Consider the following 57,671-nt stretch of genomic DNA (forward strand, 5'->3'; position numbering starts at 1 on the left):
CAGCAACTACCGTAGTCGGGAATGATGTGATCTGGAATATTGGTAGTTTGGCAAATGGAGCTACTCAATCTCTGGATATTACCGCTACTGTTCTGGCATCTGGTGATTACGACAACACGGCAAATGTTTCTTCAACCACTGATGACCCAAATAGCACCAACGATTCAGACAGCCAGTCGGTAACGCCAAATCCGGTTGCCGATTTGAGCATCAATAAAACAGTGAACAACCAAACGCCAAACGTGGGGTCAAACGTGGTCTTCACAATTACTGTGACCAACAATGGACCAAGTGATGCAACCGGCGTAGAAGTTATCGATAATCTTCCTTCAGGATACACTTACGTAGAGGACGATGATGATGCAGCAACTACAGTAGTCGGGAATAATGTAACCTGGAATATTGGTAGTTTGGCAAATGGCGATTCTCAAATTCTGAAAATTACTGCAAAAGTAAGTGAACCTACAGGAACCAACAATGAGTATTTAAACTCAGCATTAGTTAATGGTGATGAGTATGATCCGGACACCGAAAACAACAATGCTCAAATAAATATCACTCCCCAATATAATGCCACAATAACCCTTGAAAAAACCGGAACATACAGCGATAATACAGAAAACGGGATGCATTACGCCGGTGACTTAATGACATATAGTTTCAAAATTACGAATAATGGCAATGTTACACTTTATAGCATTGTTTTAAAGGATGAAATGTTGAATCTTGAAGAGGCATTGGCAGCACCTTTGGCTCCCAATACGCAAATTAATATTGAAGACAAAACATATACCATCACTCAAAATGACATTGAGAACGGCTCCATATTCAATACTGCAACAGTAACAGCAGAGATATGGAATGGAGATGAAGTGACTGCTGATGATTCACATGAAAAAAATATCGATCAGGTAACAGAGTTGCATATTTCAATTGAAAACATAAGCCCCTCTTCAACATATTCATCAGTAGGTGAAGATATTATTTTTAAAACAACCGTTTCAAACACAGGAAACCTGATAGTTGAAAATGTAAACATTACCGATCAACTTACAGGGCTAAATGAGACGGTGACAATCAATCCGGGCACAAGTGCTGAATTTACAAGAACCTTTACTGTAAATCAAACTCATATCAATAACGGTTCGGTTACTAACGAAGTAAATGCCGAATATGCATCTTCTGTTATTAGTGATGTGATTACAGTAAATGCAACGCAAACGCCACAGCTAACCGTAACAAAAACTGCAACTCCAAAAATTTTTAGCGAAATTGGCGAAATTATAGAATACAGTATCACTGTAGCAAATTCAGGAAATGTAATCCTTGAAAACATTACAGTAGAAGATGAAAATACCGGATTGAGTAGCAATATTACCTCTTTAAATCCCGGATCAAATAATCAATTCCAGACTTCATATACCATTACAGCCGATGATTTGGATAGAAGTTATTTTACCAATATTGCAAAAGCTTCTTTCGAATTTAATAGTGTTCATTACGAATTCTCAGATACCGAGACAGTCTCGGCAAATATTGCTGATTTAACCTTAACAAAATCGGTTGATGATAACGAACCTTTTGTCGGCGATGAAATCGTTTTCACTCTTACTGTTACCAACCATGGCCCCGATATGGCTACCGAAGTGGTTGTAACCGATATCTTGCCCAATGGGTTTGAGCACATTGAGAATCAACCCACCAAAGGCACTTATAATGTTGGAACAGGCCAATGGGTAACCAATGAACTCGCGGTAAGTGAAACCGTTTCTTTAACAATTACCACACTTGTAAAAGAACCGGGATCAGGAATCCAATTCACTAATAATGCGAAAGTTGAATCCAATCAGTTTGACCCAAACACTGAAGACAATGAGGCTTCTGTTTCGGCACCTGCTCGACAAAGCGAATTGGTTATTAACAAAGAAATTGACAACGATACGCCCTTTGTAAATGATGAAATTACATTTACAATAACCATATACAACCAGGGGCCACATAACGCCACAGGCGTTGATGTGCTTGATATAATCCCGGCAGGTTACAACAACATTTCAAATATCTCTCATGGTGGTTCTTTAAATGAAAACCAAATTTCATGGAACAATCTAAACATTACCAATGGCAATCAGATAGAATTATCCTATACGGCAACGCTTCTTCCTCCATCGGGAATTTTAAATGAATACACCAACATTGCATCCATTACATCGCTTGATCAGTTTGACACCAACCTGAGCAATAATTCCGTCCAATTTACACCAGAGATACAAAACACCCCGCCCGTTGCAAATCCTCATAGCAAAACCATCGCAGAAGACACTGAATTATCTGTCGATTCAGACAACGGATTACTGTCCGACGCGACTGATGCCGATGGAGACCCATTAAACGTTGTCAGTTTCAGAATAAGCGGAACTACATATAATGTAAATACCACCATCACATTTAACGAGGGAATCATAAGAATTAATCAGGATGGTAGTTTTGTTTATATGCCAAAGTTAAACTATTGGGGAAACGTCCCAACCATTTATTACACCATCTCTGATGGAAAGGATACCACAGAAAGTACTCTTAACATAGAGGTTACACCGGTAAACGATCCACCTGTGGCCAATAATAACTATCTCTTTACGGCAGAAAACACGCCTGTTAATATAGATGTACTTGCAAACGACCATGACGATGCGGATTATCCATATGGAGGAATCGACCCAAGTTCACTCCGCATTATTCAACAACCCGAAAATGGCATGTTAACGATACTGGATAATAATACCATTAACTTCACCCCTCGGTTTGGTTTCTTTGGAAGAGATACTGCGGTTTATGAAATATGTGACTTGGGATATCCGCTCCCACCTGAATGCAGTACAGCCAAAATAATCATTGAAGTAGCCAGACTTTCACCACTGGCAGTAGATGACTATGCCGAGCTGGATGAAGACACCAGCGTGGAAATTGACATTCTGGCTAACGACATAGATCCCTTTATCAATCCACAAACAGTAGTCATTGTTGTTCAACCAAAACACGGCACAGCCACCTATTTGGGTAATGGAATTGTTCGATACACTCCAAATCCTAACTATAATGGAACAGACTTCTTCACTTATACGGTTAGAAATCTGGCTAACCTAATAAGCAATGAAGCACGGGTGGACATAACAATTCACCCCGTTCCCGATCCACCGGTTGCTGTTAACGGTTGGTATACAACCAAAGAGAACGTGGCCGCCATAATACCTATCTACGAATTGGTTTCAGACCCCGATGATGACATTGATTTTGAAACAATTGAAATCATTACACCTCCCATCCACGGGAACCTTTCACCTGGAACCGAAGAAGGAACCTTGATATACACACCCGACACCGGATTCTCTGGTGATGATTCATTCCAATTCAGAATTTCTGATCTTACTGATCTGCAAAGCAATATTGCAACCGTTACAATTCAGGTTTCCGATCAGGCTCCAACAGCGAATGACGTTGAAATAACAATTGATGAAGATGAAACGGTAGTCATTGATGTTCTCTTCAATGATACAGATCCTCAGGATAACATTGATCCTTCCACAGTAACCATTACCATAGAGCCATTGCATGGACAGGCAACAACAAACCCAGACGGCACAGTTACATACATTCCCGATGAGAACTACTTTGGTCTGGATAGTTTTTATTACCGGGTATGTGATGAAACCAATTATTGTGATGAAGCCAAGGTAACCATTACCATCAATCCGGTAAATGACCCGCCTGTGGCCAATGATAACGAGGCTACCCTGAAACAAAACACATCCACCTTAGTGGATGTGCTGAGCAACGATTATGATGTAGACAACACCATAGATGAACTGACTCTATCAATCTCTGTCGCTCCTCAATATGGAACGGCTGAAATTAGTACAACTCCACGGGGGATTATTTACACACCAAATCCGGGCTATTTTGGAACCGATCAGTTTATCTACCGTCTTACTGATCCGGAGGGACTGTGGGATGAGGCAACTGTTTACCTGACCATTACTTGGGTAAATTCACCACCCGAGCCCCAGGATAACCATTTCGGTCCTGTTCGTGAAGAAGGAATGCTTCTTAATGTTCTGGAAAATGACATCGATCCTGATGACAACATTGATCCATCCACTGTAACAATCGTTGTTCAACCACAACACGGGAACATCACTGTCAACAGCGATGGAAGCATATTCTTTTTACCTGAAGAAGGATACATTGGCAGCGACTCATTTGTTTATTCGGTTTGTGATACCGAGGGTGCTTGTGGAGATGCCACCGTAACCCTGGATATCATTGCAGGAAATGAGCCTCCCGTGGCATTTGACGTTTACATCGAACTGGATGAAGACACCCAGGCAACATTTAATCCCCTTGATAACGACACAGACCCAAATGATAATATAGATCCTGGATCACTGATCATCATAGCTCAACCTCAACACGGAGTTGTTGACATCATAGATGGAAACGGAACCGTCATTTATACCCCCGATCCGGATTACTTTGGTGCAGATCAGTTCACCTATAGAATCTGTGACGATGGCATGCCGGTATTATGCGATGAAGCTACCGTTTTCTTTACCATACATCCGGTTAACGATGCGCCACGTCCACAACCCAATTCAATTAGCATTTTTGATGGCGCAACTGCCACCATCAATGTGTTGGAAAACGATTTTGAACCTGAAGGAGAAGAGATGACCGTTTTTCTCATTTCTAATTCTGTAACGCCATACGGAGAAGCAACGTTGTCTGCCGATGGAACCTTTACCTATACTGCATTTGCCGGATCATTCTTCCGGAATGATACCATTTACTATCGCAATTGCGATCCGCATAATGCATGCACAGATTCATACGTTGCCATAACCATTTTGCCCACTGATCAATCAGGAGACGGTATTCCTGACAACCTAAGAGTCCCAGCGGCCTTCTCTCCGAATGACGAAAGAAATAAGTATTGGAGCATCCATGGTCTTGAGGAACTCGAAGAGGCAGGAAAGCCCGGAGAAATCTTTATTTATAATCGCTGGGGCGGCCTGGTTTTCCACGAGAACCCATTTAAAAACAGATGGGATGGTCGAGCCTCCAGCAATGTAATCGGAAATCGGGAACTTCCGGAAGGCGTTTATTACTACATCCTGGATTTAAACGGAAAAGTGTTTAAAGGAAGCATTTATATAAAAAGATAAAATAAAATGGAATTAAAATTCAACCAGATATTTTCCGGATTACTTTTTCTGATGTTGCTTCTTACGAGCAACATCAAAAGCCAGCATGATCCAATGCTGACACAATACATGTTTAATCCGCTGATATTAAATCCTGCGTATGCAGGAACCAATGGCGTATTAACAGCCATGGCCATGTCAAGGTACCAATGGGTAGGTTTTGAAGATGCACCATCAACCTATACTTTTTCAATGCATACACCGGTGGTTTCAAGAAATTTTGGAACAGGATTCTCAATCATACACGACCAGATAGGACCGGTTAAGAACACCAATGCGTGGCTGGATTATTCTTATCAGGTATATCTTACAGACGACACCCGGATGTCTTTGGGGCTTAAAGGAGGATTTAGTTTTTATCAAAAAGACTTAAGCAGATATGCCAATGATATCGATATTACAGATGGTTATACCGATAGTAAATTCCTGCCCAATTTTGGCTTTGGAGTGCATGTATATAATCACAGATATTACGTTGGAATGGCTGCACCCCGCTTAATTGAAAACAGCATGAGTGAAACCGATTCCAATGAGTCAACTTTCATATCCAGAGAAAACAGGCTATATTTGCTCATGGCTGGTTATGCTTATCCCCTTAACAATGAACTGGTTTTACGGCCATCATTCATGTTGCGTGCAACAGAATCAGCACCTTTTAACCTTGATTTGAATATTAATTTATTAATCAGAGACCTTCTTTGGGTTGGACTGCTTTACCGTACCGACAATGTAATTGGAGGCATGGTCAGATATCAGGTAACACCGCAATTAGGCTTGGGTTACGCATTTGACACAAATTTTGGCGGGGTTTCAACCCACTTTGGCAATACCCATGAAGCAATGATTATCTTTGAATTTGATTTCAGAAAAGAACAAGTGCAAAACCCAAGATATTTCTAGGATGTTAAAATATTTATTAATCATATTGCTCCTTGGCATTTCAGGTTATGCAACCTCTCAAAGCAGGCAACTGCAAAGAGCCGATCAGTTGTATAATAATTTTGATTTCAACAGGGCACTCGACCGTTATTTAAGACTTGAAGAAAGAGGTGAAGCTTTGTTTTATGTAACCAGAAGAATTGCCGATTGTTACCGCCATTTAAACATGCCGGTTTACGCTGCAGAATGGTATTTTAAAGCCATAGATTTTCCGGATGTTGAAGCCGAAACTTATTACCATCTTGGTCAAACACTTCGTATCCTTAAAAGATACGAAGAATCGGATAAGCATTTAGCCAGGTTCCATGAATTAAATCGTACCAGACTGCCAATGAGAGGCTTATCTCCTGAGCAATATCTTCAGGCCATTCATGCCGACTCAGGCAGATTTGAAATATTAACTTTAAATGGCATCAACAGCCAGTATTCAGATTTTGGTCCGGCAATTTGGAACGACTTGCTCGTTTTTTCATCAAACCGTCCCGGACGATCATTCATACGCAGAAGGGATACAAGAAATAACCTTCCGTTTTTTGACTTATATGCAGCACCAATAAAAGATTTAACAACCTTTGGGAGATCTGAACTTTTTCTTCCTTCAATCAAATCCAGTCTTAATGACGGGCCTGTGAGCTTTTCGGCTGATGGCCGAACCATGTACATCACAAGAAATTCTGAATCCACACCCGAGGGGCGAAACGAACTGGATATTCTTATTGCCAGACATCGTGATGATGAATGGGGTAAAGCTCTTCAAACATTGCCACTTAAAATGAAAGGATACTCTATTGCTCACCCTGCCATCTCGCCTGATGACCAACGGCTTTATTTCGCCTCCGATATGCCAGGAGGCTACGGAGGAATGGATATTTATTACAGTGAGCGAAGAGGCGGATTTCTTTCACAGCCTGTCAATTTGGGCCCTCACATCAACACTCCTGGCAATGAGGTATTTCCATATATCGATAAGAACGGACGGTTATTCTTCTCATCAGACGGATTGCCTGGATTGGGAGGTCTGGATATTTTCGTAGCATTACCTGAAGGAACAGGTTTTTCTGAACCATATAATGTCGGGCCGGGCATTAACAGTCCCTATGATGACTTTACCATAGTCTTCACAAATGAAGGTGAAAGTGGCTATTTTGCATCCAACCGAAATGAAAACAATCAAAATGACAATCTTTATGCGTTCAGGTTAGTAAAACCTCTGGAATTCTCTATGATTAAAGGATCCATCATTAATGAATCGACCGGCTCGTATGAAGGTGGAGTATTAATCAACATTACAAGACAAGATGGCGCACCAGTAGCATCTCTGGAGAGTGATGATGATGGAAACTTTTCCATACACCTTCTGTCAGATAAGACCTATCGATTCACGTTCCGAAAAAGACTGATGGAGCCAAAAGAAAGAAGAGTAACCCCATCTGAAATGCAGGGTTACTCTACCATAAATATGAATATCCGGATGAACACCAGATAAAATTTCAAGTGCTTAAAATATTCTAAGTATTAAAAAGGCAGGTCATCTTTTGGTTCAGCCGGTGGAATATCAGTTTCAGCAAACGGAGGTGGTGTCTGAGGTTCTGCAACCTGCCCATCAGAAACTAAATCAATACGCCACGCCTCAAGATTGGTAAAATAATTTACCTTTCCGTCTTTTTCCCACTTTCTACCTCGCAAATTGAATCCAACTTTAATGTTATCTCCCAAATTGTAAGAGTCCAACAAGCCGCATTTATCCTGAGTTAATTGAAATTTGATGAAATCATTCCAATCCTGATTTCTTTCATTTATTACCTCAATTACAAACTCCCTCTTCTTAAAACTAGAAGTTATATCTACTGTATCTTCTTTTACGATAAGACTACCACTGATTTCAAAATTCATTATTTAAACTTTTATGATTCAACAATCTCTATTTTTTCAATGCGGTCGCCAGCCCTAACCTGGTCAATAATATCCAAACCTTCGTATACTTTACCAAAGCAGGTATGATTTCGGTCTAAATGTGCTGTGTTATTGCGGCTGTGACAAATAAAGAATTGAGATCCGCCTGTATCCCTTCCGGCGTGAGCCATACTTAAAACACCACGATCATGGTACTGGTTCTCACCATCCAATTCACATGGTATCTGGTATCCGGGACCACCGGTACCAACACGGGGATTACCGGGCTCTTTACTGAGCGGACATCCACCTTGTATAACAAAATCTGGAATAACTCTATGAAACGTTATTCCGTTATAGAATCCTTCTTCAGCAAGTTTAATAAAGTTTGCAACGGTTCCCGGGGCATCTGTATGGTAAAACTCAACTTTCATTACACCTTTGGAGGTGTGTATTTCTGCTTTTTTCATACTTGTCAATATAGCTAAATTTGTAATTATTGGTAAAAGTAAGCAATAGATATGGCAGCACAAAAACATTACCAAAATACAACAAAAATTTCGTAACCCAAAAATCCATAAAAGGTCTCTCCTTTGCTGAATTAATCATCAAATGATTAATTGTTTTTTTTATCACATAATAATGGGTCGAAAAACTTTTTTGTTTTGCTGATTTGAATACACATATCATATTAGCTAGCATAGGTTTGTTATATAACAGTAGGCGCTTTTGGATTATGGTTAAAACGTTCGTTATCATAAAACGAGATACTGTATTAACAAAAAGCCAAAACTATCGTTTTTTTTTGTTTGCAAAATGTAACCAGAAGCTCTGTTTCTGCGTTAGAAGCAGATATAACCATTCCCATTGCAACCATAAACTGACTCATTTTATGTTGTCTAAACCAACGGTTGTTATCAGAAATCCAATAATTAGTTACATTATTACATTCAAACAAGTATGAGTTTCATTTTGAAAGCAAAGGCGTGGCATATATTCGTTGCCATATTCATTTTTCCGTTTTTTGTTTTGATTTCAGGATTTGTTCTTCCATCCTATTATGTAAGTACGTCTTATCACTTTTTCTCTATACCTGGCTCAATCGTTGTTTCCCAACTATTTTTTTATTTATGGCTCTGGGCTGTAGGCTCAAAACTTCATAAGAGACATAACTTGAACGACTTTTTTAACAATCGTCTGTTTAAATCCCTTATAATAATCCCGGTATTAGTTATTATAATCATTCTGGGATATTGGATATGGGGAGCTTCAATACTCAGTATGGGAAAGTTCTCAATGGCAAACGTACTTTTCGCTGCACTTTGGGTTATCATGCCCATTCAGTTCACCCTCATCATCAGTAAATTTTATTGCTTCTTTTTTGCAGCTAAAGTCATCAAGTGTAGTGAACTTAACAAAAATGTCAAATTTGATGAATTCATTACTGAATTTATTCTGATTATTGTTTTCCCGGTAGGAATTTGGTATTTACAACCCAGAATAAACAAATTACTTAATTAGAATATCCCGTAAATATTATACTCATCAGTATTGCAATATAACATTGAATAAAAGGCAAAACCGATTCGGTTAGTATCCAACTTTCTTTTCATATGTAATACAGGATGACCTTTTTCGACTTGAAGATATTGACATACATTCTCATCTTCCACGCTGATGGCCTTTATAAATTGCTCACCTCCTTTTATTTCAATATTATAGCTTTGCCTTAGTAGATCAAACAGTGATTTATTATCTAGATTTCGGGATGTAAATCTTGGCAGATTTATATTAGGAAGGTATGTAAACTCATAAAAAACTGGAGTATCATTTAATAACCGCAATCTCTCAAAGTAGATGCACCCAACATTTTGCTCATGTTCACTTAGCACAAATGGAAACTCATCTGGCCAATGCTGAACTTTAGGCTTTACGATGGCTTTAGTAATAAGCCGATGGCCACCAATTGCAGTAGTTGTACCTGTAACAGATAAAATCCCAATACCTTTAGGTAGCTTATGAACTACACTTCCCAACCCCTGATGTTTCTTAATAAACCCCTCATGTAAGAGCATATCAAGAGATTTTCGAACAGTAGGGCGGGTAAGATTATGCAATATACAAAGGTCATTTTCAGATGGTAACAGATCTCCTTCCTTATAGAAACCATCTACTATTTGCTTCCTTAAACTCTCATATAACTTTCGATATTGCGGTTGATCATTTAATCCCATGCTTAAAGATTAACTAATGATTAGATTTAAAAATAGCACTTATTGTTAAACTTTTAGATTCAAACATTAAGGAACAAATATAATCTTAATTTTAAGAATTAACAGGTTAACGTCATTTAGTTTAACCCTATCAAATATCAATAACTATTGAATCATCAATGATTTATCCTGATTTCTGTAGAAAATTCGGCATCATATCGAGATATGAAACTAAAACAAGATTCTCCTTAAACTGTTTACAAAAAGAAAAAACATTGTATTTTAGTTCTACGAAAAAGCATTTATTAAAACGAATCTAATATCCAATCTATGATCTTTTTAGCCGACAGCGCCAACATTGAGGAATTGGAAAAACTTTTTGACTACTTTCCTTTGGAAGGTGTCACCACCTCCCCTGCATCCATTGCTAACGAAAAACGTCCTATTTCGAAATTACTACCTGATTTAGCATCGCTGATCGGAGATAAAATGTTGCATGTACATCTCATAAGCAACAATGCCGAACGCATGTTGGATGAAGCTGTAAAGTACCGTGAATATATGGGTGAGAACGTGAATTTTTACGCCACCATTCCGGTAACCAAAGAAGGGTACAGAGCCATCCCTCTGCTCAAGAGAAAAGGGATAAAAGTAACAGCAACTGCAGTCTATACCCATTTGCAAGCCATAGCAGCAGCCCGTGCTGGTGTCAATTTTGTAGCACCATTAATCAGCAGGTTCGATAATATCTCATCACATGGAATTGAAGTAGTTCAAAATATTGTAAAAAGTATCACCGACTATAAAATGCCCACCAAAGTACTGGGAACCAGCTTTAAGACCGTCGATCAGGTACACAGGGTAACGCTTACAGGTTGCTACTCGGCTACGGTGAGCTATGAGATACTGGAGAAACTTATCAGCCACCCCCTCACAGATATGATTACAAAGGAAGCAATACTTGAGGGAAAAAATTTTTATGATATTAGTTTTTAATCTGACTTGCTGATTAAGAACATCAGGTTTTTCACACTCTCTTTTTGTTAACTTTGCGCTCAAATGAACAATCGCATAGCAGATTTAACAAAAGGAGCTATTTTGCCACACCTTTTCAGGTTGGCAGTTCCAACCATTGGGTCATCATTTATGCAGATGACTTACAATCTTACTGACCTACTGTGGTTAGGACGAGTTGGCGAAGATGCCGTTGCTGCCGTTGGTGCAGCAGGATTTTACATCTGGTTTGGCTTTTCCGTGCTCCTTATTACCCGAATTGGTGCTGAAATAGGCGTTTCACAATCTCTGGGACGAAAAGAGACCGGCACAGCTCTACAGTTCATACGCCATTCTTTATTCTGGGCAATTATCATCACGCTAATATATGCCTTTTGTACCTGGTTGTTTGCTTCAGAATTGATCCATTTTTTTGGAATTCCATCACAATCGGTTAACGAGCAGGGAGCAACTTATTTGAGGATTGTCTCCCTCGGATTTATCTTCACCTTTGTAAATCCAACATTCGCTGGGATTTATAACGGAATGGGGAACAGTAAAGCACCTTTTTGGTACATGACATCAGGGGTGATTCTAAACCTCATTGTTGATCCGGTTTTAATCTTCGGCTTATGGTTCTTCCCGGAAATGGGTGTGAAAGGAGCAGCATGGGCAACATTCATTTCTCAGGGGTTGGTATTTGTAATTTTCGTATACCGCTTTGTTATTATACAGGAGATGATAAAACTGAACCTCTCCCATTTCAGACTTAACCGCCAAATTTCAAAGCGCATTTTCAAACTCGGAATTCCGGTGGCCTCCGAAAGTGCCCTTTTTGCATTTTTTGCGATGATCATTGCAAGAATGGTTGCCGGTTACGGATCAGTGGCCATAGCTGTCCAAAGCATTGGAGGTCAAATTGAGGCCATTTCATGGATGACCTCATCCGGATTTGCAACTGCACTTGGCAGTTTTACAGGACAAAATTTTGGTGCCAATAAATGGGATCGCATAAAAAAAGGATATTTCCTCACCATGATTATTGGAACCGTTCTTGGACTTATGGTTACAGCTTTGTTTCTCTTCATGGGAAAATCAATATTCTCAGTTTTTCTGGATGACCCACATGCGCAAAAACTCGGAGCCACATACCTCTTCATTCTTGCCGTTTCGCAAGTGTTTATGATTACAGAAATCACTACAAGGGGTGCATTTAACGGCTTGGGACGAACTCTACCTCCATCATTGATTGGGATTCTATTTACGGGATTAAGATTACCGGCGGCATGGCTGGTAATTACATACACGTCACTTGAATTGTATGGAATTTGGTGGACCATCTCTCTGACATCGGTGTTAAAAGGGATTGTGCTTCCATTATGGTTTATAAATGCCATGAGAAACAAACCATATAAAATTCCGAAACCATCAGACCATAAACAGGTATTTTTAATACCTTCACGTTTGCGACAGCAAATAATAATACGAAGAATATTCAGAAACAAACTCTGATCAATACATTCATCTTCTGCAATTTATGAACATTGAAATAAAAATAACATCGGACGGCAGCTCAACATTATACCGGCCTGACCTAAACGAACACTATCATTCAATAAACGGAGCCATAACCGAATCTATGCATGTCTTTATTGGTGCCGGGCTGAATAATTGTCACTCAAATCCCGTTCATATTCTGGAAATGGGATTTGGAACCGGTCTAAATGCACTCTTAACCCTCATGAACAAAAAAAACCAAACCATCGTTTATCATGCAGTGGAAAAATATCCGGTTGATGAAAAAATTACAGAATCGGTAAACTACCCTGATCTGTTGAATTCATCAATGGCAAAACCTCTTTATCGTCAACTTCATTCAGCACCTTGGAACATTAGTACGTCCATTTCTGATACTTTTATTTTAAAAAAGATAGAGGGAGATATTCATACATATGAGACTGACATTTTATACAATCTCGTATATTTTGACGCCTTTGCTCCAGATATACAGCCTGAGCTGTGGACAAAAGATCTGTTCTCAAAAATTTGGAAGATGATGGATACAAAAGGGATTTTGACTACCTATTGTGCAAAAGGAGATGTACGTAGAAATATGCAGTCGGCAGGTTTTGAAGTTGAACGTTTGGCCGGACCTCCGGGCAAACGTGAAATGCTGAGGGCTACAAAGCCATAAAATCAGAATCAAAAAAATATTGTATCTTTCGCTGATTTTGAAATTCACACAAAACAATTTAAAATGGATAAAGTAAGTTATGCTTTGGGTATGAACATTGCCCACAATCTCTCATCAAATGGGATGGGAAGTGTTAATTATGATGATTTTCTAAGCGGATTTAAAGCCGTTATGGAAAAGGAGAATGCAGCAATGGACGGAAACGAAGCTAACCAGGTACTAAATGCTCATTTTTCAGCCTTGGAAGCTGAAAAACAGAAAGTCAACAAACAAGCAGGAGAAGACTTTCTTGCAGAGAATGCCAAACGAGAAGGGGTAATCACTCTAAAAAGCGGATTACAATATGAAGTGGTACAGGATGGAAATGGAAAAACTCCTTCAGCTACCGATCAGGTAAAATGTCATTATCATGGAACACTGATTGACGGAACCGTGTTCGATAGCAGTGTTCAACGTGGTGAACCTGCTGTGTTCCCAGTTAATGGAGTAATCCAGGGATGGGTTGAAGCACTTCAAATGATGAAAGAAGGTTCAAAATGGCGATTGTATGTACCATCTTCACTTGCATACGGGAGTCGGGGTGCAGGAGGGGCAATAGGACCTGACACAACTCTGATTTTTGATGTGGAACTGATTGGAATCGAAAAATAATAATATGTCTAACCTTATAAGTCTTACTATGAAACGATTAGTCTTTTTTACTTTTGTATCAGCCATGATTATACTATCCTCCGGTTGCAACCGGAGAGTACCCGGATCAGGCAGAGTTGAAATGAAAAATTCGATAGACAGTGCAAGTTATGCTTTGGGCTTTAGGGAAGCAAACCATTTTAAACAGCAAATAGCCCCTTTAGCTTTTGAAGGAATTGACCATAAAGAGATGGCCAAACTTTTTAGCGATTTAGCTGTGAAAAAAGCCTTCAGTGAAAGATTATCATCAATATTTGATGGTTTTAACGAAGAAATTTTCCGTACAGCGTTTATAAATGAACTGGCCTACGAATTTTCATATTTTGATGACATCACAGCAGAGATCTATTTACAACAATTAATAAACAAATTAAACAGCGACAAAGAAAATAAGAGCAGAGAAATGGCCAAAAAAGGAATTTATCCGGATAATGAATCCGGGAAAGCTTTCCTTGAAGAGAATGCCAAAAGACCTGAGGTTTCCGTCACCAACAGCGGCTTGCAGTTTGAGATTATTCGCGATGGCGATGGCCCCATACCTCAAGCATCTGACCGAATCAAATGCCATTACCACGGGACTCTTGTCAATGGGAAAGTTTTTGACAGTTCTGTAGAGCGTGGAGAACCTATTGTTTTCGGAGTAAGACAAGTGATTGCAGGCTGGACTGAAGCTTTACAAATGATGCCTGTGGGATCAAAATGGAGGCTGTATGTTCCATCATATCTTGCCTATGGTGAAAATGGTGCGGGTGACAGAATCGGTCCAAACGAAACTCTTATTTTTGAAGTAGAGCTTCTTGAAATTGTAAAATAATATCAATAGAAAATCAATAAAAAAGCTGTAAGCAATATGCTTACAGCTTTTTTTATATTGTATTGACTGAGAATTATTCCATCCCTGGCAAACAGCCAAAATCATCATCCATCAATAAATCATTGACCAATTCCCGATCGAATTCTTCCGGTTCCCACTCTTCATCAAGCCACTCCAACAACATCTCCCTGTCGGGATGGCCGGGATGGTTAAAAATCTTCATCATCTCCTGATATCCGGGAGGACCTCCGCAATCTTCGGGTGGGCAGTTTCTGGCTCCGTCAATACAGATTGGATAGTAAACATCGGCATCGGGTTCTAAAATCTCCTCCAAAATGATTTCATGCATCCAGTAATCACCAAAATCGTACAGATAGCGAATGGTTTCTCCATTTTTTTTCAGAATATCCATGACCCGTATGCTGGTATAATCCATGAACTTATCAGACCTGCTTTCCGGTTCATCATCTGCGAAACCAAAAATACGGCCGTTTTTCATAAACTGGTGCAAGTGGCCGTTTTCCCATCCCATAGTAGTCTGAATAACCTTATGAAAATCGTGAAGAAACAGATCTGAAGGAATTCTCAATTCCCGCCAAACGGTTGGCTCTATGCCATTCAGGGTGATTTTTACCTGGTAAATTTTTGGTACTTGTAACATCATTCTCGTAAATCCTAAAGTGATGCAAAGTTAACCATTTAATTCACTTATTAATAATTGTGATGCATAGTTTTAATTTTGAAGAGAGAGGATAAAAAGGAAACTCATCATAGCGATCTCCTACAAGATTTTCTCTTGACGACAAAGTTTTAGAATTTATTAAAAGACATGCTTGTCTTTTAATAATGGATTACTATTTTTGTAGTGAACTGTAAAAATACCCCGATGGAACATATAAAAACGAAAACAACAAAATCGAGATGGTTAAAGACCATGAGAAAGTATCACAAATGGCCCGGTATCGTCATCACCATTTTCATTCTCTTTTTTGCTACATCGGGAATTATTCTGAATCACAGAAACTGGTTTTCATCGGTTGATATAAATAGGAGCTATTTACCGCCAGATTACAGACTGACCAACTGGAACTTCGCTTCAATAAAGGGAGCAGTCCATATAACAACCAGTGATATGGTAGTTTATGGCAACATTGGAGCCTGGCTAACCAACAACGAAATGGAATATTTCATTGATCTGAATGATGGTTTTCCCAAAGGTATTGACAGTAGAAAAGTTGAAGCCATGCTCTACACCGATGATGGAAATTTGTTAGCAGGCACCCTGTTCGGACTGTACCTGTTTAACGGCGAATTCTGGGACAAAATTGAAATTCCTACAATCGAGAAAAGAATTACCGACTTAATTGAACACCAAAATCAGATACATATCCTCACCCGATCGCACCTGCTGATCACAGATGATCTGAAGAGTTTTGAAATCATCACACTCCCCGAATTTGCAGACGATGATAATAAGGTATCGCTATTCCGAACCCTCTGGACCCTTCACAGCGGAGAAATGTTTGGAGAATGGGGAAAAATAGTAGTTGATATACTTGGACTGGGTTTGATATTTTTAGGAATTTCTGGGATTTTGCACTGGCTATTCCCAAAATGGATAAAGCGCAGAAAGAGAAAAAACGGTGCCATACAATCATTGAAATCAGGGATGAAAACCAATCTGAAATGGCACAACAAAATAGGTTACATATTAGCCATATTTCTTATATTCACAACAATTACCGGAATGTTCCTGCGCCCGCCCCTGCTTATAACTATAGCACAGTCGAGGGTAGCAAAAATCCCGTTCTCAAAACTCGATAAACCAAATCCCTGGTACGACAAATTGCGACGTATTGCGTGGGACGATTTAAACAACAAATATCTTGTGTCCACCTCGGAAGGATTTTTTCATTTCGATGCATACTTTTCAGAATCGGCCAATTATATTCAGCACCAACCACCCGTGAGCGTTATGGGCTGTACAGTTTTAGAACCCTACACATCAATCCCGGGAGTATGGCTGGTAGGCTCGTTTTCCGGACTCTTTCAGTGGGACATGCAAAGCAACACGATACATAACGTGATTACCAGGCGTCCGGTGATGTCAACTGCCCGAATGGGCCCTCCCATATCGTCTAATCTTATATCAGGCTACATACGGACCAACAGGGCAGAATACCTGGTTGAATACAGTCGCGGTATGGAAGTTCTATCAGGACATGCCGCTTCAGTTCCCTCTATGCCGGCTGGAGTTAAAAATGCAACGCCTTTTTCACTTTGGAATCTGGCACTTGAAGTTCATACGGGCCGAATTTTTAACCATCTGATAGGTTCATGGTATATACTCTACATCCCACTTGCAGGAATAACTCTTCTATTAGTAATCATTAGCGGATTCGTTATTTGGTGGTTGGCTCACCGAAAAAAAAGAAAATAGTTTTTCGTAGTATGTTCATTTTCATAAAAAAACCATATCTTTAGATCACGTATTAATTAAATAAATATCTTATAATGAACATTTTCGTTGGCAGTTTGCCATTCCGTTTGGAGGAGGCTGCATTAAAAGAGCTATTTGAAGCTTATGGTGAGGTGGCTTCAGCAAGAATCATTACCGACAAGTTTTCAGGCAGAAGCAGAGGGTTTGGCTTTATAGAAATGCCAGATGATGCAGCTGCTCAAAAAGCAATTGACGAATTAAATGGTTCCGAAGTTGAAGGTCGCGCCATCGTTGTGAACAAATCAGAAGAGAGAAAAGATTCTGACAGAAAACGTTCCTTTGGGAATCGTGGAGGACACGGAAACAACCGTAACGACCGTCGTGGAGGTGGTGGATATAACCGGGAATCCGGTGGCAGAAGCAACTACTAACAAGATCTGAAGAAATTTAAAAGCTGTCTCCTTGAGACAGCTTTTTTCTATTTGTTGACAAGCTTGTAAAATTCAGATTTCCCTGCACGAAAAAATCTTAATGCATTATTCGCATATATCACAAATTTCATCCTCAAACTCCAATGCAATGGTAGGATGGTGAATTCCAAAATCTTTAACCTTTGAGTTGGCTAAACTTCGCATCTGAATCAGTTGCTCAATGGTGGAGCCATGCTCCACCACCAAATGCAAACTCAACACGTGATAATTGCCATCCATTGTCCAAGTGTGAATGTCGTGTACCTCCTTTACTCCACTTATGGTCAGCAGTTGCGCCTCAAGTTTTGCAGCATCAAAATTATCGGGAACCGATTGTAAAAAGACACGCAGAATGCTTCTGAGATTTTTAAATACATTAAACAGAATATAAGCAGCAACCACCAAAGATAAAATCGGATCAATCCAATACCACCCGGTTAATTTAATGATGATGCTTCCGATCAATATGGCAAACCAACCAAATACATCTTCCATGAGGTGCAACATCACTGCACGATTGTTTAAGGAAGCATTCCCGCCGCGAAGCCGCAAAACGGCAATTCCATTAAAAACGATACCTAAAACTGCCAACCACATCATGCCCATTGCTAAAACGGGTTGCGGAGCAATAAGACGGGGAATGGCTTCATAAATTATAATCACACTACCCACCAATAAAATAAGACTGGTAAGAAGTGCTCCTAAAGTAGAAAAGCGTTTATAACCATAGGAATATTTGCTGTCGCGCTTTTTTGTGGCTACTTTTTCGAGCCACAAGGCGCTGCCTATGGCCACGGTATCGCCCAAATCATGAATGGCATCGGAAATAATGGCCATTGAATTGGTGTAAACACCTCCAATAAACTCGATGATGGTAAATGAAAAATTTAATACGAAGGCAACCTTTAACCGCTTGCGTACTCCGGGATCTTTCTTCTCTTTAGTATGGTGATGATGCCCCATCTCGATGAATTTTAATCGGCTTGTTTAATCAGTCTATATTTATCGGCCAATGAACCTTCTATGCGTTGACCGTCCATATCCAGTTGCAAAAGAAAACCTTCACCAACAAAATAGATTGTTGTGAAATCGTTGCCTTCGTCGATTATAATTTTAGAGCCGGAAGAATCCCACTCAAAGGTTCCGTGACTTAAAAAAGGATCGACATCTTTTCCAACATAAGTTCTGCTTAAGCTAAAAGTGTGATCAGGATGGATTTCCAGAGTTGTTTCAATCCCTTCACAACTGGAACAGGGCAAAACACCATAATAGACACCATCCCAGTCTAATGCTATTTGTGAAGTATGCATATCGGGGGCTTCGGCCATTGTTCCTGTTGAATGCTGTTTATCTTTTCCACCGGAATTAAAACATCCGCTAAAAACAAAAGCAGCAACTAAAATAAAACAATAGTATTTCATCTGTTTATAATTTCATTTACTTCTGATTGTTTGAATTCTAACTTTCACGTAAATAATATTTCGTTTAAAGTAGGGGCGCTAGCCCTGACATCTTCATAGCAGCGAATCATCGAACCAATTATCCAAGGGGCGTAGCCCTGGCATCTTGCTGCATAAAACGCAACTCATCGCAATCAGCAAGGCTTATATTTAATCTACTGTTCAGATTTTATGTGTTAAAATTTAGACTATAAGTCCCGATTTATCGGGATAGAACTCCTCCCGAAGCCTCGGGACTCGTTTCAGAGCGATCTCCCCTCTATTATTTAAGGGTTCGTAATTTAACAAACATTAAATGGTCTTTGAACAAAGATAGTTCTAAAAAACTATATCATTATCAATCACTGCTGTCCGACTAAGATTTTTTTTAATGATAATCATATAATAGATTTTTCGCTTCGCGCGAAACGACAAGCTGTTACGCTGTGAGAGGTGAGGGGTTATTGCGGCGAAGCCGCCATCACCCCTTCACCCGCCTTGACCTCCTGAAAGTTTTGTCATTTCGAGCAGAGCAAGAAATCTAAATTAATTAGCTGATCAGTAGTGATTATCAATATATAATGAAGAAACTAAAAGTAGAAAAAAAACCTTTGGTTTGCAAATGCAAACCAAAGGGTAATTAACCACTTAAACAATAAACAACGTACTCGTCTATGGCAATAACCAGGCAGAGTCATCTAACTTAAAAGCTGCTTTATTCAGCATTTCCCGAAAGTAAATTTCACGGGCAAAACCGGTATCCTGATATTCCCATCCAGAGAAAAAGGCATATTCTGCTGCAATGCCGGGCTCAAGCTCAATGGCAGTAAGAAAAGTGCGGATAACTCCGTCGCCGGTTTCAGGAGCCGAACGTTGATGCTTGAACTGTTCGGTAGGAATTAATATTCCAAGTCCAAGTATTTCACCATCATATCCCTGATTGCCATGGCTTCCAAAAACAGTAAAACCGGCAGATTCAGATTGAAAAAGTTCCAACTCATGCATATCTACAATTCCTGTATACAGAACTTCATCGCCTTGTAAATTATCGACCCAAACCTTTGCTCTGTAAAAATGGTCGCCGGCGTAAATTGAGATCCTGTGAACCAGGTCATATTTCCGGTCACCCACTGTTACTCCTTCAAAAGTAAGATCAATAATTGAACGTACAGGACCTTCTGTTACAAGTCGAAAACCAGCTTTGTCAGCAGGACCCACACGATAAACTTCGCCATCAATGCCAATCGCAATGGCTCCGGCTCCCAATGAATTACCTACAATCAGATTATCCATTCCCCAGTCGTCCATTACGTGATAATTCTGGCCATCGATTCCGGCAATGTCGAGGATCATGTCTGTAGTAGTTTTTCCGAAGATATCAATACCATTTCGCGCATCGAAATAATTACGGAAACCTACTAAATCGTTTTCCCAGCCGGGCCCTTCCATTTGAAAAATTGCTGAGATGGTTGGACTATCAGTAGATTTCAATCTCAGATCATCATAAGCAGGCTCATGGGGCGGATCTTTCCTAGCAAAACGTATATTAGTACGTTTTGTGAATTCGGGCATATCTGCAGGATTTACAGCCTCAAAACGAAATTTTTGAGTTTCGTTTGGTCCAAAATCAGCAAGAAACACCAGTTCATCCCAGTTTCCATCACCATTGATGTCATCGGTTTGCGATGCCATTACATCCCCCTTTTGATTGACTACAACCACATCAATAGGGCCAATCATTTCATCTAAAACAAATTGTTGAACAACCGCACGAGGTAAAACAACTGCTTTACCTGGAACAGGTTCATTAAATGGATTAGTGACCTCGAAAGCCGGAATGCCTGGTGCACCGCATGATGCCATTAAAATGGCAATCGAAACAACGGAAATCAAATTTCTAAACTTCATATCAATATATGTTTATGGTTCGTTACTGATTAAATATCATTCTCACCCTTCACATATCCAAAATTGGCCAAAATACCACCATCAACATAAAGCACATGACCATTTACAAAATCACTTGCTTTTGACGCTAGAAACAGTGCTGCATTTGCAACATCTTCAGGCTCTCCCCAACGGGCAGCAGGGGTTCTGGTCATTACCAGATCGTTAAATGGATGTCCGCCTTCACGAATTGGCGCCGTTTGCGCCGTAGCAATATAACCCGGGCCAATACCGTTGATTTGCAGATTATATTTGGCCCACTCGCAAGTCATATTGGCAGTAAGCAACTTTAAACCACCCTTTGCTGAAGCATAGGCAGAGACACTGTTACGCCCGTAAACACTCATCATAGAGCACATATTGATGATTTTTCCTGATCGCTTCTCAATCATCTTAGGAGCCACTCGCTTGGCAACGATCAAAGGAGCAACAAGATCCACATCTAACACCTGTTTAAAATCATTTAAAGGCATCTCAAGAATTGGGATACGTTTAATAATTCCTGCATTATTTACAAGAATATCGACATTGCCAAGATCTTTCTCAATTTGAGAAATTCCTTTATCCACATCAGCTTCATTGGTAACATCAAACACCAAAGTGTAAACATCAATTCCATCCTTTGCATATTCTGCTTTGCATTCCTGAAGCTTTTCAGCAGACAAGTCATTTACACATACTTTAGCACCTGCTTTTCCAAGTACCTTTCCAATAGCCATTCCAATTCCATGAGTGCCACCGGTTATCAGAGCTACTTTGCCTGACAAATCAAATAATTCGTTTATCATTTTTCTCAGTTTAATCAGTTATAAAATCTTCACGTAACGGCGTAAAACAATCCACAATTCTTACATGCTCAGTAAGCCGCTGAATGGTGTGCGGCACATCAGGTTGCATGGCAAACAGATCTCCTTTTTTCAAGTGAACAGGTTCGTTTTTATCAGCAAATAGGTACAACTCACCTTCGGCGACATAAGATACCTGTTCATGATAATGATTGTGGAAAGGATCAGCAGCTTTTGTTGGCCCATCGTAAAAATCGACCACCACAAGCATCAGTTTTTCTGTCTTGATAATGCGTCTTTCAATGCCGGGAGCAATCTCGGTTACTTCAGCATCATCATACCTTTTCCAATAATCTGTAACCATCACTATCTTAAATCTTGAGGTTTACGTGTATCCATGTCTCCATAATCAAGATTCTCACCACCCATACCCCATATGAATGTATAATTTGCAGTTCCCGCAGCACTATGGATACTCCAAGACGGAGATATTACGGCTTGTTCATTTTTCATCCAAATGTGGCGCGTTTCTGTTGGTTGGCCCATAAAATGGCAAACCACCTGCTCATCGGGCACCTCAAAATAGAAATAAGCTTCCATCCTCCGGTTATGAGTATGTGGTGGCATGGTATTCCATACACTACCAGTTTTTAACTCGGTCATACCCATTTGAAGCTGACAGGTTTCTACAACACTATTAACCAGAAGCTTGTTAATTTGCCGGTGATTTGAAGTTTCCAAACTTCCCAACACAACAACTTCAGCATCGGCAAGAGTCACTTTCTTATTTGGAAATTGCTTATGTGCCGGAGCCGAATTCATATAAAGTTTAGCCGGCTTGGCATCAGCCTCAGAAGCAAGCAACACTTCCTTATTCCCGCTTCCAAGGTATAAAGCTTCTTTGTATCCAAGCTTATACTCCTGTCCATCGGCTTTAATAATTGCAGGGCCACCTACGTTTATAATACCAAGTTCGCGTCTCTGCAGAAAATATTCAGCCTTCAGCTCTTCAAAAGGCTCTAGTTTGCTTCCTGCTGTAGTTGGCATTGCTCCACCAACAATCAAACGATCGTACATGGTATAAACCATTTTAACTTTTCCGGATTTGAACAACTCCTCTACTAAAAAATCCTTTCGGATTCTTTCAGTATCATAATTCTTTGCATCGGCAGGATGTGCCGCATACCTTAATTCCCAATCCATAATTTTCTTCTTTTATAATTTGTAAATCAGTTATCAAAAAAATGTTTTTAATTGAGATGGACTCAATTGAAATACTTTGACCATTTGCGGAGCCATTTCGACGGCTCTTTCTCCTCCCTCTCCCTGCCCAACTTTTTGCACATATAAACTAAGAATCCCCTTATTGCGCCACAATTCCGTATCATAGGATGGCTCCCATTGAGCCACTTCGAGTTCATCAATAACTTTCCTTTTCCATTGCATTCCTTCAACTGTTGATGCTGAAGAAATAACCACGCGATCATCTACTTCGGCATCTCTGTATATGAGATAAAAGAAAGTTTCATCTCCTTCCACCCTTGACAATAACTGCGGACGGCTGATGGGAATTCTTCGTGTTCCACCGCCAGCAAGAGAAAAAGGTGTTTTTCTATTGGTGGCTTGAGATGAATGCCATTGCGTCCCATCATGATAAACAATAAAAAACTGAGTAACAGTCTCTCCTTCCGCTGTCCAGTAACTTGCTATGGCCGGATTCCCGTTGGCATCGGTTGTCATGGACGTTTGATTGATTAAGTTACTATTTTGAGGGATCTTCATTGCTATCTCGGAGGTGTCGTACGTAATTGGAACCGGCAGCATTTTGCCGGTTGATGTTTTCCAGGTTCTGCCTCCATCTGATGATCGGGCATAACATAGATTGTGATTTGTTGAAACATCCCAAGTATCTCTCCACACATAAGATAAATGAATATCACCCTCATTGTCAACAGCCATTTGCCAATATGCATTACGCTTACCCTCTCCACTTATCAGGTTATTATGAATACGCTCCCATCGTTTTTCATCAAGATGATATCTGTTAAGCACCATGTTTCCTGCACCGGATGCTCCATATCTGTAAACGAAGTACATCCCACCATCCGGGAGAGCATAAAACTCAGGGTATGTAACCCCCCGGTCTTCCTGTTTATTTGTCATTGATAATCTGGGGCCAAGCTCAAGTCCCCTTGGTTCTATTGACCTGGCATAATTCAATGGCCCGTCATGATGATCCCAGGAAACATGAAGATATCCATCACCATCAACCATTATGCTAATCACATTATGAGCATCCCAAACATTCCCCTGGTACTGGGTTGTATGCAGGCGCCAGTCATCTTTACCATGTTTGCGTTTTCCAAGTACTACATTACCAATGCTATCATAAAATGAAATATACTGGAATTTATCGTTGGATACCAATGAGTTCTTTCTAAATATGGCTGCATTAACCGATGTTTTAGACCATCCATAATCAACTTCGGAGATAATGGAGGTTGAATGACAACCTACAATTAATGAAGATAGAGCAATTACTATTAAAATCTGTTTCATAAAAATTCAATATCTAATAACGATTAATAATCAACCACTTTTATAATAGGATAGATCCTTAAATATTAAAACTTAATCGAAGACTCTCTTACTAATAATCTAACCGGAATAATTTCCTCCTCCGTAATCAGAGATCCTTTTTCAATTATTTTAATTAGTGCCCGTGCCGCTTTATTTCCAACATCATACGCATTTTGCTCAACTGTTGTGAGTTTTGGTGTTAAAAGTTCTGCAAAAGGCTCATTTGCAAATCCTACGACTCCGATATCATCAGGGACTTTCATTCCCAGTGACTGAATTGCCTGAATAGCCCCGATTGCAGAGAAATCTCCTGCACAAAAAATGGCGTCTGTTTCGGTTGTTTCAAGTAATTGTCTTGTTCTTTCAAAACCAGTCTCTTTGGTAATGGCTTCTTCCAAAACGTATTCTTCCAGTAATGGTAGGCAGGCCTCCTCCAAGGCATATCTATAACCTCTGTATCTCTCGCTGTATACATTTACCGAAAGCGCCCCGGTTAAATGTGCAATTCTTTTGTATCCACTTTTTATTAAATGCTTCACCGCCATATAAGCTCCTGAGAAATTATCATTTATGATTCGTGGCCCGGCTACGGTGGCTGAAGCACGGTCAAACTGTATTAATGGTATATTTTCGTTGGTAATACTTTTAATATGATCAAAATTGCCTGTCTCCATTGAGTGCGACATAATGATGCCTGCAACCCTGTTTTTTAAAAGCGCCTGTAATGCTAATTTCTCGTTATACAATCTTTCATAGCTTTGACATATAAGCAAATTATAACCTGCAGGGTTAAGAATCTGTTCAACGGCGCTGATCACATGCGAAAAAAAATGTCTGTTGACTCTTGGAACCAGCATACCTATTGTATCGCTTTTTCCTCTTCGCAGCGAGGAAGCCATGACATTTGGTTGGTACCCCAATTCCTCGGCTTTCTCCTCCACTTTTTTGCGTGTGGCAACACTCACCCTTACGCTCCCGGATAAAGCCCGAGAAACAGTAGAAGGAGTCACTCCCAATGCTTTTGCAATATCAATTATCGTAGCTCGCTTCATAAAAACACTAATCAATAACACAAAAATACAAACGTTTGCACAAAAAACACAATTTTATCTGGATCTTTTTATTCTTTTTTCATAAATTAGATTTCTAAAATTCAGACTACATCAATAGCACCTTGCTGAAATCAGGACTCAGACATCTACCTTAACAACCTCATTTTCTATTATTTAATCCATAAACCCAAAACAAGAATTGATTATTATAGATTCAAAAAGAGTTAAAATATTTGGAAAAATTACTTTCGTGTTATACCTTCGTGTTCGTTAACGACAATTATAGATTATGGGAAAATTTATTCATCCGGACTTTGTCCTTGAAGGCAAAACAGCACAAAAGCTTTATCACGACTATGCTGAAAAGCTGCCAATAGTAGATTTCCATTGCCACCTTTCACCTAAATTAATCGCAGACAATCATAAATTTGAGAGTTTGGGACAGATTTGGCTCGAGGGCGACCATTATAAATGGAGAGCAATGCGCACAAACGGAGTGGACGAAGAGTATTGTACCGGCAATACCTCATTCCGGGATAAATTTCAAAAGTGGGCCGAAACCGTGCCCTCAACCATTGGTAATCCATTACACCATTGGACGCACCTTGAACTTGCAAGACATTTCGACATCTTCGACTTGCTGACTCCGGAAAATGCAGGAAAAATTTACGACAAAGCCACCGAAATGCTTCAACAGGATGAGTTCAGAACTCAAAACCTTTTGAAAAAAATGAATGTGGAAGTGGTTGGAACTACCGACGACCCTGCTGATTCGCTGGAATATCATCAGGCTTTGAAGAATTTTAGCATCAAAGTTCGTCCCACCTTCAGACCCGATAATGTTTTGAAAATTGAAGATCCTGAGTTTTTCAATGCGTACATCTCAAAACTAGAGAGTGTATCCGGTAAAAACATTAAAACACTTGGAGATTTAATCTCAGTTCTTGACGAAAGACATGCCTTTTTCAATGAGGTTGGTTGTAAAGCTTCTGATCATGGTCTCGACAGACTATATTATACGCCAAATTTCCTTGATGGTGCAGACAAATCATTCGAAAAGATTCGTAACGGGGAAAAATTATCTGACACAGAGACAGAAGGATACCGTACCTATGTGATGTACGAATTGTGCAAAATGAACCACAAACGTGACTGGGTTCAGCAGTTTCACCTGGGAGCCATGCGCAACAACAACACCCGTATGTTTAAAAAACTTGGGCCTGATGTTGGCTTCGACTCCATAGGAAACCCACAAGATGCCAACAAAATCTCAAGATTTATGGATCTTCTTGATACTGAAGACAAATTGGCTAAAACCATTTTGTACAATCTAAACCCATCAGATAATGAGATGTTTGTAACCATGCTTGGTAACTTCCAGGACGGAAAAACCCCCGGGAAAATTCAATATGGTGCCGGATGGTGGTTTCTGGATCAAAAAGTGGGTATGGAGAAACATTTAAGAGATCTATCCGTGCTGGGACTTTTATCTCGCTTTGTGGGAATGGTAACCGATTCAAGAAGCTTCCTCTCCTACCCTCGCCATGAGTATTTCAGACGCATTTTATGTAATCACTTAGGGCATGAAATAGATAAAGGATTGATACCCAACGATCAAAAACTATTAAAAACGGTGGTTGAGGATATTTGCTATCACAACCCAATGAGATATTTTGGCTTTTAAAAGCCAAAATTAAAACGAATAAAGAACAATCATATTCATATTGTAATAGATAAAAAAATGACACCAAGAGTAGTTTCCTTCGGAGAGATTATGTTGAGGTTATCCACACCCGGATACCAACGATTTGCACAGGCAACCTCGTTTGAAGCCTGTTATGGTGGTGGCGAGGCCAATGTGGCTGCATCTCTTGCCAATTATGGCATTGAGTCCTCTTTTGTTACTGCACTTCCCAAAAACGATATTGGAAGAGCATGCCATATGGAATTAAAAAAGTATGGCATTGACACCAATGACATTCAATTTGGCGGAGAACGACTGGGCATTTACTTCCTTGAAACAGGAGCTGTAGCGCGTGCAAGCAAGGTCGTTTACGATCGTGCTTACTCATCTTTCGCTCAGATAAAAAAAGGACAATTTAACTGGGACGAAATTCTGGAAGGAGCCACCTGGTTCCACTGGACCGGAATTACCCCCGCTGTTTCGCAAGGAGCAGCCGACGTTTGTCTGGAAGCCATTCAAACAGCAAATAAAAAAGGGATAACGGTTTCATGTGACCTGAACTATCGCAAAAACCTATGGAAGTATGGCAAAAGTGCAAGTGAAGTAATGCCTGAACTTGTTGCCGGTTGCGATGTGGTTTTAGGAAACGAAGAAGATGCTGAAATGGTACTGGGCATTAAACCGGAAGGTGTTGATGTAACCGGCGGACACGTTGAAGCCGAAGCTTATCGTAGCGTTTCACAACAAATCATGAAAGAATATCCAAGGGTAAAAAAGGTGATCACAACCCTGCGTGGCAGTGTAAGTGCCAACCACAACTCATGGTCGGGCGTTCTTTATGACGGAAAAAATCTGTTCACTGCACCAACTTATCAAATCACACACATTGTAGATCGTGTTGGTGGTGGCGACTCATTTATGGGCGGACTAATCTATGGCTTGTTAACCTATAAAAATGATGACGAAAAAGCACTCTGCTTTGCCACAGCTGCATCATGCCTGAAACACACCATTCATGGTGATTTTAACCAAGTAACAGTTGACGAGGTAGAAAAATTAATGGGAGGCGATGCCTCCGGAAGAGTTTCCCGATAAATAAACAATTTGAAACGGAAAAAGAGCCGGAGTATTTGGGTTTGATAAAAAACTAAGAGTCAGAAAAACCGCATTAACACAATTAATGTTTAAACACTTTCAGCTCTTTTTCCTTTCTTTAATACATTAAAAAAACCATGGCTAAATATACACGCATAGAGGTATTCTTAAAAATGAAAGAAACGGGTGTTGTTCCTGTTTTCTATCATTCAGACTTAGAGGTTTGTAAAGGTGTTGTAAAGGCCTGCTACGACGGAGGAATTCGGGTGTTTGAATGGGTAAACCGGGGAGATTTCGCAAGCGAACTTTTCAGTGAGATCAACAAATATGCCTTGGCCGAATTACCCGGGATGATACTGGGAGCCGGTAGTGTGGTGGAAGAAGGAACTGCGGCCATCTATATTCAGGCTGGTGCAAACTTTATTGTAGCGCCTCTGTTGAATGAAAACATGGCAAAACTTTGCAATCGCCGAAAAGTGATGTGGGCTCCAGGTTGCGGAACCATCTCCGAAATAGGGCGTGCCGAGGAACTTGGTGCCGAAATTGTTAAGATGTTTCCGGCATCAGAAGTTGGCGGACCCTCTTTTGTTAAAGCCGTTAAAGGGCCTATGCCAAAAACTAATATTATGCCAACAGGCGGGGTAGATACCACCGAAGCCAACCTTAAAGGATGGTTCAGCGCAGGCGTAACCTGCGTAGGAATGGGTTCCAATCTGTTCCCAAAAGAGATGATAGAAAAGCGTGATTTCGCTGCGCTTACTCAAAAAGTAAAAGACCTGATGGCAACCATTAATAAAGTAAAAAACTAAGAAATTATGACAGCACCGGTAAAAGATTTAAACCTCAAAGGCAAAGTAGCCGTTGTAACAGGCGGTGGAGGTGTCATTTGCTCAACCATGGCTAAAGCTTTGGCCATGCATGGAGTAAAAACAGCCATTCTGGACTTAAACCTGGAAGCTGCTCAAAAAGTAGCGGAAGAAATCAAGAGCGAAACAGGAACCGACTCTGTAGGTTTCGCAGCCAATGTACTGGATAAAACCTCTCTTGAGCAGGCAAAAAAAGCCATTAACGACCAACTGGGAAAAATTGACTATCTGATTAATGGTGCAGGAGGTAATGCAGCAACAGCCACTTCAAAGGTTGAAAAAATGGAAGAAGGCGATAACCTTGAAGATACTTTCTTCGGTCTTCAACTTGAAGGTTTCGACAAAACCTTCGACCTGAACTTTAAAGGCACCCTTCTCCCCTCGCTGGTTTTTGCAACTGATATGCTCGAAAAGAAAAATGGAGGAATTGTAAACATTTCATCCATGAACTCATACCGACCTTTAACCAGGATTCCTGCATATTCGGCTTCAAAAGCAGCCATCAACAACTTTACGCAGTGGTTGGCAGTGCATTTTGCCAAAACCGGCATCAGAGTAAATGCCATAGCTCCCGGATTTCTTTTAACCAATCAGAACCGTTTTCTTTTAGTGGATGAAAAAACAGGAGAATCAACCCCTCGCGGTAAAAAAATCATCAACGGCACACCAATGGAGCGATATGGAACCCCTGAGGAGTTAACCGGTACATTGCTTTACCTTTTATCTGACTGGTCTGAGTTCATAACCGGAATAGTTGTTCCGGTAGATGGCGGATTCAGTGCATACAGCGGTGTTTAAATGAGATTTTTGATTTCGGATTTTTCAAATCCGAAATCTTTCACCCAGGTTATCAAACAAAATCATCCCTTAAAATCAAATAATCATGAGTCTCGAATTAAAAAAAGATTTCAAATGGGCAATGGTTGTTCCAACCAGCATGGGAGTAAGAATTACTCCTGTAAACGGGCAACCCGTTCACAGCAGTGACACGTTCATGATGCAGGCAACCAGTGCCGAAACCAACGTAGCCAGTGTTTCTTCCTACCTTGGTTTGCCGGTTAAGGTTTTAACCACTTTCGTAAAAGACAGTCCCATCGCTCAATTTATAAAAAGCAATCTGAAAACCCGCCACATGGATTATGAAGGTCCGGACGTTGAACAGGGCGACCCATGGGGTTTCAGACATCAGTTTAACATTGCCGACAGCGGATTTGGCTCACGCGGGCCTCGCGTTCACAACGACCGTGCCGGTGAAATTGGGCGTACATTAAACGTGAAGAATTTCGACCTGGACAGAATCTTCGGTGAAGAGGGCGTACAAATTGTACACCTGTCAGGTCTTATTGCCGCACTTTCTCCCGATACAGGAAATTTCTGCCTGGAATTGGCACGTGCCGCTAAAAAATATGGAACCAAAATATCATTCGACCTCAACCACAGGGCATCCTTCTGGAAAGGTCGCGAAAAGGAACTACACGAAATATTCTCCGAAATAGCCTCTGTATCAGACATCCTCATTGGAAATGAGGAAGACTTCCAGCTTTGCCTGAACATTGAAGGACCTGAGGCTGGAGGTAAAGACATCACCGCTAAAATTGACAGTTTCAAGGAGATGATTATGCGGGTGAAGAAAACCTATCCCAATGCATCGGTATTTGCCACTACCCTCAGGGAAGTGCACAGTGCCAACGACCACCTTTGGGGAGGCATTATGCTTGAAGGCAACAACTGGCATGTTGTTGAACCACGCGAAATAAAAGTACTGGATAGAATTGGAGGAGGAGATGGTTTTGTTGGTGGAATGCTTTATGGCATTTTAAAAGAATGGGAACCTGAAAAATGGATTCAGTTTGGCTGGGCTACCGGCGCATTAGCCACCACATTCCTCACAGATTACGGACAACCTGCCGATGAAGAGATGGTATGGAGCATCTGGAGTGGCAATGCAAGAGTGAGACGATAGGTCTCACCCTTGATAACCTGTAAGATTCAATCAGAGAACTTAAATAAAAATTACCATGGTATATTTTCAAAGAGGTTCAGCAACCGACGAACTCTCATCAAACGATTTGAAGTCGGCTCTTTTTACGGCTCTCGAAAAACTGGGAACCCGCAAAAAGGTTTTGGCAATACCTCCCGACTACACCAGATTTCATTCCAAAGCAGGCGAGTTAACAGCTTTTGCCTGGCAATATTATAAAGAGAATCTGACCGACATATTACCGGCTTTGGGGACCCATGTGGCCATGACCGGAGACGAAATAAACCACATGTTCCCGGGTGTTCCCTTCGATCTATTCAGAGTGCACGACTGGCGTAACGACGTGGTAACGCTTGGAACGGTTCCCGGCGATTACATCAACGAAATTACCGATGGACGCATCAACTATGACTGGCCGGCACAAGTCAATAAAATGCTGGTTGAAGGAGGATACGACCTGATTCTTTCAATCGGTCAGGTGGTTCCTCACGAAGTCATTGGCATGGCCAATTACAATAAGAACATTTTTGTTGGAACAGGTGGAGCTGAAGGCATCAATAAAAGTCATTTTATCGGAGCTGCCTATGGCATGGAGCGCATCATGGGGCGTGCAAATAACCCGGTACGAAGGGTTCTGAATTATGCATCGGAACATTTCGCCAGTGACATGCCAATTATTTACGTTCAAACGGTGATAGGCCGAAATGATCAAGGCAAATTGGTTACCCGTGGCATATTTATCGGCGATGATGAAGAGGTGTTTGAAATGGCAGCTGATTTGTCCATTCAGGTAAACTTTGAAATGGTTGAAAAACCATTGAAAAAAGTTGTAGTTTACCTGGATCCATCTGAATTCAGAAGCACATGGCTGGGTAACAAAAGCATTTACCGCACCCGCATGGCTTTGGCTGATGATGCTGAACTGATTGTTCTGGCTCCTGCTCTGAAAGAGTTTGGCGAAGATCCCACCATTGATAAACTGATTAGAAAATATGGTTACTGCGGAACGCCTAAAACTCTGGAGTACGTTGAGAATAACGAAGACATGAAAAACAACCTGGGAGCCGCAGCGCACCTGATTCATGGCAGTTCAGAAGGACGCTTTTCAGTCACTTATTGTCCGGGACATTTAACCAAAGAGGAAATTGAATCGGTATTCTTTAAATATGCGGATCTGAAAGAGATGATGAAACTTTATGACCCGGAAAAACTTAAAGATGGCTTCAATACCATGCCCGATGGCGAAGAAATTTTTTATATTTCCAATCCCGCAGTTGGCTTATGGGCTCACAAAGACAGGTTTAAGGATTAAAGCATTTAGACTTATAGATATAAGATATTTAGATGCTAGAGTAAAGGGGTTGAAATGCAAGAATTAAAAGATAACTTAAAAACAACAAATCTCTTTCTCAAATTCTCATTATCTCTAATCTCGAATTGTATAAGAACCATACATCAATAGAATGATAAAGAAATAAATTAAACAATTGCTAATATTAAACAATAGAACATTATATACAGAGCATTAGATTTGCAACAGAGTATAACATCTGGTTACTGAAAATCTGATTTTAATAACCCTTAAAAATTAAACAACAATATGAAAGCATTATCAGACATTGGTCTTATTGGACTGGCCGTAATGGGTGAGAACTTAGTTCTCAACATGGAGAGTAAAGGCTTCCAGGTGTCGGTTTACAACCGCTCAACTGAGAAAGTTGACAACTTCATTAACGGACGCGCCAAAGGCAAAAACATAAAAGGAACCCGCACACTTGAAGAGTTGGTGCAATCGCTGGAACGTCCCCGTAAAGTGATGCTGATGATTAAAGCCGGAGGAGCTGTTGACGCAAGCATCGAAAGCTTGATTCCACTTTTGGAGCCCGGTGACATCATCATTGATGGTGGTAATACCCATTTCCCTGATACGGATCGCAGAACTCAATATGTAGAAAGCAAAGGATTGCTATACATCGGAACAGGCGTTTCTGGAGGTGAAGAAGGTGCATTGCTAGGACCCTCAATTATGCCAGGAGGATCCCCAAAAGCATGGCCACTTGTAAAACCAATTTTCCAAAGCATCTCAGCTAAAGTTGAAGACGAAACTCCCTGTTGCGATTGGGTTGGAGAGAATGGTGCCGGACATTTCGTAAAAATGGTACACAACGGAATTGAATACGGTGACATGCAGCTGATCAATGAAGCTTATCACCTTATGAAAGACCTGTTGGGAATGAGTGCCGACGAAATGCACGATGTTTTTAAAGAGTGGAACGAAGGACCTCTTGACTCCTACCTGATTGAAATTACTCGTGACATTTTGGGATACAAAGATGAGGATGGCGAACCATTGGTTGAAAAAATCCTCGACACAGCCGGACAAAAAGGAACAGGAAAATGGACAGCTGTCTCGGCTCTCGACCTAGGCATTCCATTAACATTAATCGGAGAAGCTGTATTCTCCCGTTGTTTATCTGCCATTAAAGATGAGCGTGTGGCCGCTTCTAAAGTTCTATCCGGGCCAAAACCGGAGTTCAAAGGAGATAAAAAACAGTTCCTGAATGATCTTCAGGATGCGCTTTACGCATCAAAGGTTGTATCTTACGCTCAGGGTTATGCATTAATGGCTGCCGCAGCAAAAGAATATGGCTGGAATCTGAATTATGGAGGCATTGCATTGATGTGGCGTGGTGGATGTATCATCCGTTCGGTTTTCCTTGGAAAAATTAAGGACGCTTATGATGCCAAACCAGATTTGACCAACTTGCTGCTCGATCCTTTCTTCAAGGATGTGATTGAAAAAGCACAGCAAGGATGGCGTCGTGTTATTTCTGCTGCCATTGAGAACGGTATTCCTACGCCTGCTTTTGCAACCGCTCTTAACTATTTTGACGGATACAGAAGCGAAAGGTTGCCGGCGAATCTGCTTCAGGCTCAGCGCGACTATTTTGGGGCGCATACGTATGAGAGGCTTGACAAGCCTCGTGGTGAGTATTTCCACACCAACTGGACAGGACGTGGTGGAACCACGGCTTCTTCGACTTATAACGTTTAGGCATAAACTTAAAACCAGCTTCCCTTTCGGGAAACTGGTTTGTCATTGACTAAACCTTAAAGACCTTTATCCCCCATCACCTTTTGTTTATAACGAAAAGATAAGTTTGTAAAGCATCGAAATCGCAACAAGCATAAAGTAGATTCATTATAAGGTATGCTCATTGATTTCGTATAAACCTGAAATACAATCTATAAAAAAATGAAGAAATTTAAAGTAACAGCGTTGCTTGCCACGGTTCTGTTTATTGCAGGATGTGGCCTCCAAAGTGATGTAAAGATACTTCGGTTGGGACACACCCTCGACACCCAGCACTCTGTGCATATTGCCATGCAATACATGGCCGACAGAGTTGCCGAATTATCTGACGGACAGGTTCAAATTCAAATCTATGCAGGAGGAGTTCTGGGATCAGAAAGAGAAAGTCTGGAGCTAATTCAACTTGGAAGCATGGATCTTACGAAGGTTTCAGCTGCTGCGATGGAAGGGTTTGTAGAAGAGTACAAAGTATTGGGTCTTCCCTACATTTTTCGGGATAAAGAGCATTCCTTCACAGTACTTGATGGTCCAATAGGAGAAGCCATGCTGGCAAAGGGAACTGAATTTTGGCTTCGTGGTTTATGCTTCTATGATGCCGGTGCCAGAAGCTTCTATACAAAAGACAGGATTGAAACCCCTGATGATTTAAGAGGCTTAAAAATCAGAGTCATGCAAAGTATCACTGCCGTAGAAATGATTCGCGCCATGGGAGGCGCCCCAACACCAGTTTCATGGGGTGAACTTTATACCGCACTTCAGGGAGGTGTTGTTGATGGAGCAGAAAACAATCCCCCAAGTTTTTTCTTGTCAAGACATTATGAAGTTTGTAAATACTATCTGCTTAACGAACACACCATGATTCCGGATGTGATGATAGTGAGTACACATGCCTGGAACAGATTGACTGAAGAAGAGCGAAAATGGCTTCAACAAGCAGCCGATGAATCAGTAGTCGTGCAACGTAAGGAATGGGAGCGTTCAGAAAACGAGGCACTCGCAGCAGTTAAAGCCGCAGGCGTAGAGGTCATTATTCCAAATAAAGAACCATTTATGGCAGCCACCGAAAGTGTTTTTGAACTCTATAGGAATAACCCCGCCATATATGATCTGATTCAGCAGATCAGAGCCATCCAACCCGAGGATTACCATGTGGCCGATCTTGAAGAGTTAACCAGCGAATACGAAAAAAACTAACGAAACTAATTTCCACACAGGTTTCAAAATCATATATAGCTATGAATTTTAGAGCGAAAATAGACAAAATGCTTGAATTGTTCCTGGTAGTCGTCATGAGCACCCTGGTGGTGAACGTGGTTTGGCAGGTTGCCAGTCGATACATTTTTTCCAGCCCCAGCTCCTTCACCGACGAATTGGCGGGATTTCTGCTGATCTGGGTTGGATTGGCCGGTGCTGCCTACGTAAAAGGACGCAACGAACACCTTGCCATTGACATTCTCCACACCAAGATGGGGCCAAAAACACACAAACGTACAATGATTTTCATAAACTTTCTAATCATACTCTTTTGTATCAGCGTTATGGTGATTGGTGGTACGTGGCTTATGTACGTTCAATTTGTAAATGGACAGATTTCAGCTGCACTTCAGCTTCCCATGGGATATGTATACATGATTGTTCCATTTAGCGGATTACTGATGACTTACTACGCCAGTGACGACATCAGACACTTAATAAAAGAATTAAAATCTTTAAAATAAAACCACCATGGAATTGGATATTTTAGGAATAGTTGTACTTATTGCTTCATTTCTGTTTTTTCTGGTCATTGGCGTGCCGGTGGCTTACAGTATCGGTTTGTCGGCCATCATCACCATGTTGGTGAATATGGACGTATTGCCGGCCATATCAACGCTTGCGCAGCGAATGGCAACCAGTCTCGATAGTTTTTCTCTTCTGGCTATCCCATTTTTTATATTGGCTGGTCAACTTATGAACTCTGGAGGTATAGCCATACGTTTAATTGATTTTGCCAAAGTCGTAGTTGGAAGGTTACCTGGAGGTCTTGCCATGGTTAATGTTACAGCAAACATGTTGTTTGGAGCCATTTCGGGTTCAGCCGCTGCTTCTGCTTCAGCCATCGGTTCCATTATGGGACCCCAGATGAAAAAAGAAGGGTATGAGGAGAATTTCTCTGCAGCCATCAACATTACATCAGCCACTACCGGATTGGTAATCCCACCAAGTAACATCCTCATTGTTTACTCTTTGGCAAGTGGTGGAGTTTCCATCGCAGCTCTGTTTTTGGCCGGTTACATCCCCGGGATTCTCACCGGATTGCTTTTAATGGCCGTTGGCGGAGTATATGCCTATCGTAAAAATTACCCGGTTGGAGTAAAAGTTCCTTTCAAAACAGGCATCAAAAAATTCCTCGATGCCATTCCCAGTTTAATGATGCTGGTGATTGTAATAGGCGGTATTGTTGCCGGATTTTTTACGGCCACAGAAGCCTCGGCCATTGCTGTTGTCTACTGTCTGTTTTTGGCTTTCTTTTATAAAGAGATTCGTGTGGAAAATCTTCCCCGTATCATCATCAATACAGTAAGAACCACAGGCATCGTAATGTTGTTGATTGCTACCTCCATCGGGTTATCGTGGGTAATGTCGTACGAGAACATACCACAAACCGTTAGCGACGGATTGTTGAGCATATCATCAAACCCGCTGGTTATTCTTTTGATGATCAACTTCATCTTGCTGTTTGTTGGAATCTTTATGGATATGACACCTGCAGTATTAATCTTTACTCCTATTTTCCTGCCCATTGTTACCGGACCGGAAATGGGAATTGACCCGATTCATTTTGGTATCATCATGATCACGAACCTTTGCGTTGGCTTATGTACTCCACCCGTAGGTTCTGTTCTGTTTATCGGATGTAGTGTTGCCAACCTTAAAATTCAGGATGTGATCAAACCCATGATTCCATTCTTTATTGCCATGATGGTAGCACTGCTATTGATCACATTTATCCCATCCATCAGCCTTGTTGTTCCGAGGATGTTTGGATTCTGATGACTTATGATTTCTTTATACAATAGATCGTTAGACTTTTAGATTATTAGACATAAGATACAAGTAAGCTTCTTATTATCAGTTGATTAAATGTCATCGCAGCAAGTTTATAAACATCTGATTGTTAGGCAAATAAAAAAGATTAACGAACTATTATTTATATAAACAAGAAAAATTTGATTAAAATGTAGTTTAACCACAAAAAGCACTATGACGTTTTAGAATTATCATTCTAACGGTGTTAAAACCTATTTAAAGTTTTATGCTCATTGTGGTTAAACTACAACTTTATTATACATCTCATCTTTAAGCAAAAATGAAACGCGCATGGGAAAATTCATCAAAAACCTCTCATGCAAGTCGCATCCGACCGTAATAAACTAATTAAATACGGATGAAACAGGTAAGAATAAAAGATATTGCACAAAAGGCCGGTGTTTCCATAGGCACGGTTGACAGGGTACTGCACAACCGTGGAGAGGTTGCAGCCGATACACGTGAACGGGTTTTAACCATTGCGCGTGAAATGCATTACCAGCCAAACATTGTTGCACAGGCATTAACCACCAAAAAACAATACCATTTGGCAGCTTTGTTGCCACGTGGTGGCAACGAAAACGTATTCTGGATGGCACATCCGCAAGGAATTGAAAAAGCCGTAAAAGACCTGCGTCCATTTTACGTGGATGTGCGCTTTTTCTTTTTTGAACTGCACAATGAGGCTGACTTTTTAGCCAAAACGAAAGAAATTCTGGAATATAATCCTGAGGGAGTCATTTTTGCTCCGATTCTGAAAAAAGAGTCCATACAGTTTTGCAGCGAACTGGATAACAGAAATACGCCCTACATTTTTATCGACACCTACATTGAAAACGCCAATTGCATTTCCTTTATAGGTGAAGATGCCTACCAGGGAGGCAGAGTTGCCGCCAGTCTTATTGATTATGGTCTGGAGCCGTCAAAAGATATTCTTATTGTAAACATTGCCAAGGATTTGGAAAACACCCAGCATCTGAACCGACGAAACCAGGGGTTTATGAGTTATTTTCTGGATACGGGAAGAAACCTTGGAATGAAAATCACAGTGGAGATTCCATCTTCGGATAAAGAAACGGTTAAATCCAGAATGGATTATATCCTAAAATCCAATCCCAATATTGGCGCAATATTGGTATCGAGTGCCAAAACCCATGTCATTGCCAGATATCTGGAGGATCAAAAATTAAACAACCTTATCCTGGTGGGATATGAACTTACCAGAAAAAACATCGACTATTTAAAAAGAGGTTTAATAAGGTTCTTAATTGGGCAGAAACCAACCGAACAGACAGAAAAGGCTGTTAAGCGGATGTTTGAGTATCTTACAACCAATCAAACAGTTGGAAAAAGAGAGTTTCAACCGGTGGAAATTGTCAACGTTGAAAACGTTGACCTGTTTCAATAGAAAAAAATCACAAGCAGTTAATATCCTTAAAATCAATAAAATGAAAAAACTATCAAAATATTCAATCGGCATGGGCGATCGTTTTGCTCATCAGGCAAAAGCACAGTTAAGTGCTGTGATTGAAGCGGAAAAGAAGGGATTCAGCATCACTCCGGTATGGAATAAATCCAACCGCGAGCATACAACAATCGGAAGTCAACCTGCTGACACACGCAATGCAGTTGACGCGGCGTTAAAGGAGATGGGTTGGAATAAGCCTTACTTTATTGATGCTGATCACATCAATCTTGACAATGTTGAAAAATTCATGGACAGCTCAGACTTTTTCACCATTGATGTTGCTTCTTACATAGGAAAACAGGGAGATTGTGCTGAAAAAGAGACCTTCCTGAAGAAGATGGAGAGTTATGTTGGCTCATTCTCTATACCGGGAATCGCGAAACAAATTACGGTCAGCCGGGAGCAACTGCAAAACATCACCTCGCAATATCTTTACGCTGCTTGTATGGCTGGCGAAACTTATAAGAAAATTGTCGCTGCCAAAGGAGAAGGAAACTTCATTACAGAAGTATCAATGGACGAAGTTCCCAATCCACAAACCCCGGTGGAACTCTTTTTTATTTTAGCTATGCTGGCACATTACAACGTACCAGCGCAAACAATTGCTCCCAAGTTCACCGGAAGATTTAACAAAGGTGTGGATTATGTGGGTGACACCAAAGCATTTGCCGAAGAGTTTGAGGCTAACCTGATGGTTATTGACTTCGCCATTGCAAAATTTGGCTTACCAGCTGAGCTTAAACTCAGCGTACATTCAGGATCGGACAAATTCTCAATTTACGACCCTATCAGAGATCTGACACAAAAACACAACAAAGGTTTTCACCTGAAAACTGCCGGAACCACCTGGCTTGAAGAGGTGATTGGCCTCGCACTGGCCGGAGGTGAAGCTCTGGATTTTGTGAAAAAGCTTTACGCCAAGGCTCTGGAGAACGTTGAAAAGCTGTGTGCACCCTATGCCGATGTTATCGACATCGACGAAAATCAACTTCCTTCGGCTGAGACCGTGAACAAATGGAGTAACGAGGACTTTGCCAATGCGCTTCGACATATTCCTGAGCATCCGCTGTATAATCCAAACATGCGTCAGTTGGTTCATGTAGGATATAAACTGGCCGCCGATGAAATTGATAAGTATAACGAACTGTTGAAACAAAATGCCGAGATTGTTGGAAAATGTGTGTATGAAAACATTTATGAGAGGCATTTAAAACGCTTGCTGAATCTTTAATCTTCGATTAAAGCTATGCTGCTTTAAGTTAGAAAGAAACTAATGACAGAAAGAGCTGAACACATATTGTGTTCAGCTCTTTTAGCCTGCTTTATTCATGAATTGTCGTAATGAGATGATCAAATACCAATAAATATGGACAACCGCAAAGAAAATTGATGAAGGGAATAATGAATTATTTTCAAATCAATTTTATTGAGGACGTCCAGATTTAGTAGGTAGTTGAGCATCGTAATAGATAATTTGTGAATAATGCAGGTTAGGTATATAACCCTTAATTATTGAACTAATATTTGGCAAACATTTTTAAAAATTCAACCAACATTTAGTATGATACATGTTTTATTTTATATATTTGCATATCTATATTTTTAAAACATATAAACATGTCAGATAAAATCAAATACTTCCCAATCACAGCCTATACAGTGATAATGGGTTTAAGCGGTTTAACCCTTATTTTCTCAAAATACGGACAACTTGGATGGCTGCCCACCACATTCTACAATGTGGCTTTATGGAGCGTTACAACTCTATTTGTTGTTATCAGCGTGATGTATCTTTTAAAGAGGATAATGTTTCCGCAGGAGGTAATGGCTGAATATCGGCATCCCATTCGCATTAATTTCTTCCCCACCATTTCCATATCACTTTTATTGCTATCCATAGCTTTTGAAGTATACAACAAGGCCATCTCAGCGTGGCTTTGGTGGCCGGGAGTGGCTCTTCAAACATGGTTTGCACTTAACGCCATAAGCTATTGGATTCAGCACAATTATCAGATACAACATTTTAATCCGGCCTGGTTTATCCCGGCAGTAGGAAATGTTCTGGTTCCGGTTAGCGGGATAGAACATGCACCTATGATCATAAGCTATTTCTATTTCTCATCGGGTATGTTTTTCTGGATTGCACTGTTTGTGATTTTCCTCTATAGAGTAGTATTTCATGGACAGTTGGCAGAAAAATTCATTCCAACGTTTTTCATACTCATAGCGCCACCGGCAGTAGGATTTATCTCATACATGAAGTTTTTCCCGTCATGGGACGGATTTTCAATGTTTATGCTGATGATGGCGCTCTTTTTTGTGCTGCTATTGGCAAAAATGGGAAAAAGTTTTACAAAACTCAGGTTTTTCATGTCGTGGTGGGCGTTTACATTCCCCATGACAGCCATAACCGTAGCTACAGCTTTGGCATGGGAAATGACCGGGATTCATGAATTCAAGTATATTTCATGGGCGTTGGGAACAATGGCAACCGTCATTATCAGCATAGTAGCATATAAAACCATTGCGCACATGCGAAAAGGGGAAATTTGTGTTATGGAAGAATAGATATAAAAAGTATTCAAGTTGATTGTTTGCATCATTTTTTTTTCATATTTTGGAAACAGTACTAAACCCGATTATTTCTGATAGTTTCTAAACCTAAAAGAGCTGGAGTATGAAAAAAGGAGAGATTAAGTTAATAGACCTGGATTTTGAATACAAAATCTGGAAAAACAGGTTGAGCAGCTATATTAAGGAGGTTGAAATCATAAAAAACAGAAACAAAGAAGTAGCGGATTGCTGTCCGGGAAAAGAATTGAACACTGTTGAAATTATGGTTTTGGAACAACATGAGACCGATTTAACACAATTGCTCAACCGCATAAAAGTTCAGGAACAATCCATGCAGTTTTACAACAAGGATTTTCCCATAACCGCCGATCATGAACATGTTACGGAGCACAATAAAATCCGTGAAAAAATGGCATATTTATGCTCTATTCATACTGAAAAAGTCAATGATTTGATTGATGCACTGGGAATTTGATGGAGCTAAATTTGAAATGTTGAAGCTAATGAAATTTGAGTACCGGAGTTATCAAGATGTACCTTACCTCTTTATTATAAAAATTAAACGCACTAAAAACATTACAGAAATCGACGCACTTCAGTATACGGATGCCATTTACATGGCATCCGTATTTGTTTTACAACCAAACCATATATTATGCTCACATCCAGGCCAAGAGCGATGATGTCTATCTCTCGGCTTTAAAATGCTACAGACAAAGTATTAATAATCGCCACAAAATGATTTATATAGAACCAATTGTTCAAAATAATCAATCCTTTACTTGCGAATAATGTTCTTTCTGTTTTGGATTTTCATGGCCGATTGCGATAAGGATAAGCATTTCAAATAATAGTATTGCAATTCAGGCTGATAATAAGAGATAATCCAAAAAATCCAGTTACCTTTAAAAAAAATACCAAGATGCAAGTATCTGTAAGCAGGAAGAATATAACCTTCAAACCTGACCCTGCCAGGGTAATTGTGCGGTTTCTGTTTATAGATGATAACAGAGCCATAAATACCATTCGGTTTGTCCTGAATATGTCTGCAGATGAGTCATCATTTACTTTGCAGCAAACACTTCGTGATTTTTCGATGCGCCATCGTAACATCTCAAAAATTTTTGAAAAGCATTTTAATAAAGTTTCTCATTTGCTGTCATCATTGCATATAAATCCCGATGATGTTGATTATTCTAAGAAAATTCTCATTGGTTCATATTTTACAATGGAGTATTCAATTGAATCAGCTGCTTTTTTTAATCCTTCCATGGTCGAACATCCTGATCAAACTGAAATAAGTCCTGGGTCGAAAAGAGTGATTATAAGTTTTAGAGCTACGGGTGAGGGCCACATTTCTTCAATTGTTTTCAGAACAGGAGTTTTAGACAAAAACGATGACCTTATAGTTGAGCCCATCGGAAATTTACTGGAAGAAGCAGAGCATATAAGAAGGCATATTTACAATAAGAAATCATTCGCAAAAAAGTTGGATGAAATGCAAGAGATTCATGGCATTGTTCCACCTGAACTTGTTCTGGATAAGTTAAATGATGAATTTACCTATGGAGAACTTCGCAAATGTATTAAAGAATCACGAGAAGCGATTCATTTGGAATGTGATAAAGACGTGCTTTTTAATCAAATCATATGGCTGGCATCATCACATTATGAGCTTCAATTCTCATTGGATACAAATATCTCCGAAAGAGTCATATTCCCTGTTTCTGCAAATGAAAGGAATGGTATTGAAGATGCCCGATTTGTGAAATTTACGGATGATGATAACAAAATAAAATATTTTGCAACCTACACTGCTTATGATGGAACTACCATTTTGCCAAAGTTGATAGAAACTGAGGACTTTTATCACTTCAAAATGATGCCATTACATGGTGAAATAGCAAAGAATAAAGGCATGGCTTTGTTCCCACGGAAGATAAACGGGAAATATGCAATGCTTTGCCGGATAGATGGATTTAGTAATTATATTGCTTTTTCAGATAACATCACAATATGGCGTGAAGCCAGAATGCTGCAACAACCTAAGTACTCCTGGGAATTAATTCAAATTGGTAATTGTGGATCGCCAATTGAAACAGAAGAAGGTTGGCTTATAATTACACATGGGGTAGGCCCCATGCGTGAGTACGTTATAGGTGCAGCTTTATTCGATCTTGATAACCCCGAAATAGAAATTGGCAGGTCAAAAACACCGCTACTAATACCTAATGTAGCAGAAAGAGAAGGCTACGTGCCCAATGTGGTATATTCGTGCGGTTCGATGATACATAACGATGAGTTAATAATTCCATATGCCATGTCGGATTATTCTTCAACCTATGCATCTGTTAACCTGAAGAACTTACTGACCGAACTGAAGAGTTCATAACTGTCATTTCTCAATAATATACTACTCTTATATCCATTAAAACAGAGAAAACCTCAAACACTTGATGACATAATACACCTTTTCATCTGTTTATAATTTGATTTTTATAGGCTCCCGAGTACTCGGGAGAACTCGCCACAGTAGTCATGCTAATGTATGATAAGGTTTTTTCATGGCTCGTTTCATCTTTCTTTTATATTAATGGAGACTGCTCTTCCCGATGAGATATAAAACATTACCAAATGTGTGAATTATGTAATATTAAACAATTATGTTGTAATATACCAGATTGCGATGTTAAGTACATTTGTGTATAACATAAAATATAATTTATGAAAACACTAATTTCAATCGCAATTATTGTATTCCTGTCCTCTAATTATTTAGATTCACAGAATACACAGTATAACACTGAGGACAGTTACAGAACCGATTCTCGTGAAAACTTTTATTTTGGAGCGAAAATCGGAACGAACTACTCAAATGTATATGATACACAAGGAGAAGAATTTGTTGCCGATTCAAAGTTTGGTATTGCAACAGGGGTATTTGTATCTATACCAATTGGGAAAAATTTCGGTGTACAACCCGAAATATTATTCACGCAGAAGGGTTTTAAAGGGACAGGAAGGATTTTAGGTGAACCATACGAGTTAACTCGTACTACAAACCATATTGACATTCCAATTTACCTCCAATTAAAGCCCATAAAGTATGTCTCCATATTGGCCGGACCGCAGTACTCCTATCTCATCAAACAGAAAGATGTTTTTGAAACAGCTTCCTCAAGCATTGAGACTCAAGAGGAATTCCTAGATCAGGAAATACGTAAAAACACTTTTGGTTTTACCGGTGGATTGGATTTTAATTTTGAACACATTGTTCTTGGAACAAGAATAGGATGGGATCTGCTAAAAAACAACGGTGATGGCTCATCAGAAACGCCTAGATATAGAAATGTTTGGTATCAATTTACTTTAGGTTATAGGTTTCACAATTAGAATCAAAAGGTTGCCTCAAAAGTCGATTATAAATTTTCATGCAACAATCTTGATTTCACCCCTCCAAGGCTCCCCCAATAGGGAGGCTTAAAGTCCCCCTTGGGGGATTTATGATTTGGAAGACACGTAAAATAATAATTCAATTTTGGGTCAGCCTCTTTATAATACACCAATAAAAGAATCAACAATTAAAATTTGAGACCATGAAAAAATCTATTTTATATCTGTCCTTATCCATTATTATTGTGGGTGGGTTATTATCTAACTGTCAGTTGCAAACTACAAAAGAAGATAAAGCGAAAGACAAAGTGCTAAATGCTAAAGAAGATTTAGCAAAAGCTCAAACAAACTTAACAAAAGTTCAGGAGGACACGCTTACAGTTTATCAAAAATTCATTCAAGAAACTGAAGACCAAATTTCTGTTTATGAAAAGAATATTGATGAATTAAAAGAGAAAGTTGCAAAGGAAAAGAATGAGGATAAAGCCATTTATGAGAAAAAATTAGAGCAACTGAAGCAAAAAAACACAGAACTTAAAACCAGGATTAACGATTTCAAAAATAAACAAGTAGATAATTGGGATGAAAAACAACTTGAATTCCGAAAAGATATGAACGAACTGGGGAAGGCAATCTCCGATTTTTTTGTGAAGGATTAGAGTGAAATCGTTAGAATTAGAATCGATGGAATCAATTAACACCAATAATCATGAAAAACTTACTCTATATAATTTCCGGATTGTTCTTTGTCATCTGGGGAATCCTTTTCTGGGGGCTACATGCCAAGGGGCCTGTGCACTTACTGCTTGCCATAGCCACGGTAATCATTCTTATAAGGCTTATATTTAATAAACAGTTATCGAACAAACGATTGCAGAATTGAATAGAGAGATGCTATAAATTTTCAGATGAGGTTTTGTCGAACTTATTCTAGAACCTTAAGAATAAATGAGCATAAGCATATCACCGATATCCGTTGTAGTAATTGTTGCACATCCAGATGATGAAACTTTATGGAGTGGAGGAACAATATTAAGTCGCCCTACATACGAATGGTTTATAATTTCTTTGTGTAGAGGAAGCGATCCTGACCGCGCACCAAAGTTCTTAAAAGCCATAACTACATTAAAAGCAACAGGAATAATGGGCAACCTTGATGACGGAATTGAACAGATTCCGTTAAGAAGAATAGACGTAGAAAAAGAGATCCTTGCCTTATTACCTTATACTCATTTCGATATAATAATTAGTCACAATCCAACTGGAGAATATACCAGACATTTGCGGCACGAAGAAATAGGTGAAGCAGTAATTTATTTATGGTATAAAAACAAGATATCTGCAAACCAACTATGGGTTTATGCATATAATGATGGAAATAAAGGATGGTTACCAAAGTCAGTTGAAAAGGCAACAATCAGTCATACAATTCCCAAAAAAATATGGGAAAAGAAACTTCAAATTATTACAGAAATATATGGCTTTCCCGCTAACAGCTGGGAAGCACAAACGACCCCCAAAACTGAAGCATTTTGGCAATTCACAAACCCCGCGACTGCTTTAAAATGGCTTAATAGCATAAAGTAATTTCAGATGCGGAGTGTGAAACTTCTACAATTTTGGATTTGAACAGATTATCAATTAACAACTATGTTATAAGTGTTTTAATTTATTCTATAACAGTACAAATCCATTTTTAGCCAGGTTTACGAGTTATCAGAGTCTTTGAAACTTCGGAAATCTCATTTTTCAAAGCAATCGGTGCACTATATTTCAATCTTATTAGAAATTGAAACACAGAATTATCCATCCAGTGGAACCATCGACCATATTATGAAAGTACTAGTATTATATGATTACCCACCATCTCCAGGTGGTCTGTCAACTCAGGGAGATTTGCTTTACAAAGGGCTTCTTGAGATGGGTGTTGATGCCCATGCCGCACACTATGAGTCTGCACAAGAAAAGGAATGGTACTATCGTTGGTTTGAACCCGATATAGTCGTTGGTATTGGATATTGGGGACATACGCCACAATTAGTTCTACATCCACAAAGGTACGGTATAAAGACTGTTCCCTGGTTGGTAGCCGACGGCTATATCGCGAACTACCAAGAGGTCTTAAATGCTCTGCCTCTGATACTGGTAACATCTAACTGGGTTAAAGAGATGTATGTTAGAGATGGAATTAATCCTGAAATTATTGAGGTTCTACCTGTTGGTTGCGATACTGACGCTTTTCAACCATTTAATAAGCATGAACAAAAGATTTTAGCTGTGCGGGAAGCTTTGGGTGTTTCGCTTAATCAAATAATGATTCTGACTGTTGGTGGCGACGCTGCCTCCAAGGGAGCACAAGAAGTGATGCAGGCGCTTGCCATTATTGATTCAAAGGCACCCGGCTGGAAGTATGTTTGCAAAGTGTGGCCGCAACCCCGTACAAAAGTCCAAAATCTGGCTGATTTAGAAATGGCAACTCGCTTGGGTATTGAAAAAAATGTAACGTATGCCACCAATACAATTTCCAGGGCATTTATGCCATACCTGATTGGTGCTTGTGACATATATGCAGCACCTTCAAGACTCGAAGGGTTTGGAATGCCTCAAATTGAAGCCGGTGCATGTGAGAAACCTGTTGTTAGTCTAAATGCAATGGGAATGCTTGATACACTAGTGCATAAAGAAACAGCTCTACTGGCGAGGGTTGCCAACAGAATTGTTGTTAATGAAGTTATTGTAGGCGAAGAATCAGGTTTTGAAGATAAACACAAGGTATTGTTTGATATTCCTCGTACTGTTGATTACCGGGCAAATGTGCAAGACATAGCAAAGTATTTGCTAACCTTAATGAATGATGAAGCATTGCGAATAAGGATGGGAAAAGCAGGGAGAAAAAGAGTTGTGGAAAAATTTGACTATCGCGAAGTTGCCAAACGTTTTATCCAAATTGTTCGTGATAAACTTAACATTTATTGAATCAATCAATTATGAACAGATAAAACCTTTTAATAGTCGATAATTTCGAAGTAAAAATCTAATTCAAACAAATTATGCAAACTGCCAGTCAGCTTGAAATCGATGAAGCCAGAAAAGCAGCAATTGAAGTGCTGATTCACAATTCACATGGCTCTTTTCATGGCCTGCCGCGAACAGCTGGCTGGGGATACCCAGAACCATATACCCGTGATTTAATGTTCTCTATTTTAGGTATTGGTGTTTCAGAAAACCAACAGCTTATAGAAAAAATGCGAGTGGTATTGGAAACTCTGGCAAAAAACCAAACGGAACATGGTCATATTCCTTCTCTAGTGCATGATTCAGAAGACCGAGGTGCCAGTGATACAACCCCACTTTTCTTGCTTGGAGTTGGAATTTTCAGAAAAATTACAAATGATAAGTTATTCCTGCAAAAAGCCATTGCAAAAGCCCTTCGCTGGATGGAATACCAAAGTCCTTCTGACAGGTATCTTGTTGCTCAGCAACCAACCAGTGACTGGAGAGATGAACAATGGGTAACAGGGTATGGCCTTTTTGTAAATGTACTGACATATTCTTCGCTGCGGTTACACAATCAAAATAAAAGAGCAGATTCTTTAAAACACGATATGGAAAGTTTCACCATAACGAATGGAATCTTGCATAAACATGTACACGAAGGACTTGTTGTAAGGCGCAAACCATATTTTGCTTTTTGGTCTTATAAAATTTTCAGTAGTGAACGGTTTGATTTGCTCGGTAACAGTTTGGCAATAATCTCAGGATTGGCATCACATACAAGAGCTAAGGAAATGATAATCTGGATTGAAAATGAATGCAAAAACCTGAAAAACAATGGGAGTCTTGCTATGAACCTCCCCCCCAACTTTTTCCCCTTTATTAAACCTTCAGATCCCGATTGGCATACAAGATACGCCAAATATAACAATCCCGGTGAATACCATAATGGTGGAATCTGGCCATTTATCTGCGGATTGTATATTGCCGCTTTGGTAGCTGCTAAACGTTACATTCTCGCAGAAAAAAAAATGATAGAATTAACAAAAATGGTAAAACTCTCCCACAACAGCTCTTTAAAATATGGGTTTAATGAATGGATTAAAGCCCAGAACGGGATGCCTATGGGGCAGGATTGGCAAACCTGGAGTGCCGCTTTGTATTTATATGCAGCTAAATGTGTGGAAGAAAGAAGAGTCCTGTTCTTTTCTGATGAAATTTATTCTAATCAATAAGCATTAATGTCTCAATATTTCATTCTTTTCTGTATCCTAAGTTAGGGTTGTTAACAGCAGAACCTCATTCGGCGCCTTAAGACAGGCTACAATTTACATGTTCGATGGTGAATACAGGCATGTATATGTATTTTAAGATGAGCCCACTTCATGTTGAAAAAACACGCATGTTTTTTCAATTATTCCAAGATGCCAATAATATCTGTTTAAATGATTTACAAATAGCGATAAAGACAATAAATTCAGAATAAGTTGTTAATTAAAAAATTAACAACTGCGGTATGCTTTTCAGACTTTATCGGAATAAATTTGTCTGATTTAATGTACGTAGAATAGGCTTCCAATATCGTTAAATAGGAAATAAGATACGCAAGAGAGCTTTCGGCTCCCTGGTTTCTATTTACGCCGTTTTGGTCAAATCCATCACAACAGCCCTGTGTTTCAAAATCATACAGACTTAATCGCAAATCGTTATCACCCAAAAACCATAAGAACGACGCATATAGATGTTTTAAGTAAACCTTATTTTTTGTCAATTGGAATGCCTGTTTGTACATCAATACAGAGGCCATAGCATCAATGGGTTGTTGAGAAAAGTGGGAGCGTTCGCTTCCCCTCTTAAACCATTTCTCGTTACCGATTACACTAAGATATTTATTCTTGAATGTGTGATGAGTCATAAAATTCATCGTTGCTATAGCAATACCATTAACTTCATTATCGTTTAAGATTTCGGCTGCGTGTAGCATGGCCAATGGTAAAATCCCATTATCATATGCCAGCAATGGTTCAAACCATTTCCAATCAGGTGTTTTATTATCTTTATAATTATCAGATAATCTTTTCGCCATATTTCTCAATCGTTCCACCATGGATTCATCATCCGGATGTCCCTTTAAATAATGACAAACACCAATCATGGTAGCAGCTATACTCCTTATGGACTGAAGCTTTTCGAAATTTGGCGCAGCTTTATAAAATATCTCTTTACCGGCCTGGTAATATGCATCGTTAGGCGGATTGCCTAATAAATAACCCAATGCCCATATAGTACGGCCAAATGAATCCTCAGACCCGGACTCATCTAAAAAATGCCGGCTAAAACTCAAAAAATTCTTAAACGTACCATCACTATTTTGCATATAGTGAATGTAACTTAAATAAATAGGAGACAATTCCAGTGCTCTGGATTCTTTAACCTGATTGTATGCCATTAAAACCATTAACAATGCTCGGGCATTATCATCAAGGCAATAACCCTGCTTTAAATCCGGAATCCCAAACTTGGCATGTTGAATTATTCCTGTATCATCGGTTAGCCGGTTAATATGTGTAAGGGAAAATGGAGGCATAATCAGCAAGTCAAAAATAGCGTCCTTTTTAGGTACTGATGGAAACTCTTTACCAATAACGGATTTTGCAAGCAGGGCATATTTATCACCTATTTTTGGCCACGTGATTTTGCGGCCATAGTTCAATGCTTTCTTCTTGATTTTTGCCATCATTTCCGGGTTGTCAAGCATGGTAATCAGCAGTTCTGATAGCCCCGTGTCATCCTTAAAATCGAAAAAACGGCCACGGCCATTGGCTAATAACTCTTCAGCATGCCAATATGGGGTGGAAATTGCAGCAGCCCCTACTCCTACCGCATATGAAAGTGTTCCGCTTGTAATTTGTGCTTCATTTAAATAAGGTGTAATGTATATATCGGAAGCCGACAAATATTTAAATAAGTCCTCTACTCCGATGAACTCATTTAAAAACATTACGTGCTTATCCATTTTTAGCTTTTTCACCATCCGCATTAAATAGATACGGTATTCTTCACCCGAATGGCGTAAGACATTCGGGTGTGTTTTACCCAATACAACATAAATGGTCTCAGGGTATTTTTTCACTACTTTAGGTAACGCTTTTATTACAGTTTCAATACCTTTATTTCGTCCAATAAAACCAAAGGTGAGCAGGACTTTTTTTTGCACCAACTTAAATTCCTTTTTCGATTCTTCTGCATTGAACTGCAAATCGGGCACCCCATGCTCTATGAATGCAATTTTTGAAGAAGGCACATCATAAATGGTGGTTAAAAATTCTATCGCTTTTTGACTCATCACCACAATTTTTTGTGCCATTTTACAAATTTGCTGTAGTACAGCTTTCTGATTATAGGATGGTTTATTTAGTATTGTATGAAGGGTCACAATGAAAGGGATATCCAATCGATGTAACAGAGGTAAAATATTAACGCCATCCTGTCCGCCAAAAATGCCAAATTCATGCTCTAAAATACATACATCCGCACCACTTAAATTAATAAATCTGGATGCCTTAATATAGTCTTCAAGTTTTTCCTGATTAATGGTTGTTTTTACCTCCACAGGGTATTTATATTGAGCATCAAAATCGTTTAAAGCGACAACGAACCCCTCCACCCTACTCTCTGGTGTTTTGCTTTTTACAATCACAGAGTCGAAAAGGTTATTAGTGAAAGTTCCTATGCCACATTCTCTTGGCGGATATGTTCCTATAAAGGCAATTTTCATTTTATAAAAGTTGGTTACATAAAGCACTCAGCCAATCAAAAATTGGCTGTGCGATAACATAAAGTTGTTTAACGAGCTGGGAAAGTAAGAACTATAAAGATTAAATACGGAATTTATAACTATATATAAATTTTTTTTATAGCCTTGATAGTCTACCATTTATCTACGGCCGTCTTCATTGAAACAATTTAGAAGATTCATTTTTTTGAGCCTTCTTTGCTGCTTTCTCTACCCGCTTTTCTTTAAGTGTTTTTTGGGCTTCTTTTTTGCTGCCTTTCTTGGTTACTTTTTCTTTTGTCATGACTATAGATTTAAGTGTTATTTGCTACAATGCCAATTATGATTTCCTGAGTTCGCAATGTTACGGCAAGAAACTCAGCAAAAGGTTATACAATTGGAAGTATTATTTACATCATTCTCACATAGACTAATTTTGCCTGAGACCAAAAATTGTTCGGAAATGATACCCGTAAACGGCAAAGGTTATGGCATCTGCAAACAAGGCAGGTCTTTTAAACAAAGTCCAGAGCAGCAATTTCCAAAATTCGATTCTTCCTTTATTAATAATGCCAATGACATACATCGATTTTATGAAGGCTCTAATGAGGGAAAAATTGATTCTTCTTTGTTTATTATATTTACGGTTATAATTTAAAAACATTTGACGTACTCTTTTGTAGTATGGCCTGGCAGCATAGATGTTATTAATAATTCGTTTATATCCGTCCAATAATTCGTTGTAATCCATTTTGGGAATGAAATTGATGGATGAATCGGTATTGTTACCCGAGGATTCAAAGGTCAATCTTTTCTCCTTCTCTAATCTTTTGTATAATTGAGTGTTTTTGGGGGCATTCAAAAGCCCCACCATTGCCGAAACAATTCCGCTTTTTTGGATAAATTCAATTTGTCGCTGAAATACACTGGGGGTATCGCTGTCAAATCCCACAATAAAGCCACCTGAAACCTGCAATCCTGACTGTTGTATAGCTTTGATACAATTCAGCAGATTCCTGTTTTTATTTTGCACTTTATTACAGGCACGAAGTGATTCTTCATCAGGAGTTTCTATTCCAATAAAAGTTGATGTAAAACCTGTTTCAACCATCAGAGACATCAATTCAATATCGTCAGCCAGATTAATTGAGCTTTGAATATTAAAAACAAAAGGGTGTTTATGAACTTGCATCCATCTTTTCATCAATGGCAGCAAGCTGGTTTTTATTTCCTTTTTATTTCCGATAAAATTATCATCGACGATAGAAACCGAACCGCGCCAGTTTAAGCGAAATAATTCTTCAAGTTCATTGATAATCTGATTGGGGCTTTTCATTCTCACCTTGTGCCCCAAAAGAGAGGTGATTTCACAAAAGTCGCATGAATAAGGACAACCTCGTGAAACCTGTATGTTCATAAAAACATACTTTTTCATCTCCAACAAATGGTAGTCGGGAACTGGTGTCAGAGAAAGATCTGCAAACTTGTCGGTTTTGTAAACTTTGGAAGCACAATTATTAGACAAATCATCAAGAAATAATGGCAGTGTAATTTCTGCTTCATTTAAAACAAAATGATTAATCTGTGGATAGTTTTCATATTCCTGAGTAAATAAGGGGCCACCGGCCACCATTTTTGTTCCAAGTCTCCCACATTCCGAAATGATACGATTTACTGATTCTTTTTGTATATACATTGCACTAATAAAAACATAATCGGCCCATAAAATATCTTTCGAGTCAAGTTCAGAAATATTCAAGTCAACCAGTTTTTTTTCCCAATCTTTGGGTAGCATGGCAGATACAGTAATTAATCCAAGTGGGGGAACTGCCGCCTTTTTTGAAATAAACTTAAGGGCATGTTTAAAACTCCAGAAAGAATCAGGATACAACGGATATATTAGCAATATCTTCATAATTGATAACAATTTGTAATAAATTTCGTGAAATCGCAGGAATGGACTTTTACATAATTTCAAATAAATGTTACATAATTCTCACTTCAGGAACTTGACTTGTCTGGTCTTTTAAGAAATGACAAAGTACATCAGTGCAATATCCGTTTTCAGTCAAAGAAGATGTATTTCATGAGGGGGCATGCTTCAGCATAATACCTAAATTACTTTACCAATTCAGGTTATTCTGGAGTAGTCTTATCATTTTTTATTACAAAAAACATCCGCAATAGGTAAACACGGCTTTTCAAAAAGGTTCAACCATCAAAATCAAAACTTCAGTCTGCCAAAAGTGAGAATTATGTAACTCTGTTCAAGGATTATGTAATACTTTATTACAAATTACAACATAAATTGTGGTATTGAAATTATAAATATTCAAATTAAAATTTTATGCCAGTTTTAACAGTTTTGATCGTCATTATTATAGCCGGGTTGATACTTTGGCTTGTGAACAGGTATATTCCGATGCAGCGAACAATTAAAAGCATTCTGAATATTGTGGTAATTATCATTCTTGTGATTTGGCTACTAAATGTATTTGGAGTTCTGGATAGTTTGCAGAACATAAAAATTTAACAACAAATTTGATAGTTTATGTAGATAAAAAACTGACCCGCCAGATGCGGGAAATAAATTATACTAAGATCATGAAAAAAGCAAGAAATCTAAAAGTCGCACTTTCATTGGTGATTGCTGCAATTTTACTGTTGCCAGGTAGCGGTTGTGACAAAGATGATACACCTGAAAAAGAAACCATCTACAATTTAAATGCACAAGATGTTTTAGGTGTTACGGGTACAGCTACATTTACTGAAACAAGCAAAACCTCAACAACCATTACGTTAAAGCTCTTTAATGCTCCCACAGGAACACATCCGGCCGCATTATATATGAATACGGTAGCCGAAGGGGGAACTATTGTTGCAGAATTAAATCCCATTGATGATTCCGGAATCAGTTCAACCCGGATAAACATGTTAACTTATAATCAATTGATTGAATACGATGGTTTTATAAGGATTCTAAAAGACAACAGCGAATCCAGTGAGATATTGGCACAAGGAGACATTGGTGGAAATGTGATTACTGATACCAATGTTATATATACATTGAATGCCATCGACAACTTTGGAGTATCAGGTACTGCACTTTTTGAAAAAAGAAAAAACGAAAACACGCTCGTAACAATCAATCTGGAAGGCACCATTGCCGGTGAATTTTATCCTGCTACAATTAATTTGAGTTCAGTTACAACCATTGGTGGCGGACCGGTCACAAAAACATTGAACCTTGTGGATGGGAACACCGGCAAAAGTTATACAACCATACGAAAACTGGATGGTGGGATGGATATTACTTACGCCAACTGGTTGGTCTACAATGGGTACATTAACATATATCAATCTGCCGTTGAGTTTGAAAACATTATAAGTCAAGGTGATATAGGTTCAAACGCAAACTAAAAGTTAACGAAGCAAAGAATAGCATGAATACAGAGAGGTGATTCAAACTTCTCTGAACCAACAATATAATACAATGAAAAAGTCGAAAGTTTCAGATAGGAATCAAAACATACAAATGGCAACTGAGAAAAAGCACAAAAAATTACGCCAAAGTGCCGAAAAGTTACTATTAGCAAAAGAAAAAGTATCAGAAACCACCTTTTCCAGTATTGATGCAAAAAGCCTTATACATGAGCTTGAAATTCATCAGATAGAGTTGGAGATGCAAAATGAAGAGCTAAAACAGGCCAAGGAAGAAGCAGAGAGAGCGGAGAAGAAATTTACTGAATTATATGACTTTGCTCCTTCCGGATACCTGACATTAACCAGGGATGGATATATTATTGATTTAAATTTCAGCGCAGAAGGAATGTTTGGAAAGCCACGTTCTCATTTAATAAATAGTAATCTAGGATTTTTTGTATCACTTAATACAAGAGATGCTTACAATCGTTTTTTACAAAAAATATTTAATAAGAAGTTAAAAGCAACCTGCGAAATTGAACTGGAAAGCGATGATGGAACAATAAAATACATACTCACAAATGGTATAATCAGCAATATCGATAATAAATGCCTTGTAATACTAATTGATATAACAAAACTCAAAAAAACCGAGCACGAGCTTATAAAGGCCAAAGAAAAAGCAGAAGAAAGTGAAAGACTAAAATCTTCATTTCTGGCCAATATGAGCCATGAAATCAGGACGCCCATGAATGGGATCCTGGGCTTTACAGAATTGCTCAAAAAAATAAATCTTAATGGAGAAGAGCAACAAACCTACATAGAAATCATTGAGGAAAGTGGTGCTCGTATGCTCAATATCCTAAACGATATCATAAGTATTTCAAGAATAGAATCACAACAGATTGAGGTCTCAATTTCAGAAACCAATCTAAACGAACAGGTAGAATACATCTATCATTTTTTTAAACTGGAAGCTAAGCAAAAAAATCTTCATCTGTCTTTCAATAATGCGTTGAGCATAGATGAAGCATATATTAATACTGACAGGGAAAAAGTCTATGCAATTCTCACAAACCTGGTTAAAAATGCAATTAAATTTACAAAGTTCGGTTTTGTTGAGCTTGGATACTTAAAAAAAGAAGGATTTATTGAATTTTATGTAAAAGATAGTGGGCCAGGCATTCGGGGAGACCAAAAAGAAATCATTTTTGAGCGGTTCAGACAAGGCAGCGAAGCATCATTCCGTACTTACGAGGGGGCAGGCCTGGGGTTGTCTATTTCTAAAGCTTATGTTGAAATGCTGGGAGGAAAAATATGGATGGAAAATAATGCCGACAAAAACGGAAATTCTTCAGGTGCCACATTTTACTTTACCATACCAGCCCTTCCGGTAAAGGAAACAATTCATGTCGCCCGGGATATTAAGTCTGAAACAACAATGATAAATGCAACCCGGAAACTTAATATTTTATTGGTAGAAGATGATAATATTTCAAAGATGCTAATTATCGAGATGCTTGAAGGTCTGGGCAGGAACATAATAACAGCCAAAAATGGAGTTGAAGCGGTAGAGTTTTGTCGCAAAAATAATGATATCGATTTAGTACTGATGGATATAAATATGCCAAAAATGGACGGTTATGAAGCCACTAAAAAAATTCGTGAGTTCAATAAGGATTTGATAATAATTGCACAAACTGCTTATGCATTAGCTGGAGACAAAGAGAAGTCAATTGAAGCAGGATGCAATGAGTATATTTCTAAACCTATCGAAAGAGATAAATTAAGGATAATGATTAGCGATTTTTTTTTGAATTGACAAAACCTAAAAATGTGAGAATTATGTAACTAATTCTCATAATTATATACTGTTTAAGGGACTGAATTGAAATACCTTTGAATATGAGAGTCTTTTTCAACAATTATTTAAATTAAATGAGTTATGGGAAGTTTACTTTATATCATTGCGATAATTCTAATTATTGCATGGGCCATTGGATTTATTGGATACAGCGCAGGTGGACTTATCCATGTTTTACTGGTAATCGCTGTAATAGCAATAATTCTGAGGATTATTCAAGGTCGAAAGATCTTTTAAATCGGAAAACAACATGACAAGAATTATGGGCATTAATTTATGCTCATTAGGATAGATTGTTTGGTTTGGTTAAGAAATGTGGGCGGGCAAAATGCCCATACAGCCCACATTTCTTCTTTATACTCTTGATTGTTAAACACTTATGCGGGACACAACAAACCTTCCGGTAAATATATTAATTCTAATATGTGAAAAAACTTGGATCCTCTTCAAAAGTTACCAAAAAGGCAATTTTTGTCAAATTGCAGATAATGCGGCTTGGCGAAAAAACGTATAAAAAAAAACAGGAAGCTAATAGAATGTTTGCCGCCATAGGTGATTTCACATTATTCTTTTGGCAAACGTTAAAAGAGGCTTTCTCTCTCGATTTTGAATTTAATGAGTTCCTCCGACAATGCTTCCAGATTGGTTACAAAACAGTACCGCTGATTTCGGTGACGGGAATGA

At 39.2% G+C, this 57,671-nt stretch carries 52 protein-coding genes (1 of these 52 only partly in view); 37 read left to right on the top strand and 15 right to left on the bottom strand.

The features are described 5' to 3' along the window. From EV194_RS11810 to EV194_RS11820, 3 genes are all read left to right on the top strand, one after another. On the top strand, positions 1-5,219 hold a 5,219-nt coding region (locus tag EV194_RS11810), incomplete at its 5' end, for an Ig-like domain-containing protein (protein WP_165921878.1). A 6-nt stretch (positions 5,220-5,225) separates the two neighbouring features. After that, a complete protein-coding gene (locus EV194_RS11815) occupies positions 5,226-6,158 on the top strand; it encodes a PorP/SprF family type IX secretion system membrane protein (RefSeq protein ID WP_132434247.1) in 933 nt (310 codons plus the stop codon). Between the two features lies 1 nt (position 6,159). Continuing rightward, complete coding sequence (locus tag EV194_RS11820) at positions 6,160-7,683, top strand: PD40 domain-containing protein (RefSeq protein ID WP_132434248.1); 1,524 nt, start codon at positions 6,160-6,162, stop codon at positions 7,681-7,683. A 29-nt stretch (positions 7,684-7,712) separates the two neighbouring features. On the opposite strand, the gene EV194_RS11825 is transcribed toward EV194_RS11820, so the two are convergent. Together EV194_RS11825 and EV194_RS11830 are read right to left on the bottom strand one after the other, a co-directional pair. Continuing rightward, positions 7,713-8,090: a DUF3127 domain-containing protein gene (locus EV194_RS11825; RefSeq protein ID WP_132434249.1), complete on the bottom strand. Its 378-nt coding sequence runs from the start codon at positions 8,088-8,090 to the stop codon at positions 7,713-7,715. Between the two features lie 11 nt (positions 8,091-8,101). Beyond that, complete coding sequence (locus EV194_RS11830; protein WP_132434250.1) at positions 8,102-8,560, bottom strand: peptidylprolyl isomerase; 459 nt, start codon at positions 8,558-8,560, stop codon at positions 8,102-8,104. A 490-nt stretch (positions 8,561-9,050) separates the two neighbouring features. On the opposite strand from EV194_RS11830, the gene EV194_RS11835 reads away from it, so the two are divergent. Continuing rightward, positions 9,051-9,611 (top strand): hypothetical protein, encoded by a 561-nt coding sequence (locus tag EV194_RS11835; protein WP_132434251.1) that lies wholly within the window; start codon positions 9,051-9,053, stop codon positions 9,609-9,611. Here the strand turns inward: EV194_RS11835 and EV194_RS11840 are convergent. Beyond that, positions 9,608-10,324, bottom strand: coding sequence for a GntR family transcriptional regulator (locus EV194_RS11840; protein WP_132434252.1), 717 nt, complete (start codon positions 10,322-10,324; stop codon positions 9,608-9,610). The two genes, EV194_RS11835 and EV194_RS11840, sit on opposite strands and share 4 nt — an antisense overlap. Positions 10,325-10,633: 309 nt before the next feature. Here EV194_RS11840 and EV194_RS11845 point away from each other — a divergent pair, with 309 nt between their 5' ends. The 5 genes from EV194_RS11845 (at position 10,634) to EV194_RS17150 (ending at position 14,994) form a co-directional block, all read left to right on the top strand. After that, positions 10,634-11,299 carry a transaldolase family protein gene (locus EV194_RS11845; protein WP_132434253.1) on the top strand — a complete coding sequence of 222 codons (666 nt, stop codon included), beginning with the start codon at positions 10,634-10,636 and terminating at the stop codon, positions 11,297-11,299. Positions 11,300-11,362: 63 nt separating this feature from the next. Further along, positions 11,363-12,808 (top strand): MATE family efflux transporter, encoded by a 1,446-nt coding sequence (locus EV194_RS11850; RefSeq protein WP_132434254.1) that lies wholly within the window; start codon positions 11,363-11,365, stop codon positions 12,806-12,808. 25 nt (positions 12,809-12,833) lie between these two features. Continuing rightward, entirely contained in the window at positions 12,834-13,490 is a 657-nt protein-coding gene (gene mnmD, locus EV194_RS11855; protein WP_132434255.1) for a tRNA (5-methylaminomethyl-2-thiouridine)(34)-methyltransferase MnmD, read from the top strand. Positions 13,491-13,553: 63 nt separating this feature from the next. Next, positions 13,554-14,141: an FKBP-type peptidyl-prolyl cis-trans isomerase gene (locus tag EV194_RS11860; protein WP_132434256.1), complete on the top strand. Its 588-nt coding sequence runs from the start codon at positions 13,554-13,556 to the stop codon at positions 14,139-14,141. A 28-nt stretch (positions 14,142-14,169) separates the two neighbouring features. Next, positions 14,170-14,994, top strand: coding sequence for an FKBP-type peptidyl-prolyl cis-trans isomerase (locus tag EV194_RS17150; RefSeq protein WP_165921879.1), 825 nt, complete (start codon positions 14,170-14,172; stop codon positions 14,992-14,994). 73 nt (positions 14,995-15,067) lie between these two features. Here the strand turns inward: EV194_RS17150 and EV194_RS11870 are convergent, their stop codons facing one another. Next, positions 15,068-15,658 (bottom strand): plasmid pRiA4b ORF-3 family protein, encoded by a 591-nt coding sequence (locus EV194_RS11870; RefSeq protein WP_132434257.1) that lies wholly within the window; start codon positions 15,656-15,658, stop codon positions 15,068-15,070. Between the two features lie 222 nt (positions 15,659-15,880). Here EV194_RS11870 and EV194_RS11875 point away from each other — a divergent pair, with 222 nt between their 5' ends. Both EV194_RS11875 and EV194_RS11880 read left to right on the top strand, forming a co-directional pair. Next, complete coding sequence (locus tag EV194_RS11875; protein WP_132434258.1) at positions 15,881-17,434, top strand: PepSY-associated TM helix domain-containing protein; 1,554 nt, start codon at positions 15,881-15,883, stop codon at positions 17,432-17,434. A gap of 74 nt (positions 17,435-17,508) precedes the next feature. Then, complete coding sequence (locus EV194_RS11880; protein ID WP_132434259.1) at positions 17,509-17,865, top strand: RNA recognition motif domain-containing protein; 357 nt, start codon at positions 17,509-17,511, stop codon at positions 17,863-17,865. Between the two features lie 105 nt (positions 17,866-17,970). On the opposite strand, the gene EV194_RS11885 is transcribed toward EV194_RS11880, so the two are convergent. The 8 genes from EV194_RS11885 to EV194_RS11920 all read right to left on the bottom strand — a co-directional run bounded on the left by EV194_RS11885 (position 17,971) and on the right by EV194_RS11920 (position 25,707). Further along, positions 17,971-18,867 (bottom strand): cation diffusion facilitator family transporter, encoded by an 897-nt coding sequence (locus tag EV194_RS11885; protein ID WP_132434260.1) that lies wholly within the window; start codon positions 18,865-18,867, stop codon positions 17,971-17,973. 11 nt (positions 18,868-18,878) lie between these two features. After that, entirely contained in the window at positions 18,879-19,325 is a 447-nt protein-coding gene (locus tag EV194_RS11890) for a copper resistance protein NlpE (protein ID WP_132434261.1), read from the bottom strand. A 690-nt stretch (positions 19,326-20,015) separates the two neighbouring features. Further along, positions 20,016-21,251, bottom strand: coding sequence for a DUF4861 domain-containing protein (locus EV194_RS11895; protein WP_132434262.1), 1,236 nt, complete (start codon positions 21,249-21,251; stop codon positions 20,016-20,018). A gap of 29 nt (positions 21,252-21,280) precedes the next feature. Further along, positions 21,281-22,078, bottom strand: a complete 798-nt coding sequence (locus tag EV194_RS11900) for a gluconate 5-dehydrogenase (RefSeq protein ID WP_132434263.1) — start codon at positions 22,076-22,078, stop codon at positions 21,281-21,283. 10 nt (positions 22,079-22,088) lie between these two features. Then, on the bottom strand, positions 22,089-22,439 hold the full coding sequence (locus tag EV194_RS11905) for a cupin domain-containing protein (protein ID WP_243699409.1): 351 nt from the start codon (positions 22,437-22,439) through the stop codon (positions 22,089-22,091). A 2-nt stretch (positions 22,440-22,441) separates the two neighbouring features. Next, complete coding sequence (kduI, locus tag EV194_RS11910) at positions 22,442-23,278, bottom strand: 5-dehydro-4-deoxy-D-glucuronate isomerase (protein WP_132434265.1); 837 nt, start codon at positions 23,276-23,278, stop codon at positions 22,442-22,444. 33 nt (positions 23,279-23,311) lie between these two features. Further along, positions 23,312-24,634, bottom strand: coding sequence for a BNR repeat-containing protein (locus EV194_RS11915; protein WP_132434266.1), 1,323 nt, complete (start codon positions 24,632-24,634; stop codon positions 23,312-23,314). A 65-nt stretch (positions 24,635-24,699) separates the two neighbouring features. Beyond that, positions 24,700-25,707, bottom strand: a complete 1,008-nt coding sequence (locus EV194_RS11920) for a LacI family DNA-binding transcriptional regulator (protein WP_132434267.1) — start codon at positions 25,705-25,707, stop codon at positions 24,700-24,702. Positions 25,708-25,996: 289 nt separating this feature from the next. Here EV194_RS11920 and uxaC point away from each other — a divergent pair, with 289 nt between their 5' ends. The 21 genes from uxaC to EV194_RS12020 all read left to right on the top strand — a co-directional run bounded on the left by uxaC (position 25,997) and on the right by EV194_RS12020 (position 49,160). Beyond that, complete coding sequence (gene uxaC / locus EV194_RS11925; RefSeq protein WP_132434268.1) at positions 25,997-27,391, top strand: glucuronate isomerase; 1,395 nt, start codon at positions 25,997-25,999, stop codon at positions 27,389-27,391. 57 nt (positions 27,392-27,448) lie between these two features. Beyond that, a complete protein-coding gene (locus EV194_RS11930; RefSeq protein WP_132434269.1) occupies positions 27,449-28,486 on the top strand; it encodes a sugar kinase in 1,038 nt (345 codons plus the stop codon). A 137-nt stretch (positions 28,487-28,623) separates the two neighbouring features. Then, a complete protein-coding gene (locus EV194_RS11935; protein WP_132434270.1) occupies positions 28,624-29,295 on the top strand; it encodes a bifunctional 4-hydroxy-2-oxoglutarate aldolase/2-dehydro-3-deoxy-phosphogluconate aldolase in 672 nt (223 codons plus the stop codon). Positions 29,296-29,301: 6 nt separating this feature from the next. Then, positions 29,302-30,150, top strand: coding sequence for an SDR family oxidoreductase (locus EV194_RS11940; protein WP_132434271.1), 849 nt, complete (start codon positions 29,302-29,304; stop codon positions 30,148-30,150). Between the two features lie 85 nt (positions 30,151-30,235). After that, on the top strand, positions 30,236-31,315 hold the full coding sequence (locus EV194_RS11945; protein ID WP_132434272.1) for a PfkB family carbohydrate kinase: 1,080 nt from the start codon (positions 30,236-30,238) through the stop codon (positions 31,313-31,315). Between the two features lie 55 nt (positions 31,316-31,370). Next, on the top strand, positions 31,371-32,645 hold the full coding sequence (locus tag EV194_RS11950) for a lactate racemase domain-containing protein (RefSeq protein WP_132434273.1): 1,275 nt from the start codon (positions 31,371-31,373) through the stop codon (positions 32,643-32,645). A gap of 288 nt (positions 32,646-32,933) precedes the next feature. Continuing rightward, complete coding sequence (gene gnd, locus EV194_RS11955; protein ID WP_132434274.1) at positions 32,934-34,388, top strand: decarboxylating NADP(+)-dependent phosphogluconate dehydrogenase; 1,455 nt, start codon at positions 32,934-32,936, stop codon at positions 34,386-34,388. Between the two features lie 201 nt (positions 34,389-34,589). Then, entirely contained in the window at positions 34,590-35,621 is a 1,032-nt protein-coding gene (locus EV194_RS11960) for a TRAP transporter substrate-binding protein (RefSeq protein ID WP_132434275.1), read from the top strand. 41 nt (positions 35,622-35,662) lie between these two features. Next, on the top strand, positions 35,663-36,145 hold the full coding sequence (locus EV194_RS11965) for a TRAP transporter small permease (RefSeq protein WP_132434276.1): 483 nt from the start codon (positions 35,663-35,665) through the stop codon (positions 36,143-36,145). 7 nt (positions 36,146-36,152) lie between these two features. Next, positions 36,153-37,460, top strand: a complete 1,308-nt coding sequence (locus tag EV194_RS11970) for a TRAP transporter large permease (RefSeq protein ID WP_132434277.1) — start codon at positions 36,153-36,155, stop codon at positions 37,458-37,460. Between the two features lie 394 nt (positions 37,461-37,854). Beyond that, positions 37,855-38,904, top strand: coding sequence for a LacI family DNA-binding transcriptional regulator (locus tag EV194_RS11975; protein ID WP_132434278.1), 1,050 nt, complete (start codon positions 37,855-37,857; stop codon positions 38,902-38,904). A gap of 40 nt (positions 38,905-38,944) precedes the next feature. Next, the gene (locus EV194_RS11980) at positions 38,945-40,195 is read left to right on the top strand and encodes a tagaturonate epimerase family protein (RefSeq protein WP_132434279.1); all 1,251 of its coding nucleotides are present in this window, start codon (positions 38,945-38,947) and stop codon (positions 40,193-40,195) included. A gap of 386 nt (positions 40,196-40,581) precedes the next feature. Beyond that, complete coding sequence (locus EV194_RS11985) at positions 40,582-41,532, top strand: SLAC1 anion channel family protein (RefSeq protein ID WP_132434280.1); 951 nt, start codon at positions 40,582-40,584, stop codon at positions 41,530-41,532. A gap of 109 nt (positions 41,533-41,641) precedes the next feature. Beyond that, positions 41,642-42,013, top strand: a complete 372-nt coding sequence (locus EV194_RS11990; RefSeq protein ID WP_132434281.1) for a hypothetical protein — start codon at positions 41,642-41,644, stop codon at positions 42,011-42,013. 447 nt (positions 42,014-42,460) lie between these two features. Further along, a complete protein-coding gene (locus tag EV194_RS11995) occupies positions 42,461-43,930 on the top strand; it encodes a glycoside hydrolase family 130 protein (RefSeq protein ID WP_132434282.1) in 1,470 nt (489 codons plus the stop codon). Positions 43,931-44,262: 332 nt separating this feature from the next. Then, positions 44,263-44,931 (top strand): porin family protein, encoded by a 669-nt coding sequence (locus EV194_RS12000; protein WP_132434283.1) that lies wholly within the window; start codon positions 44,263-44,265, stop codon positions 44,929-44,931. 203 nt (positions 44,932-45,134) lie between these two features. Continuing rightward, complete coding sequence (locus EV194_RS12005; protein ID WP_132434284.1) at positions 45,135-45,590, top strand: sll1863 family stress response protein; 456 nt, start codon at positions 45,135-45,137, stop codon at positions 45,588-45,590. Positions 45,591-45,640: 50 nt separating this feature from the next. Further along, positions 45,641-45,814 carry a DUF5670 family protein gene (locus EV194_RS16965; RefSeq protein ID WP_165921881.1) on the top strand — a complete coding sequence of 58 codons (174 nt, stop codon included), beginning with the start codon at positions 45,641-45,643 and terminating at the stop codon, positions 45,812-45,814. 65 nt (positions 45,815-45,879) lie between these two features. After that, positions 45,880-46,518 (top strand): PIG-L deacetylase family protein, encoded by a 639-nt coding sequence (locus EV194_RS12010; protein WP_132434285.1) that lies wholly within the window; start codon positions 45,880-45,882, stop codon positions 46,516-46,518. A 246-nt stretch (positions 46,519-46,764) separates the two neighbouring features. Then, positions 46,765-47,907 (top strand): glycosyltransferase family 4 protein, encoded by a 1,143-nt coding sequence (locus tag EV194_RS12015; protein WP_132434286.1) that lies wholly within the window; start codon positions 46,765-46,767, stop codon positions 47,905-47,907. Between the two features lie 74 nt (positions 47,908-47,981). Beyond that, the gene (locus tag EV194_RS12020; RefSeq protein ID WP_132434287.1) at positions 47,982-49,160 is read left to right on the top strand and encodes a glycoside hydrolase 100 family protein; all 1,179 of its coding nucleotides are present in this window, start codon (positions 47,982-47,984) and stop codon (positions 49,158-49,160) included. A gap of 242 nt (positions 49,161-49,402) precedes the next feature. On the opposite strand, the gene EV194_RS12025 is transcribed toward EV194_RS12020, so the two are convergent. From EV194_RS12025 to EV194_RS12030, 3 genes are all read right to left on the bottom strand, one after another. Further along, complete coding sequence (locus EV194_RS12025) at positions 49,403-51,703, bottom strand: glycosyltransferase family 4 protein (RefSeq protein ID WP_132434288.1); 2,301 nt, start codon at positions 51,701-51,703, stop codon at positions 49,403-49,405. Positions 51,704-51,878: 175 nt separating this feature from the next. Further along, positions 51,879-52,004 (bottom strand): hypothetical protein, encoded by a 126-nt coding sequence (locus EV194_RS17155; protein ID WP_262708668.1) that lies wholly within the window; start codon positions 52,002-52,004, stop codon positions 51,879-51,881. Positions 52,005-52,130: 126 nt separating this feature from the next. Further along, positions 52,131-53,615: a B12-binding domain-containing radical SAM protein gene (locus tag EV194_RS12030; protein WP_132434289.1), complete on the bottom strand. Its 1,485-nt coding sequence runs from the start codon at positions 53,613-53,615 to the stop codon at positions 52,131-52,133. Between the two features lie 432 nt (positions 53,616-54,047). On the opposite strand from EV194_RS12030, the gene EV194_RS12035 reads away from it, so the two are divergent. The 5 genes from EV194_RS12035 to EV194_RS12055 form a co-directional block, all read left to right on the top strand. After that, the gene (locus tag EV194_RS12035) at positions 54,048-54,233 is read left to right on the top strand and encodes a Thivi_2564 family membrane protein (protein WP_132434290.1); all 186 of its coding nucleotides are present in this window, start codon (positions 54,048-54,050) and stop codon (positions 54,231-54,233) included. A gap of 71 nt (positions 54,234-54,304) precedes the next feature. Beyond that, positions 54,305-55,120: a hypothetical protein gene (locus tag EV194_RS12040; RefSeq protein WP_132434291.1), complete on the top strand. Its 816-nt coding sequence runs from the start codon at positions 54,305-54,307 to the stop codon at positions 55,118-55,120. A gap of 262 nt (positions 55,121-55,382) precedes the next feature. Further along, positions 55,383-56,945: a PAS domain-containing hybrid sensor histidine kinase/response regulator gene (locus EV194_RS12045; RefSeq protein ID WP_165921882.1), complete on the top strand. Its 1,563-nt coding sequence runs from the start codon at positions 55,383-55,385 to the stop codon at positions 56,943-56,945. Between the two features lie 123 nt (positions 56,946-57,068). Then, on the top strand, positions 57,069-57,224 hold the full coding sequence (locus EV194_RS12050; RefSeq protein WP_132434293.1) for a lmo0937 family membrane protein: 156 nt from the start codon (positions 57,069-57,071) through the stop codon (positions 57,222-57,224). Positions 57,225-57,412: 188 nt separating this feature from the next. Further along, on the top strand, positions 57,413-57,671 hold the 5' portion of the coding sequence (locus EV194_RS12055; protein ID WP_243699405.1) for an MlaE family ABC transporter permease. Its footprint extends 590 nt past the window's final position; only the first 259 of its 849 coding nucleotides appear in the window; it begins with the start codon at positions 57,413-57,415; its stop codon lies off the right edge, out of view.

The sequence above is a fragment of the Natronoflexus pectinivorans genome, from assembly GCF_004345615.1.
GTDB classification, from domain to species: domain Bacteria; phylum Bacteroidota; class Bacteroidia; order Bacteroidales; family Marinilabiliaceae; genus Natronoflexus; species Natronoflexus pectinivorans.

What these genes read in the sequence shown, in the direction of transcription:
- EV194_RS11845 (WP_132434253.1), top strand. Translation starts at nt 10,634, where the DNA reads ATGATCTTTTTAGCCGACAGCGCCAACATTGAGGAATTGGAAAAACTT.
- EV194_RS11905 (WP_243699409.1), bottom strand. Translation starts at nt 22,439, where the DNA reads ATGGTTACAGATTATTGGAAAAGGTATGATGATGCTGAAGTAACCGAG.
- EV194_RS11990 (WP_132434281.1), top strand. Translation starts at nt 41,642, where the DNA reads ATGAAAAAAGGAGAGATTAAGTTAATAGACCTGGATTTTGAATACAAA.
- mnmD (WP_132434255.1), top strand. Translation starts at nt 12,834, where the DNA reads ATGAACATTGAAATAAAAATAACATCGGACGGCAGCTCAACATTATAC.
- EV194_RS11920 (WP_132434267.1), bottom strand. Translation starts at nt 25,707, where the DNA reads ATGAAGCGAGCTACGATAATTGATATTGCAAAAGCATTGGGAGTGACT.
- EV194_RS11835 (WP_132434251.1), top strand. Translation starts at nt 9,051, where the DNA reads ATGAGTTTCATTTTGAAAGCAAAGGCGTGGCATATATTCGTTGCCATA.
- EV194_RS11830 (WP_132434250.1), bottom strand. Translation starts at nt 8,560, where the DNA reads ATGAAAAAAGCAGAAATACACACCTCCAAAGGTGTAATGAAAGTTGAG.
- EV194_RS11935 (WP_132434270.1), top strand. Translation starts at nt 28,624, where the DNA reads ATGGCTAAATATACACGCATAGAGGTATTCTTAAAAATGAAAGAAACG.
- EV194_RS11985 (WP_132434280.1), top strand. Translation starts at nt 40,582, where the DNA reads ATGTCAGATAAAATCAAATACTTCCCAATCACAGCCTATACAGTGATA.
- EV194_RS12030 (WP_132434289.1), bottom strand. Translation starts at nt 53,615, where the DNA reads ATGAAGATATTGCTAATATATCCGTTGTATCCTGATTCTTTCTGGAGT.
- EV194_RS11940 (WP_132434271.1), top strand. Translation starts at nt 29,302, where the DNA reads ATGACAGCACCGGTAAAAGATTTAAACCTCAAAGGCAAAGTAGCCGTT.
- EV194_RS11945 (WP_132434272.1), top strand. Translation starts at nt 30,236, where the DNA reads ATGAGTCTCGAATTAAAAAAAGATTTCAAATGGGCAATGGTTGTTCCA.
- EV194_RS11970 (WP_132434277.1), top strand. Translation starts at nt 36,153, where the DNA reads ATGGAATTGGATATTTTAGGAATAGTTGTACTTATTGCTTCATTTCTG.
- EV194_RS12015 (WP_132434286.1), top strand. Translation starts at nt 46,765, where the DNA reads ATGAAAGTACTAGTATTATATGATTACCCACCATCTCCAGGTGGTCTG.
- EV194_RS12025 (WP_132434288.1), bottom strand. Translation starts at nt 51,703, where the DNA reads ATGAAAATTGCCTTTATAGGAACATATCCGCCAAGAGAATGTGGCATA.
- EV194_RS11930 (WP_132434269.1), top strand. Translation starts at nt 27,449, where the DNA reads ATGACACCAAGAGTAGTTTCCTTCGGAGAGATTATGTTGAGGTTATCC.
- EV194_RS12040 (WP_132434291.1), top strand. Translation starts at nt 54,305, where the DNA reads ATGAAAAAAGCAAGAAATCTAAAAGTCGCACTTTCATTGGTGATTGCT.
- EV194_RS12050 (WP_132434293.1), top strand. Translation starts at nt 57,069, where the DNA reads ATGGGAAGTTTACTTTATATCATTGCGATAATTCTAATTATTGCATGG.
- EV194_RS11880 (WP_132434259.1), top strand. Translation starts at nt 17,509, where the DNA reads ATGAACATTTTCGTTGGCAGTTTGCCATTCCGTTTGGAGGAGGCTGCA.
- uxaC (WP_132434268.1), top strand. Translation starts at nt 25,997, where the DNA reads ATGGGAAAATTTATTCATCCGGACTTTGTCCTTGAAGGCAAAACAGCA.
- EV194_RS11825 (WP_132434249.1), bottom strand. Translation starts at nt 8,090, where the DNA reads ATGAATTTTGAAATCAGTGGTAGTCTTATCGTAAAAGAAGATACAGTA.
- EV194_RS12010 (WP_132434285.1), top strand. Translation starts at nt 45,880, where the DNA reads ATGAGCATAAGCATATCACCGATATCCGTTGTAGTAATTGTTGCACAT.
- EV194_RS11885 (WP_132434260.1), bottom strand. Translation starts at nt 18,867, where the DNA reads ATGGGGCATCATCACCATACTAAAGAGAAGAAAGATCCCGGAGTACGC.
- EV194_RS11840 (WP_132434252.1), bottom strand. Translation starts at nt 10,324, where the DNA reads ATGGGATTAAATGATCAACCGCAATATCGAAAGTTATATGAGAGTTTA.
- kduI (WP_132434265.1), bottom strand. Translation starts at nt 23,278, where the DNA reads ATGGATTGGGAATTAAGGTATGCGGCACATCCTGCCGATGCAAAGAAT.
- EV194_RS12000 (WP_132434283.1), top strand. Translation starts at nt 44,263, where the DNA reads ATGAAAACACTAATTTCAATCGCAATTATTGTATTCCTGTCCTCTAAT.
- EV194_RS11815 (WP_132434247.1), top strand. Translation starts at nt 5,226, where the DNA reads ATGGAATTAAAATTCAACCAGATATTTTCCGGATTACTTTTTCTGATG.
- EV194_RS11860 (WP_132434256.1), top strand. Translation starts at nt 13,554, where the DNA reads ATGGATAAAGTAAGTTATGCTTTGGGTATGAACATTGCCCACAATCTC.
- EV194_RS12045 (WP_165921882.1), top strand. Translation starts at nt 55,383, where the DNA reads ATGCAAAATGAAGAGCTAAAACAGGCCAAGGAAGAAGCAGAGAGAGCG.
- EV194_RS16965 (WP_165921881.1), top strand. Translation starts at nt 45,641, where the DNA reads ATGAAAAACTTACTCTATATAATTTCCGGATTGTTCTTTGTCATCTGG.
- EV194_RS11995 (WP_132434282.1), top strand. Translation starts at nt 42,461, where the DNA reads ATGCAAGTATCTGTAAGCAGGAAGAATATAACCTTCAAACCTGACCCT.
- EV194_RS11975 (WP_132434278.1), top strand. Translation starts at nt 37,855, where the DNA reads ATGAAACAGGTAAGAATAAAAGATATTGCACAAAAGGCCGGTGTTTCC.
- EV194_RS12005 (WP_132434284.1), top strand. Translation starts at nt 45,135, where the DNA reads ATGAAAAAATCTATTTTATATCTGTCCTTATCCATTATTATTGTGGGT.
- EV194_RS11875 (WP_132434258.1), top strand. Translation starts at nt 15,881, where the DNA reads ATGGAACATATAAAAACGAAAACAACAAAATCGAGATGGTTAAAGACC.
- EV194_RS11870 (WP_132434257.1), bottom strand. Translation starts at nt 15,658, where the DNA reads ATGATGTTACAAGTACCAAAAATTTACCAGGTAAAAATCACCCTGAAT.
- EV194_RS11980 (WP_132434279.1), top strand. Translation starts at nt 38,945, where the DNA reads ATGAAAAAACTATCAAAATATTCAATCGGCATGGGCGATCGTTTTGCT.
- EV194_RS12035 (WP_132434290.1), top strand. Translation starts at nt 54,048, where the DNA reads ATGCCAGTTTTAACAGTTTTGATCGTCATTATTATAGCCGGGTTGATA.
- EV194_RS12020 (WP_132434287.1), top strand. Translation starts at nt 47,982, where the DNA reads ATGCAAACTGCCAGTCAGCTTGAAATCGATGAAGCCAGAAAAGCAGCA.
- gnd (WP_132434274.1), top strand. Translation starts at nt 32,934, where the DNA reads ATGAAAGCATTATCAGACATTGGTCTTATTGGACTGGCCGTAATGGGT.
- EV194_RS11950 (WP_132434273.1), top strand. Translation starts at nt 31,371, where the DNA reads ATGGTATATTTTCAAAGAGGTTCAGCAACCGACGAACTCTCATCAAAC.
- EV194_RS11900 (WP_132434263.1), bottom strand. Translation starts at nt 22,078, where the DNA reads ATGATAAACGAATTATTTGATTTGTCAGGCAAAGTAGCTCTGATAACC.
- EV194_RS17150 (WP_165921879.1), top strand. Translation starts at nt 14,170, where the DNA reads ATGAAACGATTAGTCTTTTTTACTTTTGTATCAGCCATGATTATACTA.
- EV194_RS11915 (WP_132434266.1), bottom strand. Translation starts at nt 24,634, where the DNA reads ATGAAACAGATTTTAATAGTAATTGCTCTATCTTCATTAATTGTAGGT.
- EV194_RS11850 (WP_132434254.1), top strand. Translation starts at nt 11,363, where the DNA reads ATGAACAATCGCATAGCAGATTTAACAAAAGGAGCTATTTTGCCACAC.
- EV194_RS11890 (WP_132434261.1), bottom strand. Translation starts at nt 19,325, where the DNA reads ATGAAATACTATTGTTTTATTTTAGTTGCTGCTTTTGTTTTTAGCGGA.
- EV194_RS11895 (WP_132434262.1), bottom strand. Translation starts at nt 21,251, where the DNA reads ATGAAGTTTAGAAATTTGATTTCCGTTGTTTCGATTGCCATTTTAATG.
- EV194_RS11965 (WP_132434276.1), top strand. Translation starts at nt 35,663, where the DNA reads ATGAATTTTAGAGCGAAAATAGACAAAATGCTTGAATTGTTCCTGGTA.
- EV194_RS11820 (WP_132434248.1), top strand. Translation starts at nt 6,160, where the DNA reads ATGTTAAAATATTTATTAATCATATTGCTCCTTGGCATTTCAGGTTAT.
- EV194_RS11960 (WP_132434275.1), top strand. Translation starts at nt 34,590, where the DNA reads ATGAAGAAATTTAAAGTAACAGCGTTGCTTGCCACGGTTCTGTTTATT.
- EV194_RS17155 (WP_262708668.1), bottom strand. Translation starts at nt 52,004, where the DNA reads ATGACAAAAGAAAAAGTAACCAAGAAAGGCAGCAAAAAAGAAGCCCAA.